Below are 42,602 nucleotides of genomic sequence, written 5' to 3'. Positions count from 1 at the left end.
CTCGTGCTCCGGTGCGTGGCGGGGTTCTTCCGGGGGGGTATCGGCATGCTCCTGTCCCAGACCCGGTAGGGGCTGCAAGGGCTGCAGCGGCAGCCGCACGGGGCTGGCGGCCGACGCGCCGGTGCGCTCAGAATTGGGCGTGCTCCAGTACACGACCAGCAGCACCAGCGCGCCGTAGATCGCCAGGGTGTAGAGCACGGTCAGCGTGGCCCAGCCCACGCGCTTGCCGGTGATGGGGGGCGCGTCTTCGCGGCCAAGCAGGCTGCGCCAGCGCACCAGCGCGGCGCCCGGCGCGCTGATCAGCCACCAGGCCAGGCGCCGGACCACGCCGGGCGGACGGGGCAGCTGCGCGCTGACCTGGGCGGCCAGCAATTCGCGCAGGGCGCGGTTTTCCTCGAGCAGGCGCAGGGCATCCGCCGGCGCCTGATCATTGTGATCCGGAGTGCTGTCATGCTGCGTAGCGAGGGGATCGGACGGCGTGGCGGTCATGTTGAGAAAACTATAGATACAAAATCATGCGACCGCAATTATGAGGGGCGCGGGTAGCGGTCAAAAAAACGAATAAGCGGGCAAAAGGCCGGCTGCGGCAGGCACTTGCCAGCAGGGTGTAGGCATGTGTCCGGAAGGCGGACGCGACACGATGGGGAGCCGTGCTGTCATGCAAGTTCAGGTGGGTGTTCTCGCGCCTGGCGGCGCGCAGCATGCGATCCGGCGACTGCGGCAGATCCGGGATCCGTCGTCAGAGTGGCCCGCGCGCGGGAAAGCACAAAGCCGGCTTGCGCCGGCTTTGTGCTTGGGTGGGACCCGAAGGTCCCCGTGCCAGGTCGGGCAAGCCGGACCTCGCGGTCCGGACCTGCCCGGCAGTTCCTGCTGAGGCGTGATTAACGCAGCAGCGACAGAACGGTTTGCGGCACTTGGTTGGCTTGCGCCAGAACCGAGGTACCAGCCTGTTGCAGGATCTGGTTCTTGGACATGTTCGACACTTCCGTGGCGTAGTCCGCGTCCTGGATCCGCGAGCGAGCGCCCGACAGGTTGTTGACGACGTTGTTCAGGTTGGCGATCGTCGATTCCAGACGGTTCTGCACAGCACCCAGCTCGCCGGTCAGCTTGTTCAGGACCTTGAACGCGGAGTCCAGGGTCTTGAGCGGGTCGCCGGTCTTGTCGCCCTTGCTGGTCTTTTCGAACGTCATCTTGCCGTTCGCGCCCATGTACAGCTGCTTGCCGTAGTTGGAGGCGTTTTGATCGACGCCCGTGTTGGCGCCCGCGACCTTGGTATCGCCGCCGGCGATCGAGGTGATCTTGCCGGAGATTTGGTCGAACTGGTAGACGCTGGTGTAGGACTGGATGTCGGTCAGTTCACCCTTGCCGTCGACCTGGATCGTGGCGGCCGGGGTACCAGCCTTGGTGACTGCGCCAGCAGCCGTGATGTCCAGCGAGGTCGACAGCAGGCCCTGGCCCATCTTCACCGTGGCGGCAACGCCGGAGAGCTTCGACAGGACCACGTCCTTGGAGGCGGTGGCGTTGTTGGTGACGGTGTCGGCAGCGCCGCCGTTCTTGTAGGTGATCGAACCGATCGACAGGCTGACCGTGCCGGCGGTGGCGCCGCTCAGCGTGTTGTCCGCCATGTAGCCGGTGAGGTCGTCCAGCTTGGCTTGGGCGTAGGTGCCGCCGGCCGGGTTGCTGTCGGTGGCGACCAGGCTACCCTTGGTGTCGGAGTACAGCTTGTTGCCGTTGGCGTCCGTGATCAGGCCGTTGCCGTCGATCTTGATCGACACGGACTGGGTCTTGTTCGTGTAGGTGGCGGAAATCGGGGTATTGCCGATTTGAGCCTTGATGTTGCTGTTCAGCGTACCCGTGGTTGCCTTGGTGGTAACTGCGGTGTAGTCGTAGTTGTCGTTGGCGGCGTTGTACGTGTAGGTCGTGCCGGCGGAGGTGACGCTGTCGCCGTTCTTGAACTTGCCCAGAACGTCAGCAGCCTTCGCGTCCACGTTGGTGGTCGTGACCGTGTAGGTGTTGTTGGCGCCGGCAACCACGTTCGGGCCGCTCATGTCGTTGACGTTGGCGGCGCGGTTGTCGATGACACCCTTGCCGTTGACGTTGAAGCCGTTCAGGCCCAGCGTCTTGACGCTGATTTCCGACAGGTTCAGGGTGATGGTTTCGCCGTCGTTGGCGCCGACTTGCAGCGTCAGGGGCTTGGCGGCGGCCGACAGAACCTTCACGCCGTTGAAGTCGGTTTGTTGCGAGATGCGGTCGATGTCCGACAGACGCTGGTTGATTTCGTCTTGCATCGAATCCAGCTGCTCTTGCGAGTAGTTGCCGTTACCGGCCTGAACGGCCAGTTCGCGCACGCGCTGCAGGTGGGTGTTGACTTCGCTCGACGCGCCTTCGGTCGTTTGAGCCAGCGAGATGCCGTCGTTGGCGTTGCGGGCGGCTTGGGTCAGGCCCTTGACGTTCGCGGTGAAGCGGTTGGCGATGGCCATGCCGGCGGCGTCGTCCTTGGCGCTGTTGATGCGCAGGCCCGACGACAGGCGTTCGATGGCGGTACCCAGGGCGGACTGGGACTTGTTCAGGTTGTTCTGGGCAACCAGGGACAAGTAGTTGGTATTGATGACTGCAGCCATGTTTAAGCTCCCAAGGAGAGAAAGGCTTCTTCAAACCGGGCAGCTAGGCCGCCCAACTGTAACGTGAGGAACTGAATTTGAGGTTTTCAAGTTCGTCCGTTGCCAGGATTACGGCAGTCCAAAACCAGACTTTAGGGAGAATTTGCGAAGGACGTTCTTTTTTGTGCATGCGCGGGCAATGCAAAGATCGGGCCTCGGCCGCGTCGAAATAAAAAGGGGCGGAATGAATTCGCCCCTTTCTGGTTCTACTCCTGGCCTGCGCGGCCGGCCTAGATTAGCAAGCCCTGGATCCGGAGGCGGCCAAGCACGTCCGACAAGATGGTCTGCGCCACCGGGTCAAGATTGCGTACCCGCTTCAATGATTTGCCGTTGGGGTGGGACAGCTCCCCGGAAGCAAGAGCGTCGCGCAGTCGAGTGCGAATGTCCGCAACGGAGGCGCCTTGATCGATATGGCCGATCACGAAGCGGCCGACGGCGTCCGTGGGGAGACGGGTTTGCTGGTGCCAAAGATTGTATGGGCCGACCTGGAGGGCGGTTTCGCGGGTCAAGGCGTGCAGGCGGGCAAGTCCCGGAATCCACTTGGGCTTGGCGTCGTCTCCGCCATAGCCTACCGGCTCCAATCGATACTGGAGCGCGTTGGCGTTCAGCATGAGTACCAGATGGTGGAGAATCTGCTCGCGGAGCTGGTCGTCGGTGGTAGCCTTTCTGGCTTTGGGCCGGGCGGCGTCCACGAGTTCCTGGAAGGTCGCCGGACGGGGCCAGGCCGTGCGCAGCGCATCAGCGATGGCGATGAAGCTGGAATCCTGCGATGCGATATTGATACCACTGAGCGTACGATAGTGCCGCTCCTTGGAGGGAGCGCCCGCGGGCGCGCGCTCCAGTGTCAGGTGAGCAGCCAGGTGCATCTTCTCGAGAGCATTGGCTTCTGGGATATCCAGAATCTGGTCGGCGCGCTCCGAGCGGATGAGCAGGCTCTTGCGGAATTGCCGACCTACAGCGAAGTCGAGGTACTGTTCGCGCATTTCCCGCCCCGTGTCTGCCGACAGGGCGCCATGCAGCACCGCGACGTTGTTGCCGAAGTTCGACGCAATAGTGGATTGCGGTTCGGCGTCCGTCAAATAGGTCAATCCGGCTTGTTGGGCGGCTGCGACGAATTCCAGGAAGTAGCAGGGTGCATTGACCGCCTCCAAATGCTCGTGCATCAGGTAGTAGTCGGATTGCTGTCGCAGCTGGCGGGCGGCCTGTTGGAGCGCCGCGCGCATTGGATTGTTGCCCCATAGCCCGTTTTCCAACATGCTGAGCATGTCTTTTGCCCGCGCAAGCTGTTCTTCCGGCGTCTGTGCGCCATGGCTGTTCAGGATCATCGCGTCCCGCACCACATCCGAAGCCTTCCAGCCCGGGTAGGTGTTGTAGCTGATATAGGCAATGCCTTCCGGCGCCAGGTTCTCCCGGCATACGCGGAGGATGGCTTCGCGCACCTCTGGTGGCACCCAACTGAATACGCCGTGCACGATGATGTAGTCGAACTGTCCGAACTCGGGCGTGATGTCCGTGATGCTCATCGCGCGCAAGTCCAGGTTCTTCAGCCCCATGGCTTTGACGATGGACTGGCCGGCTTCAATCTGCTGGGCGGAGAGGTCCACGCCCACGGCATGGCCGTCGGGATGCGCGACGGCGTAGGGCAGCAGATTGCCGCCGGCGGCGCACCCCAGCTCCAGGACGCGGGCGTTTGCCACGGGGGGCGCGCTGACGCCATACAGCGCTGCCACGGCGCGCAGGTGCCCGGGCGCGGAGAAGGAGAAGGCATTCGATTGGTAAGGCGTTTCGTCGTAGGCCGCGGCTAGCGCCTGGGTGACGGCGTCGGTATCGGTCATTGCGTATTCCTGGGGGGCGGTAGAGCGAGTGCGCTGGCGCCGGCCCATGCCGGCGCCATGATGCGCGCCAGTCTGAAGGTTAGCTGTCGCTCGCGCGAAGAAATGGGGGGAATAAAGGCGGAATTCGCCGGGATCTTGCACGCTTGGCACGAACAGCTCGCGTGCGAACCCTGTAAACAGAGCGCTAAATAATCTGCGCGATCTGCCCTTCCTTGGGCAGATCCTGCCAGGCCTGTTCCTTCAGCTTGGCGCGAATCCGCGCCGTGGCCTGTGAGCGCAGCTGGCAGACGCGGGCCTCGGTCACGTTCATGATCGCGCCGATTTCCTTCAGGTTCAGGCCTTGCTCGTAACACAGCGACAGCAGCAGCTTTTCGCGATCGGGCAGGGCGTCGATGGCGTGCACCAGCGCCTGGCGGAAATCGCCCGCCAGCAGGGAATCCAGCGGATTGCCGGTGGCCGAGCCGTGGTTCAGCGTGGCGCTCCAGTCCGATTGCGCGCCCGGGCCGGTATCGGCGTCGGTCGTGAAATCCTCGTAATGCACGATCTGCACGCCTTGCGCGTCGTGCAGCAGCGCCTGGTATTCATTCAGCGGCAATTCCAGCTGCTGGGCGATCTCGGCTTCGGTGGGCGCGCGCATCAGGCGCTGCTCGAGCTGTTGGATGGCCTGCTCGATCTTGCGCGCCTTGGCGCGCACGCTGCGAGGCAGCCAGTCCTGGCCGCGCAACTCGTCCAGCATGGCGCCGCGGATGCGGGTGGTGGCGTAGGTCTCGAACTGCGCGTCGGCGGTTTCCTGATAACGACGGACAGCATCGAGCAGGCCGATCATGCCGGCCTGTATGAGGTCGTCGAGCTCGACGCTGGCCGGCAGGCGGGCGAGCAATTGCAGGGCCAGCTTCCGCACTAGCGGGGCATATTCGACCAAGCTGTCATCTGCGTGGGGCATTGCGGAAAGGTCAGGCGGTGTCCATCTTCACGCGCCGTCGATCGTTGTCAATTTGCGACATTGTCGACAAACGCGCGGCTGCACTAAAGCGGGGCAAGGATAAGTGATCGGCAAGTTGTCATTGTCGGCAAATGCGCTCTTTTCATTCCTTAAAGCACGCAACTTTTTGAATGCCTATTTGGCAAATTGACGTAAATTTGGCCAAGAATTGCATGTCAAGGTGTATCTAAAATCGCAAGTTGCGCAATATCAACAAAGATTTGTCATATAAGTCATAGAAAATGACATGACCTGTGGTAAATTTTACTTAAATTGCGAACAAATGATACATTTCGCATTAAAACAGGATGCAGCGGGCAATCATGCAACAAAACATGCGTTGCCCTTGGTAATCAAGCCCCTTGCGTGGGATAGGGAATAGGGAGTCGGGCGTGCAACAAGTCGAGAATTCTTTGCTGGCAGATATTCGTGAAGTGAATCTGTCCTACCTGTTGTTGGCGCAGCGCATGCTGCGCGACGACTATGCCGCATCCATGTTCCGTCTGGGATTCAGCAACGAAGTCGCCGATATCCTGATGCGCCTGTCGCCGGCGCAGCTGGTGAAGCTGGCCAGCTCCAGCTCGCTGCTGTGCCGCTTCCGTTTCGATGACTACAGCCTGCTGTCCGCGCTGACGCACGATGTGCTCGGCGGCGCGCTGCAGCAAGCGCATGCGACGATCCTGCTGGCGAAACAGCCGGTCGAAGAGCTGGCCTGACGGCCTTTCCGGATCCCACACGGATAATCAGTCATGGCCATCAAGAGCGTTTCGCAGGAAGCCGACGACATTCTGCTTGCCAGCTCGATGATTTCACTGGGCGCGCGGTTGCAGGTGCTGGAGGCTGAGACCAGTCTCAGCCACGACCGCCTGGCGCGCCTGTATCGGGAAATACGCGGCTGCTCGCCTCCCAAGGGCATGCTGCCTTTCTCGGTGGACTGGTTCATGACCTGGCTGCCGAATATCCATTCCTCGCTGTTCTACAACGTCTATTCCTTCCTGAACGCGCGCACCACCAGCAAGGGCATCCGCGCGGTCATCGACGCCTACCGGCTGTACCTGGAAAACTCGGGCGTGGACAACGCCGAGTCCGGCGAGCCAGTGCTGAGCTTCACCCGTGCCTGGATGCTGGTCCGCTTCTTCGACAGCGGCATGCTGCAACTGTCGGCCTGCCGCCAGTGCGGCGGCCATTTCATCGCCCATGCGCACGACCCGCAATCCGACTTCGTGTGCGCCATTTGCCGGCCGCCGCCCCGCGCCGGAAAGACGCGCGCGGCCGCCAAGGCGCGCGCCGGCAGCCGCCCCGTGCCTGCCTCCGACGCCGCCCGTTCCTGAGCGGCGGCGTCCAAATACATCAAAAGCCCTGGAAAACTCCCCGTAACCCGCCTTTTTGGGTCGGGGGGAACAGGGGATCATTGACGCCGGTTTTAGACTTCGTTGGCAGGGGCCTGATGTGTTGATTGTTATCGGTTATCTCGTGGTGAGCGTCTCGGTCGTCGGCAGCTTCATCGCGCTCGGCGGCCACCTGGGCGCGCTGTACCAGCCTTTCGAGCTCACGCTGATCTTCGGAGCCGCCTTCGGCGCGTTCCTGGCCGGCAACAGCAAGAAGTCCCTGATGCTGGTCAAGAAAGCCTTGCCCGACGCGCTCAAGAGCTCGCAGTACAGCAAAGAGGTGTACATGGAGCTGATGGCGCTCTTGTATGTCCTGCTGAACAAGGCGCGCCGCGAAGGCCTGATGGCCATCGAATCGCATATCGAGGATCCGGCCTCCAGCCCGATCTTCAGCGAGTACCCGCGCATCATGAAGGACAACAAGCTCATGGAGTTCATCACGGACTACCTGCGCATCATGATCAGCGGCAACATGAGCTCGTTCGAAATCGAAACGCTCATGGACGAGGAAATCGAAACCTACCGCCACGAGCGCGAAATCCCCACCCATGCCCTGCAACAGATGGCCGACGGCCTGCCGGCCTTCGGCATCGTGGCGGCGGTGCTGGGCGTGATCAAGGCCCTGGCGGCGGTGGACCAGCCGCCCGCGATCCTGGGCGACCTGATCTCCAAGGCCATGGTGGGCACGTTCCTGGGCATTCTGCTGGCCTACGGCTTCGTCGGACCGCTGGCCTCGCGCGTCGACCGCCGCACGGCCGAGGCGGTCAAGGTGCTGGAATGCATCAAGACTACGTTGCTGGCCAGCATGAACGGCTATCCGCCCCAGCTGGCGGTGGAGTTCGGCCGGAAGGTGCTGTTCTCGGCCGTGCGCCCGACCTTTGGTGAGCTGGAAGAGCACGTCCGGCAGACCAAGTCCACCGGCAAGGTCTGACGGAGCAGCGGGCCATGAGCACCGTAAACAACCACCGTGTGGTGATCCGCCGCAAGAAGGTCAGGGGCGGCGGCCACCACGGAGGCAGCTGGAAGATCGCCTACGCCGACTTCATCACGGCCATGATGGCGTTCTTCCTGGTGATGTGGCTGATCAGCATCGTGCCGCGCGAAGAGCTCAAGGGCATCGCGGAGTACTTCCGCATGCCGCTGCGGGTGGCGCTGACCGGCGGACCCAGCAGCTCGGCCGAGACCAGCGCCGTGCCTGGCGGTGGCCGCGATCCGCTGCGCAGCGATGGCGACGAGCGCCGCGCCCAGGGCAACCGGGTCGAGGCCCAGCCGATGGTGGACGCCGAACGGCGCGATCACCATCGCCTGGAAAACCTCAAGAAGCGCCTGGAAAACGTGATCGAGAACAGCCCGGTGCTCAAGAGCTTCCGGCCGCAGCTGCTGATCGACATGACCACCGAAGGCCTGCGAATCCAGATCATCGACAATCAGAACCGCCCCATGTTCGCCACCGGTCGCGCCGAGGTGCAGCCGTACATGCGCGACATCCTGCGTGAGCTGGGGCCGGTCCTGAACGAGCTGCCCAACAAGGTCAGCATCTCGGGCCATACCGACGCGTCGCAATACGCGCGCGGGGAGCGCGCCTACAGCAACTGGGAACTGTCGGCCGACCGCGCCAACGCGTCCCGCCAGGAGCTGGTGGCCGGCGGCATGAGCGAGAGCAAGGTCATGCGGATCCAGGGGCTGTCGTCCAGCATGAGCCTGGTTAAAGATGATCCGTATGCAGCCGTTAATAGACGTATCAGCCTTGTGGTGCTCAATCAGGGCACCCAGCGGCGCATCGAGAATGAAAACGCCGCGGCCGCCGACGTGAGCGCGCGCGATGCACGCGAGGTCGGAACGGCGGTGGAGGCGGCCCAGGCTGCGGTTAGGGCCGCCGGGCAAACCAATCAGGGCGCAGCGGAAAGCACCCCGCGCGCCGAAGGGGTTCAATAACGATGGCGGCAACGATACTGGTGGCCGATGATTCGGCCACGATGCGCATGATTGTGCAGGCGACGCTGACCGGCGCGGGCTGGAAGGTCGTGACGGCAGGCAATGGCGAGGAAGCGCTGGAAATGGCCCGCAGCCATCCCATCGACCTGGTGGTCAGCGACTGGAACATGCCCGTGATGGGCGGCCTGGAGCTGATCCAGGGTCTGCGGGGAGAGGACCAGTACGTGGACGTGCCCGTTCTCGTGCTGACCACGGAAGACGACGTGGACAGCAAGATGGCCGCCCGGGATCTGGGAGTGTGCGGCTGGTTGTCCAAGCCGGTCGATCCCGACGTGCTGGTGGAATTGGCGTCCGAACTGCTCAATGAGCAGCCGGGCGCGTAGGCGAGTTCATTTATGAAGGCGTACCGGCCATGAGTTCTGGTTTGGATCTCAGTCAGTTTTACGAGACCTTTTTCGACGAGGCGGATGAGCTGCTCGCGCAGATGGAGCAGCTGCTGCTGGAGCTGGACGTGGGCTCGCCCAACATCGAGCAGCTCAACGCCATTTTCCGGGCCGCCCACTCGATCAAGGGCGGCGCGGCGACGTTCGGCTGCTTCACGCAGCTGGCCGGCACCACGCACCTGCTCGAAAACCTTCTGGACGCGATCCGTCGCGGCGAAATGGCGCTGCGCACGGACATGGTGGACATATTCTTGGAAACGAAAGACGTGCTCAAAAGCCAATTGGACGCCTACCGGGCCTCCGAAGAGCCCGACGAAGCCGTATTCGAGCGCATCTGCGCGGTACTGAGGCAGCTGGCCCTGGAGCATAAGGATCCGGCGGCTGCCGCGCAGGCGCCGGCCCCCGCTCCCGTCGCGGCCCCCGCGCCGCCGCCCGCGCCCGAACCCGAGCCTGCCCCGGAACCGGCGGCGGCCGCGCCGGCGGGCGACGGCGCCGGCCTGCCGCTGCGCGTGCGCATCACCAAGGTGTCGGACAAGGACGCCGAGGCCCTGCTCGAGGAAATGGGCAACCTGGGTCAGGTGCGCGCCAGCGAGCGCGCCAATGGCACGCTGACCGTCTGGGTCGACAGCACCTGCACGCCCGACGATATCGAGGCGGTCTGCTGCTTCATCGTCGACGCCGATCAGCTGAACATCGCCCGCGAGGCGGCTCCTGGCGCATCGGCGCCGGCGGCCCCGGTCGAGCAGTTCGCGCAGGCGGCCGAGCAGTTCGCCGCGCAGGCGCAAGCCCAGGCGCCGGCGCCGGCTGCTGTCGCGCCGGCTCCGGCCGCGCCCGCCGTGGCCGAGTCGGCCGCCGCTGCCGAAGCCATCACCCAGGCGGCGCGCGCCACCCGCGCGGCGCCCGCGCACGCGGACAAGGAATCGACTTCCATCCGCGTCGGCGTGGAGAAAGTCGACCAGATCATCAACCTGGTGGGCGAGCTGGTCATTACCCAGGCCATGCTGGCGCAGACCGCGTCCACGCTGGATCCTGTGCTGCATGACCGCCTGCTCAACGGCATGGAGCAGCTCGAGCGCAACGCGCGCGACCTGCAGGAAGCCGTGATGTCCATCCGCATGATGCCGATGGACTACGTGTTCAGCCGCTTCCCGCGCCTGGTGCGCGACATCGCCGGCAAGATGGGCAAGCAGATCGAACTGCAGACCTACGGCCGCGCCACCGAACTGGACAAGAGCCTGATCGAGCGCATCATCGATCCGCTGACGCACCTGGTGCGCAACAGCCTGGACCACGGCATCGAGACGCCCGAGAAGCGCGTGGCGTCCGGCAAGGATCCCGTGGGCCAGCTGGTGCTTTCCGCCCAGCACAACGGCGGCAACATCGTGATCGAGGTGAGCGACGACGGCGCCGGCCTGAACCGCGAGAAGATCCTGAAGAAGGCCATGTCGCAGGGCCTGCCGGTCAACGAAAACTCGCCCGACGACGAAATCTGGCAACTGATCTTCGCGCCCGGCTTCTCCACGGCCGAGAAGGTCACGGACATCTCCGGTCGTGGCGTGGGCATGGACGTGGTGCGCCGGAACATCCAGGACATGGGTGGCCACGTGCAGCTGTCGTGCGAGCCGGGCAACGGCACCACCACGCGCATCGTGCTGCCGCTGACGCTGGCGATCCTGGACGGCATGTCGGTGCGGGTGGGCGAAGAGACCTTCATCCTGCCGCTGAACCATGTGACCGAATCGCTCCAGCCGACCAACGACCAGATCTATTCGGTCGCCGGCAACGAGCGCGTGATGCAGGTGCGCGGCGAGTACCTGCCGCTGGTCGAGATGCACCGCGTGTTCTCCGTGGGCGGCGCGCAGACCGATCCCACCCAGGCCATCGCGGTCATCATGCAGGCCGAGGATCGCCGTTTCGCGCTGCTGGTGGATCACCTGATCGGCCAGCACCAGGTGGTGGTCAAGAATCTCGAGTCCAATTACCGCAAGGTGCCCGGCATTTCGGCGGCCACCATCCTGGGCGATGGCAGCGTGGCCCTGATCGTCGACGTATTCGCGCTGGCGCGCGCCAACCGTGAGCGTTGGTCGCAGCCCGAAGCCATTTTGAATTGATGGAGAATGAACCTCATGGCAGCCAAACCGCAAGCGCAGGCCGCGCGCAATGAAGATGTCGGCAGCGAGTTCCTGGTCTTCACGCTGGGCGACGAAGAGTACGGCATCGACATCCTGAAGGTCCAGGAAATCCGCGGTTATGACGCGGCCACCGTGACCCGCATCGCCAATGTCCCGCCCTTCATCAAGGGCGTGACCAACCTGCGCGGCATCATCGTGCCGATCGTCGACCTGCGCATCAAGTTCAACCTGGGCAGCGTCGAATACAACGAGCAGACCGTGGTCATCATCCTGAACCTCGAGCGCCGCGTGGTCGACGGCGTGTCCGACGTGCTGATGCTCAACTCCGGCCAGATCCGGCCCGCGCCAGAGTTCGGCGCCACGCTGTCCACGGAATACCTGACGGGCCTGGGCACGGTCGACGAGCGCATGCTCATCCTGGTCGATATCGAGAAGATGATGACCAGCGACGAGATGGCGCTGGTGGAGAAGGTCGCCTCCTGAACGGGGCGGCAGGCAGGATGAACGGACGAGGCGTCATATTGAACCCGATGTGACGCTTTCCTCAACGATTGCAGTCAGGGAGTGGTTCTTGTGATGCGCAAGTTTTTCGCGAACATGACGATACGCGCCAGCCTGTTGTGGGTGCTGGCGTTCTTCTCTTTCATGTTGGTGATCGGTGCCGCGCTGGGCGTGCTGTCCCTGCGCATCAGCAACGGTACGCTGGCCGAACTGAAGCAATCGCAGGAACTGGACGATGCGCTCGGCCGGGTGGTCCTGAGCTACAAGGACGCGCTCAACGGCCTGAGCCGCGCGGCCTCTTCCAATTACGCGGACATCGTGCGCAACGTCGGCCAGGCGACCCTGCCGACGGCGGGCCTGGCCGGCGAAGCCGCCGGCCTGCTGCAGCGGGCGAAGGCCTCCCTGAATAAGGGCCAGGCCGAGTACGAGTACTACAAGAGCCTTGCCAAGCCCGCCGACGCGGCCGAATCGCTCAAGGAAATCGAAGAGTCCTACAGCATCCTGATCCAGCAGGGCCTGAACCCGCTGGCCGCCACGCTGGAAAAGGGCGACATGCCCGGCTACCAGACGCAGGTGCAGATGGTGCAGGACACGCTGGAAGGCCGCTTCGCGCGCGCCATCGAGGGATTTGACTTCTGGCGCGCCAGCAAGACGCTGGACGCCTTCGAGGTCGCCCAGGTGCGCTACCAGTTCGTGCTGATCGCGGTCAGCGCCGGCGGCGTCATCGCCGCGCTGCTGGTGTTCGCCACCTATGTGTTCCTGCGCCGCCGCGTGCTGCAGCCGCTGCAGGAAGCCGGCCACCATTTCGATCGCATCGCCGGCGGTGACCTGACCGCCCGCATCGAGGCGCGCAACACCAACGAGATCGGCCTGCTGTTCGCGGCGCTCAAGCGCATGCAGGAGAGCCTGACGCGCACGGTGTCGGCGGTGCGTCGCGGCGTGGACGAGATCAACGTCGGTTCGCACGAGATCGCGGCCGGCAATACGGACCTGTCCAGCCGCACCGAGCAGCAGGCGGCCTCGCTGGAAGAGACCGCGGCCTCGATGGAGCAGCTGGCCTCGACCGTCAAGCAGAACGCGGACAACGCGCGCCAGGCCAATCAGCTGGCGGCCAGCGCGTCGGACGTGGCCGAGCGCGGCGGTTCGGCGGTGTCGGAAGTGGTGACGACGATGCACGGCATCTCGGCCAGCTCGCGCAAGATTTCCGAGATCGTGTCGGTGATCGATGGTATTGCGTTCCAGACCAACATCCTGGCGCTGAACGCGGCGGTGGAAGCGGCGCGGGCGGGCGAGCAGGGCAAGGGCTTCGCGGTGGTGGCGGGCGAAGTGCGCTCGCTGGCGCAGCGCAGCGCGCAGGCGGCCAAGGAGATCAAGGGCCTGATCGAGGATTCGGTCGGCAAGGTCGGCGCCGGTTCGCAGCAGGTGGAGCGCGCGGGCGCGACGATGCAGGAGATCGTGGCGTCGGTCAAGCGCGTGACGGACATCATGGGCGAGATCTCGGCGGCGTCGGAAGAGCAGTCCAGCGGCATCGACCAGGTGAACCGCGCGGTGTCACAGATGGACGAGGTGACGCAGCAGAACGCGGCGCTGGTGGAAGAGGCCGCGGCGGCCGCGGGCTCGCTGCAGGAACAGGCGCAGCGCCTGGCCGAGGCGGTGGCGGTGTTCAAGATCAACGCCGGCGAGGTCATCGAGGTGCCGGCCCACCGTCTTTCGGGTCAGCGTTCGTCCGCGGACGGCACACGGTTGCAGGCGCCCGACGCGCTTGCGCTTGAACACTGAGGCTAGCGGTGGCGACAGCGGCAAATGCGGCGCCGTCCATTTCGGTGGACCGCCAATTCGATTTCCGGGACGCGGACTTTTCCCGCGTCCGCAAGATGATTCACGAGCGCGCCGGCATTTCGCTGGGCGCGCACAAACGCGAGATGGTCTACAGCCGCCTGGCCAGGCGGCTGCGCGCCTTGGGGCGGCAGGATTTCGCCAGCTACCTGGACCAGCTGGAGCGCCAGCCCGACGCGCCGGAGTGGGAAGACTTCATCAATGCGCTGACCACCAACCTGACGGCCTTCTTCCGCGAATCGCATCACTTCCCGATCCTGGCCGATTTCGCGCGCAGCCGCGGCGGCCCGGTATCGATCTGGTGCTGCGCGGCCTCGACCGGAGAGGAACCGTATTCCATCGCCATCACATTGGCCGAAGCGCTGGGTCCGCGCGCCTCGTCGTCCACGGTGCTGGCCACGGACATCGACACCAATGTGCTCAACCGGGCCCGCGCCGCGGTCTATCCGGCCGAGCGTGTGGCGAAGATGGAGGAGTCGCGGCTCAAGCGCTTTTTCCTGAAAGGGCGCGGCGCCAATGCCGGCCAGGTGCGGGTGCGGCCCGAGATCGCGGACATGGTGCGCTACGACACCTTGAACCTGCTGGCGCCGTCCTGGCCCATCAACGAGAAGTTCGACGCCATCTTCTGTCGCAACGTGATGATCTATTTCGACAAACCGACCCAGGCCAGGATCCTGGAGCGGTTCGTTCCCTTGCTCAAGCCGGGCGGCCTGCTGTTCGCGGGCCATTCGGAAAACTTCACCTACATCAGCCAGGATTTCCGCCTGCGCGGTCAGACGGTCTATGAATGCGGGGGCCGGGCCTAGGCCCGCCCAGGCGGCAAAAAATGCAGAAAATCAGAGTCTTGTGTGTGGACGATTCCGCGCTGGTGCGCGGCCTGATGACGGAGATCATCAACAGCCAGCCGGACATGGAGGTCGTCGCGACCGCGCCCGATCCGCTGGTGGCGCGCGAGCTGATCAAGCGCCACAACCCGGATGTGCTGACGCTGGACGTCGAAATGCCGCGCATGGACGGGCTGGACTTCCTTGAAAAGCTGATGCGCCTGCGGCCCATGCCGGTGGTGATGGTGTCGTCCCTGACCGAGCGCGGCGGCGAAATCACGCTGCGCGCGCTGGAACTGGGCGCCATCGACTTCGTCACCAAGCCCAAGCTGGGCATCCGCGACGGCCTGCTCGAATACACCGAGATCATCGCCGACAAGATCCGCGCCGCCTCGCGCGCCAAGCTGCGCGCGCCGGCGCCGCACGCACCCGCGGCCGCGCCGGCCCCGGCGCTGCGCCGCCCGCTCTCCAGCTCGGAAAAACTGGTGATCGTGGGCGCGTCCACGGGCGGCACCGAAGCGATCCGCGAGGTGCTCCAGCCCCTGCCGCCGGACAGCCCGGCGATCCTGATCACGCAGCACATGCCGGCCGGCTTCACGCGGTCCTTCGCCCAGCGCCTGGACGCGCTGTGCGCGGTGACGGTGCGCGAAGCCGTGCATGGCGAACGGGTCCTGCCCGGCCACGTCTATCTGGCCCCGGGCGGCGACACGCACATGCGGCTGGGCCGCAGCGGCGCCAACTACGTCATCGAACTGGACGCCAGCGAACCCGTCAACCGCCACCGCCCGTCGGTGGACGTGTTGTTCAATTCGGCCGCGGTGGCGGCGGGCAAGAACGCCATCGGCGTCATCCTGACCGGCATGGGCAAGGACGGCGCCGCGGGCATGCTCGCCATGCGCCGCGCCGGCGCCCACACCATCGCGCAGGACGAAGCCAGCTGCGTGGTGTTCGGCATGCCCCGCGAAGCCATCGCCATCGGCGCGGCCGAAGAGGTGGTTTCGCTTTCCGCGATGAGTGAGCGCATTCTGACTCGCCTGGGAGACCGCGGCCACCGCGTTTGACGCGGGGTTTCGCGATCGTTCCCAAGCACATTTCTTTTGGAGTAGGAAGATGGTAGACAAGGGCATAAAGATTCTGGTGGTGGATGACTTCCCCACCATGCGGCGGATCATCCGCAACCTGCTCAAGGAGCTGGGTTTCGAGAATGTGGATGAAGCCGAGGACGGCGCCATCGGGCTGGAGAAGCTGCGCAACGGCGGCTTCCAGTTCGTGGTGTCGGACTGGAACATGCCCAACCTCGACGGCCTGGAAATGCTCAAGCAGATCCGCGCCGACGCCGCGCTGGCCACGCTGCCGGTGCTGATGGTGACGGCCGAGGCCAAGAAGGAAAACATCGTCGCGGCGGCTCAGGCCGGCGCCAACGGATACGTGGTCAAGCCCTTCACGGCGGCAACGCTGGAAGAGAAGCTCACGAAGATCTTCGAGAAAATCGCAGGCTGAGGTGCGGCATGAGCACGACGGAAAATGTTGATCCGGCGGAATCCCCAGATCTGATCCACCGCATCGCCTCGCTCACGCGCATGCTGCGCGACAGCATGCGCGAACTGGGCCTGGACCAGGCGATCAAGGACGCGGCCAACGCGATCCCCGACGCGCGCGATCGCCTGCGCTATGTGGCGCAGATGACCGAGCAGGCCGCCAACCGCGTGCTGAACGCGACCGAGGCGGCCGGCCCGATCCAGGACGGCATGTCGCGTTCGGCGCAGTCGCTGGACAGCCGCTGGCAGCAGTGGTTCGACCAGCCTCTGGAAATGCCCGAGGCCCGCGAGCTGGTCAAGGACACCCGCGCGTTCCTGCAGGATGTGCCCAAGCAGACGCAGGAGACCCAGTCCAAGCTGATGGAAATCATCATGGCGCAGGACTTCCAGGATCTTACCGGCCAGGTCATCATGCGCATGATGGACGTGGTGGGCGCGATCGAGCGCGAGCTGCTGCAGGTGCTGCTGGACAACGTGCCGCAGGAGCGGCGCGACGAGGCCAACAGCCTGCTCAATGGTCCGCAGGTCAGTCCGCAGGGCAAGGCCGACGTGGTCACCAGCCAGGATCAGGTCGACGACCTGCTGGCCAGCCTGGGTTTCTAGGCGGCCGCGGGGGGGCCACGCCGGCGGCGCCTGCCATCGCCCGCATGGATGATTTCCCTTAAATGCGGGCGCCAGGGCGGGTGATAGACTCTCGGCCATAAGAACCAGAATCAGGGCCATGCAGCGAGAGACAGGACGCGCGCCTGCGCGTCCAGGCAACGGATCTCCACAGAAGACGATCCGGGCCGGCACTAGGAGAGTATCTTGGCCAGATCCATATTCCGCCTGGGCGGCATCTGGGGCTTGTTGCGCCGCCTGAACCGGGGCGAGGCCGTGCTGTCGGAGCGCGCGCTGTCGCTCAGTCCGGCCGCATGGCCGCTGTATCGTTTCCTGGGTTCGATGCGCCAGCGCATCGCCACCGTCCGCCAATCCAGCATCGAGATCGCGCTCAACGCCGCGCGCACCCAGTTCCAGGCCGGACGCTGTTCGGCGCTGGCGCAGGAGCAGGCGCGCGCCGCCGGGGCGCTGGCCGCCAGCGGCGCGCAGATCGCCGGCCTGTCGGCGTCCACGTCCACGCACGCGCGCGAGATCGCCGAGGTGTCCGGACAGAACCTGCAGGCGGCCGAGCGGGCGCTGGCCGAGCTGTCCGAGGTCAAGGAACGGGTCGACCGCATGAATCGCGAAATGTCCGCCTTCACCGAGGTGGTGGGGCAGCTGACCGTGCGCGCGCGCTCGGTGGGCGACATCAGCAAGCTGATCAAGGACATCGCCTTGCAGACCCAGTTGCTGGCGCTGAACGCCGGGGTCGAGGCCGCCAGGGCGGGCGACGCGGGCAGGGGCTTCGCCGTGGTCGCCAGCGAGGTCGGCCGCCTGGCCGAGCGCGTCAACGCGGCCACCAGCGACATCGGCAGGCACACCGGCGAAATGCTGGAGCTGGTCGATTCCACCGGCCGCCAGACCGACACGCTGCGCGCCGACGTCGAGGCCTCGGGCGAGGTGCTGACGCGCACCAGCGCCGATTTCGACCGCTTCGTGCATGATTTCGAGGGCATGAACCGGCAGGTGGGCGAAGTGGTGCAGGCGATCGGCGAGGTCGACGCCACCAACCACGGCATGAGCGAGGAGGTCAGCCGCATCGCGGCGCTGGCCGCCGACGTGCTCGAACGCGTCGGCAGCATGTCAGGCGAGATCGACCGCATTCGGCGCCAGACCGAGAGCGTGCAGGAAGTGCTGGCCGCCACGCGCACCGGCGACACGGCCTTCGACCTGCTTTCCGAGGCGCTGGACGCCTTCCGCGAGCAGGCCGCGCGCCTGCTGGAAGGCGCGCGCAAGCGCGGGCTGGACGTGTTCGATCGCCACTACCAGCGCATCGCGCAGAGCGATCCTCCGCGCTACCACACGGTCTACGACCAAGGCATCGACGAGGCGCTGACGCGGCTGCTGGACAGCGTGCTGGAAGCCATTCCGGGCGGCAGCTACGCGCTGCTGGTCGACGCGCGCGGCTACGCGCCGGCGCACAACAGCCGTTATTCGCACGCGCCCACGGGCGATCCGAAGGTGGACATCGCGCGCGCGCGCCACAAGCGCATCTTCGATGACCCGGTGGGCCAGCGGCTGGCGGCCAACACCGCCGGACAACTGTTCCAGACCTATTCGCGCGATACCGGCGAGATCGTCAATGACATCTCCGTCCCTGTTTATTTGGGGCCGGAGCACTGGGGCGCGGTGCGGATCGGGCTGGACTATGCCCGCTTCCAGGCGGCGACGGAGCAGGGCGCCCGGGCCGGCGCCCATCCCCTGACCGCCGCCGGCTGAACGGCGCCGGCGGGGTCGGCCGGGACGCCGTCGGACCCGGCCCGGCGGCGCATTGCGGAATAGCGCCGCTTTCCCCCCGTTTCTTGGCTTATCGCGAAAAGGCCAGGCCTCCTAGAATCTCGGCGGGCAGCTCGTAACCGGAAAATCCACGGGCGCCGACACCACCGCAGAGCATGGCCGACGAAAGCGACCTCGAGAAAACCGAAGCCGCCTCTCCCAGGCGCCTGGAAAAGGCGCGCGAGGAGGGGCAGATCGCGCGTTCCCGGGAACTGGGCACGTTTATGATGCTGGCCGCCGGCGTCGCGGCGATCTGGCTGGGCGGCGGCTCGCTGTACCGGGGCCTGAGCGGGGTGCTGCGCAACGGCCTGGCCTTCGACCAGCGCGTGCCGCTGGATCCGGGCGTGATGGTGGAACAGGCCGTGCAGGGCTTCGGCCAGGCGCTGATGACCCTGCTGCCGATCTTCGGCCTGCTGGCCGTGATCGCGGTGCTGTCCAGCGTGGTGCTGGGCGGGATCGTGATCTCGGGCAAGCCGCTGCAACCCAATCTGTCCAAGCTCAGCCCGCTCGCCGGCCTCAAGCGCATGTTCTCCTCGCAGACGGTGGTCGAGCTGGTCAAGGCGCTGGCCAAGGCCCTGCTGGTGGGCGGCGTGGCGGTCTGGGTGATCTGGCGCTACCACGACGACATGCTGGGCCTCATGCACGTGGCGCCCTCGGCGGCGCTGACGCGCGCGCTGACCATCGTCGCCGTCTGCTGCGCGCTGATCGTGGCCTCGCTGGCGGTGATCGTCGCGTTGGACGTGCCCTGGCAGATCTGGAGCCACCTGAAGAAGCTGCGCATGTCCAAGGAAGACGTGCGCCAGGAACACAAGGAAAGCGAGGGCGACCCGCACGTCAAGGCGCGCATCCGCCAGCAGCAGCGCCAGGCCGCGCGCCGCCGCATGATGGCCGACGTGCCCAAGGCGGACGTGGTGGTGACCAACCCCACGCACTATGCCGTGGCGCTGCGGTACGACGAATCGAAGAGCGGCGCGCCGCGCGTGCTGGCCAAGGGCACCGGCCTGATCGCGGCCAAGATCCGCGAGCTGGCGGCCGAACACAAGATTCCCACATTGGAAGCGCCGCCGCTGGCGCGCGCATTGCATCAACACGTCGAGCTGGGACAGGAAATCCCGGCCGAGCTGTATACCGCGGTGGCCGAAGTGCTGGCGTGGGTGTTCCAGTTGCGCTCGTGGCGCGCTGGCTGGGGGACCGAGCCGACCGCGCCGTCCCGCCTGCCTGTGCCGGCCGCACTGGACCCGCAAGCCAAGACCGCAGCTCAAGGAGTCTAAGGAATGAGCGCTCTGCTCTCCATGCTGAAGAACAATGGCGCCGCGCACGCGCGGATCCTGGCCGGCCCCATCCTGATCGTGATGGTGCTGGGCATGATGGTGTTGCCGCTGCCCACTTTCCTGCTCGACCTGCTGTTCACCTTCAACATCGCGCTGTCGGTGATGATCCTGCTGGTGGCCATGTTCACGCGCAAGCCGCTGGACTTCGCCGCCTTCCCGGCGGTGCTGCTGTTCGCGACGCTGCTGCGGCTGTCGCTGAACGTGGCCTCGACCCGCGTGGTGCTGCTGCACGGCCATACCGGCCCCGACGCGGCGGGCAAGGTGATCGAGGCTTTCGGTCACTTCCTGGTGGGCGGCAACTTCGCGGTCGGGATCATCCTGTTCGTGATCCTGACCATCATCAACTTCATCGTCATCACCAAGGGCGCGGGCCGTATCGCCGAAGTCGGCGCGCGCTTCACCCTGGACGCCATGCCCGGCAAGCAGATGGCGATCGACGCCGATCTGAACGCCGGCCTGATCGGCGAGGACGAGGCCCGCAAGCGGCGCGCCGAGGTGTCGCAGGAATCGGACTTCTTCGGTTCCATGGACGGCGCCAGCAAGTTCGTGCGCGGCGACGCCATCGCCGGCCTGCTGATCATGGCCATCAACATCATCGGCGGCCTGATCGTGGGCGTGGCCCAGCACGACATGTCGATGAGCGATTCGGCCCGCGTCTACACGCTGCTGACGATCGGCGACGGCCTGGTGGCCCAGATCCCGGCGCTGGTGATCTCGACCGCTGCTGGCGTGGTGGTGTCGCGCGTGTCCACGGACCAGGACATCGGCCAGCAGATGATCAGCCAGCTGTTCTCCAACCCCAGCGTGATGTTCCTGACCGCGGGCATCATCGGCATCATGGGGCTGATCCCGAACATGCCGCACATCGCCTTCCTGACGCTGGCAGGTGGCCTGGCGTGGGGCGGCTGGGCGCTGAACAAGCGCCGCAAGGCCGCCGAGGAAGCCGCGCGCGAGGTGCCGCCGCAGGCGGTGTCGCAGGCGCAGGCCGCGGCCGCCGAGGCCAGTTGGGACGACGTGTCCATGGTGGACCAGCTGGGGCTGGAGGTGGGCTACCGGCTGATTCCGCTGGTCGACCACGCGCAGAACGGCGAGCTGCTGCACCGCATCCGCAGCCTGCGCAAGAAATTTGCCCAGGACGTGGGCTTCCTGCCGCCCGTGGTCCATATCCGCGACAACCTCGAACTCAAGCCCAACGACTACCGCATCTTGCTGTCTGGCGTGGAAGTGGGCCATGGCGTGGCCATGCCCGGCCAATGGCTGGCGATCGACCCGGGCGGCGTGACCATGCAGATCAAGGGCACGCCCACCACCGACCCGGCCTTCGGCCTGCCGGCGCTGTGGATCGACGGCGCCCTTCGCGACCAGGCGCAGGTGGCCGGCTACACGGTGGTGGATGCCGGCACGGTCGTGGCCACCCACCTGAACCACCTGATGCACCGCCACGGCTCCAGCCTGCTCGGCCGCCAGGAGGTGCAGCAGCTGCTCGAGCGCATCGGCCGCGACTCGCCCAAGCTGGTCGAGGACCTGGTGCCCAAGACGCTGTCGCTCACGGCGCTGCAGAAGGTGCTGCAGGGCCTGCTGGCGGAAGAAGTGCCGATCCGCGACATGCGCACCATCATCGATACGCTGTCCGAGCATGGCCCGCGCCTTGCCGCGCTGGCGGCCGCCACCGGTGGCCAGCCCGACATCCAGGAACTGATCGCGCTGACCCGCCGCTCGCTGGGTCGCGCCATCACGCAGCAATGGTTCCCCGGCGAGGGCGAGCTGCGCGTGATCGGCCTGGACGTCAAGCTGGAACGGGTGCTGGCGCAGGCGCTGACCACCAGCGGCGGCCTGGAGCCGGGCCTGGCCGACACCTTGCTGCGCGAGACGCATGCGGCGCTGGAGCGCCAGGAGTCGCAAGGCAACGCGCCGGTGCTGCTGGTGTCGCCGGTCCTGCGCGCGCCTTTGTCGCGCTTCCTGCGGCACCACCTGCCGCAGCTGGGCGTTTTGTCGAATACGGAAATACCGGATGAGCGCATGGTCCGCGTGACGGCGCTCATCGGCGGAGGTAACGGGGCATGAAGATAAGCCGTTTTTTCGGGCTGAACAGCCGTGACGTGATGCGCCAGGTGCGCCAGGTGCTGGGGCCGGACGCGCTGATCGTGTCGAACCGCAGCGTCGACGGCGGCATCGAGGTGCTGGCGACCGTGGACGGCGCCTTCGACGAGGCCGCCGGACAGGCGCAGCAGCCGCCGCAACAGCACGCGTCGCAACAGGCGCCTCAACCGGCCACGCATCACGCGCCCTATCAGGAGCAGACGCCCGCCGTCATGCCGCCGACGGCCTATCCGGCGCCGTCGCGCCCGATCGCCGCCTACCAGTCGGCCTATGCCGCGTCGGCACTGCCGGAAGACGAGGACGAGGCGGGCATGATGCCGGCGTCCGCGCCCGCCGCGCCGGTGCGCGTGGAAGTTCCGCCGCTGCCGTCCGCCGCGCCGGTGCGGATGGAGATGCCGCCCTTGGCGCCAGCCGCGCCGGTGCGCATGGAAATGCCGCCATTGCAGGCGGCGCCCCAGGCCCGCGCGCCCGCCATGCCCGCGGCGCCGCCAGTGGCGCCTCAAGGCTACGCGCGGCCTCCGGTGCCGCCGCAGCAGCAGCCCATGCCGCAGCAACACGCCGCGCCGCAGCCGCCGGCGACGCCGCCCGCGTATCGGGCCGCGCCGCAAGCCTACGCACAACCGGCCGCGCAACCCGCGGCCAGGCCGCCGGTCGCGCCCGCTGCGCCGGCCGCGCCCATGCACGCGGCTCAGCCCGCGCCGCAACCGCCCGCCGCACCGATGCCGCAGGCTCCCCGGCCGCCCGCCGCGCCCATGGCGCGCATGCCCGATGCGCCGATGCCGCAGGGACTGGCGTTGCCGCCGGGGACCTTGCCCGCCGACACGGCCGCCGGCCTGCAGAATGCGATCAGCGCCTTGCGCGGCGCGCTGGAAAGCCGCATGGACGGCCTGCTCTGGGGCGGCCGCCAGGGGCCCGGCCGCGAGCCGGCCGGCGCGGCGCTGTTCCGTAGTCTGTTGGACGCGGGTTTCAGCACCAAGCTGGTCCGCACGCTGGTCGAGCGCATGCCCGAGGGGCTGGACGCCGACGCCGCGCTGGCCTGGGCGCGCAACGAACTGGTCACGCACCTGCCGGTGCTGGGCTCGGAGGATACGTTCCTGAGCGGAGGCGTGTATGCGCTGGTCGGTCCCACCGGCGTGGGCAAGACCACCACCCTGGCGAAGCTGGCCGCGCGCTGCGTCGCGCGCGAGGGCCGCGACCAGGTCGCCATGCTGACGACGGACAATTTCCGGATCGGCGCGCTGGAGCAGTTGCAGATCTACGGCCGCCTCATGGGCGTGCCCACGCATTCGGTGCGCGACGCCGGCGAGCTGCGTCGCCTGCTGGCCGAGCTGGGCAGCCGCAAGATCGTGCTGATCGACACCACCGGCATCAGCCAGCGCGATCGACACGTGGCCGAGCAGGCCGCGATGCTGTGCGACGCCGGCAAGACGGTGCGCCGCCTGCTGGTGCTCAACGCCGCCAGCCAGGGCGACACGCTGGACGAGGTGGCGCACGCCTACCGCAATGGCGTGGGCGAGGACGTGGCCGGCTGCATCATCACCAAGCTGGACGAAGCCTCGCGCCTGGGCGCGGCGCTGGACACGGCCATCCGCCACCGTCTGCCGATCCATTACATGTCGGTCGGCCAGAAGGTGCCCGAGCACCTGGAGCTGGCGCGCCCCGACGCGTTGATCGATCGCGCCTTCGCCATGGTGGAGCGCGCTCGCGCGCTCTACACACCGAGCGAGGCGGACCTGGCGTCGCTGTGGTCCTCGGCCAAGGAAACGCCGGCCGTCGACCCGGCGCGGCGTCGGCAGTTGCTGGCCTCGGCCATCCTGCGGCCGCAGGGCGGGGCCGCGGCGGTGGAGGCGGCGCAGAATTTGGACGATACGCTGAACTGGCTGGACAGCGATCTGGCCTGCGCCCGGGCGCGCGCGTCCTGGCGCGAGTATGTCAGCGACGGCGCGGGTTCCAGCCTGTCGGCCCTGGCCGACGAGCCGCTGGCGATGGCGCGGCGCGAATTCTCCGCCGTCTGCGGGCGGCATCTGCTGGTGATGCACGGCAAGGTCGGCATGAAGGGCGACAACCTGCCGGGAGGCACGCTGCTGGGTTCCATGCTGATGAGCGATCGGGGCGCCGCGCTGGCTGCGCCGGCGCAGCAGCTGGCGCTGGCCCACGGCATGCTGTCCTCGTTCGCGCCGGGCGCGGCCGCGCAGCCGGATCCGGCCGCGGCGCTGGAGGCGCGCGTGCGCTGGCTGGGCGGGCAGCTGGGCCAGGTGCCGCTGGTGCACATGCTGGAGGCGGGCACCTCGGCGCTCTGGTCGGCGCTCACGGAACAGGGTGTGTCCTGGGTGGCTCGCAGTCCGGGCGGCCTGCGCGTGATCCAGGACGAGTGTCCGACCAATCTGAATGCCGTGGGCAAGAGTGTGGGCTATCTGCCGGTCGGGCAGCCCGGCGACATGCCGGGCCTGCGTCCGGTGGCCGGCGGCCGCGCGGCGCCGCTGGCGCTCTGGGCCTCGGGCACCGAGATCGGGTTGCCGGGCCGGGCCGGCGAATCTGCGATGCGACTGGTGTGCGCGCGCTTGATCGATACGGTCAGCGGCGAGGTGGCGGCGCAGTTCTTCGGCCTGACCAATCTGCCGGCTTCGCAGGCCGATGCCGGCACGGTCGCGCGGTGGCTGGTGCTGCAGGACGAGGCCAAGGCCGGTTTCCGCTACATGGCCAATGCCTGGCAGGCCTTGCCGGCCGTCGATGGCGCTCATGCGCTGGCGCGCCAGGCCTTGATGGCCGGCCAATTGGCCGCCGCCTGCTGGCAGTTGGCGCATTCGCCGGCGGCGGAGGTGGTCAGGGGGCCCTTGTCGGGCGTGGCGGGCGTGGATCGCGTCAAGCTGACCGGCCGCATGCTGCCGGTGGCGCTCCTGAAGATGTACGCGATGCTGGAGATGGCCGACGGCGGCTGAGGCGCGCCGTTGGCAATGAGGCAGGGAAAAAGGAAGGGGTGCGTCGCTCCCGGCGTTCAGCCGGCGACGATGGGTTTGCGGCCCGGGGCGCTGCGCGTGCCGCGGCCCTGGGCGTCGTAGGTCGAGGTGCTGGCCGGCCCGCCGCCCAGTCCGCGCAGCGCGTCCAGCGACTGCTGGGTATAGCGCAGGTGCACGTCGATCAGGGCGCCATTGCGCAGATTGATTTCATTGGCGGACTCCGACTTGCTCAGCAGGGCCTGCCATACGCCCGCCAGTTGCGGGTGCTGCGCGGCGGCCTGCTCGGTGCCGGCATGGCCTGCGGGCAGGCCGATCTCGGCCAGCAAGGCATCGCGCGTCTGGCTCAATTCCACCAGTTTGTGGGCGATGCCGCTCTTGCGCTCGGTGATGTCATGCAGCGCGTCGATGTCTCCAGGACCCACCAGCACCTCGGTTTCAGCCTCCAGGATGGCGGCGAACTCGGTGATCAATGCGTCTTCCTGCTTCATGCAGGCTTGCAGGGATTCGACGGTGCTCATGATGTCAGGATGGCGGACGTGAAGAGAGAGGCTATTTCAGCAGGTCGCGGGCGCTGGCGATCAGGCTGTCGGCGATGCGGCCTGTGTCGATCTTCAGCTGTCCCGACGCGATGGCGGCGCGAATGGAGGCCACGCGTTCGACGTTGATGTCATTCGATCCTTCCTGCAGCGCGAGCAGCTTGCGCGACGCCGAGCTGAGCGCGACTTGCGAGCTGCTGGCGCTGCCGCCGGCAACGGCGCCGTAGGCCTGCGCGGCCGCGGATTCGGGGCGGGCGCCGACGGCGTCGGCCGAAATGGGCCGGTTGGTGGTCGAGTTGATTTTCAAGATGATCTCCGCAGGGCGTCCCGGGTCGATTCGCGACGGTTCCGCCTACTCATGCCTCTGTAACGACAGGGCCGGAAGGAACTTTAGGGTAGCCGGCCCGCCGGCGCAACGCGATATGTAACATTCCCTGCAATCCTTGCCTACAAGTGCATTTCAACCAGCCCGGCATTGCGGACCACGCCGCTGACCACCTGCCCGCTGGGCATCCGCACCTGCACGGTGGCGCCCGGCGCGGCGTTGTCCAGCGCCTGGCCTTCGCTGCTGACCATGAAACCCTTGCCGACGGCGTTGATCCGGACGTTGCTGCCGCGCACCACGGACTGGGCGTTGCGCAGGGCGGCGCCCTTGATCGGCTGGCCGGCGGTGATCCGATAGGCCGCCGTCATGCCGGCCACCGTGTCCGGGTCGGTGATCGCGCCCGGGGGCAGGGCGACCAGGTCGCCGTCGCGCGGCGCCAGGTCGGCCGGGGTCAATGCCTGGCCGGCCGCGATGGTGCGCGAGGCGACGTAGTATTGGCCCGGCACGCTGACGCTGGCCTGGACATAGGCGGTCCAGGCTTTGGGCGCGGTGCAGCGGATGCCCACGGTCATCCGGGAGCGCGGCTTCATGCCGGACGGCAAAAACGGGGACATGACATCGCAAGGCGTCAGGCGCTCGTTGCGGGGCGGGTCGATGGTGATGGACGGCTGGCCGGGCAGGGCCGAGAGCTGCTCCCGCAGATACGACAGCGCGGTTGCCGCGATCGCCTCGGGCGCCTGGAAGGCCGCTTCCTGTGCCTGGACCACGGCCATGGACCCCGGCAGCAGCAGGCCGAGGGTGAGCGCATGGGCGGCGAGGCGGGAGCGAGTCGTCATGGGCACATTGTAGAGGCGGGCCTCGCCGGGCAATACGTGAATTGCGTGAGAAATGGCGGGTTATTTGGCTGATTGTGGCGGCCAGCCCGACCCTATGATGCCGTCATCCAATGGGATAGAGGCCCGTGCCTCGTCCCTGGCTGTTTTCAGATCCGTACCGCCACGCACTCCACAAGGCACTCCGATGCTAGACAGGCTCAACGAGGATTTCCGCTTCTTCCAGCAATCGCTGTCGCTGCGCGCGCAGCGACAGGAAGTGCTGTCCTCCAACATCGCCAACGCCGATACGCCGAACTACAAGGCGCGCGACTTCGACTTCCGCACGGCGATGCAGACCGCCATGGAAGGCAGCAAGCGCCTGGCCGACACCTCGCTGACGCTGACCTCGGCCCGTCACATTCCGGCCAAGGCTGTCTCGCAGGGTCCGACCGACCTGCTGTACCGGCTGCCTTATCAGCCCAGCATGGACGGCAACACCGTGGAAATGGACGTGGAGCGCGTGCAGTTCGCCGACAACACCTTGCATTACCAGAGCAGCATGCAGATTCTGTCCAGCCGCATCAAGGGCATGATGGCCGCCATTCAAGACTAGGGGTGAAGCCCATCCCCGAAGCGCTGCGCGCTTCCCCCTCCAGGGGGCGCCACGGCGGACCGGCAAAGCCGGCTCTACGGATGACGCCCACCCCCGAAGCGCTTCGCGCTTCCCCCTCCAGGGGGGCACCACGGCGGACCGGCAAAGCCGGCACCGCGTGGCCTGGATGGAGCGAGACCTGTGATGTATGTCGCGGGTATGTTGGTCTACTGATTTATTAAGGGAGCATTGGGCAATGTCCTTGCTGAGCATTTTCAACATCGCCGGTTCGGCGCTCAACGCGCAGTCGCAGCGCATGAACGTGGCCGCCAGCAATATGGCCAACGCCGACAGCGTCGTCGGTCCCGACGGCCAGCCGTACCGCGCCCGCCAGGTCGTGTTTCAGGTAGATCCGGCGCCGAACCAGGCGCTGGGGCAGGAAATCGGCGGCGTGCGCGTGGCCGGCGTGGTCCAGGACCCGTCGCCGCTCAAGATGGTCTACGACCCCAAGCATCCGATGGCCAATCCGCAGGGCTACGTCAGCATGCCCAACGTGGATCCGGTGGCCGAAACCGTGAATATGATCGCCGCGTCGCGTTCCTATCAGGCCAACGTGGAGGTGCTCAACACCGCCAAGAGCCTGATGCAGAAAACGCTGACCATCGGCCAATCCTGATCCCCATTCCGCGCGCCGCGCCGCCCGCGCGGGATAACCAGAGAACGAGTTCATGACCGTAATCGACCAATCCACCAGCAAGACCGGGCTGGGCCTGGCGCAGACCGGCGCCAGTGGCCTGAACACCGCCCAGGGCCTGCAGGATCAGTTCCTCAAGCTGCTGATCACGCAGATGAAGAACCAGGATCCGCTGAACCCGATGCAGAACGCCGAACTGACGTCCCAGCTGGCGCAGATCTCGACGGTCGAAGGCATCACCAACCTGAAGAACACGCTGCTGTCGATTGGCGGCCAGATCGACGTGTCGCAATCGATGAACGCCGTGGCCATGATCGGCAAGGGCGTGCTGGTGCCCGGCTCCAAGGTCAAGGTCGGGGTGGATGCACAGAACCCCGAGGGCCGCGTGGTCACGCCTTACGGCATCGACCTGCAGAAGGACGCCGCCAAGGTTCAGGTCCGCATCTCGGACGCCAACGGCGCCGTGATCCGCACGATGGAACTGGGCGAGAAGAAGGTCGGCGTCTACACGCTGGACTGGGACGGCAAGAACGACGCGGGCGTGCCGATGGAAGCGGGCGCCTACACGGTGTCGGTCACCGCCTCGGACGCCGAGGGCAAGAAGGTCGCCGCCGAAATGCTGAGCTACGGCAAGGTCAAGAGCGTGGCTTACTCGACCAACGGCCTGCGACTGGACCTGGGCCTGGACGGCCAGACCAGCATGCTGGATGTGCGCAAGGTGATCGGCGCCTGAGCGCCGCATTCGTACCCCTATATATATAGACACAGGCGCCGGCGCGGACGCGGCGGTTTCGGACTACTAGGAATCAGCGAGAGAAAACATGGGCTTCGGACAAGGATTGAGCGGCTTGAACGCCGCTGCGCAGAACCTGGACGTGATCGGCAACAACATCGCCAACTCGGGCACCGTCGGCTTCAAGTCCGGCTCGGCCACGTTCGCGGACGTCTACGCCAGCTCGCGCGTGGGCCTGGGCACGAAGGTGTCCGGCATCACGCAGCGTTTCACCGTGGGCACGATCAACGGCGGCGGGGGCGAATATGACATTGCCATCGACGGCCCCAAGGGCATGTTCCGCGTCACCGATTCCGGCGGCGGGGTGATGTACACCCGCAACGGCGAATTCCAGGTCGACAAGAATAACTTCATCGTCAACGCCCAGGGCTACCGCCTGACCGGCTACCCGGCCAACGCGATCGGCGCCAACCCGGTGGAGCTGCAACTGCCCACCGCGAACGTGGCGCCCAAGGCCACCAGCACCGCCACCAGCGTGGCCAACCTGGACGCCAACGCCAAGGTGATCTACGCGACCACCACCGTGGTCTCGCCGGCCGTGCCCGGCAGCGTGACGCTGGGCGCCAATTCCTACACGTTCACCAAGGGCGCCGGCGGCACGCTGACCTGGACGGCGGTCACCGGCGGGGCTCCGGTCCCGCCGACCGACGGCACTTACGGCACCGCGCCCAATACGGTGACGCTTACCGGCGGCCAGGTGACCGGCGGCAACCTGAACCTGATCCCCGGCTTCGTCGACTACACGGCCGCCGTGACTGAGATCGGCAAGCCCTTCGATCCCAAGCTCACCAACAGCTACACCAACGCCTCGCCCATGACGGTCTATGACTCGCTGGGCAACTCGCACCAGGTGATGCAGTACTTCGTCAAGCGCCCCGCCGACGCCGCGGGCAACAGCGTCTACGAGGTCTACTATTCGATCGACGGCCAGGCCATGGCGCCGACCACGCAAGCCGGCGGCGTCTGGGGCAACCCGACGCAGTTCACCTTCAACAAGGCCGGCGTGATGACCAGCGCCACCACGGTGAACCTGACCTTCGCCAATCCGGGCGGCGCCACCACGCCGGCCAACCCGCTGAACATCGCCATCAACTACACCGGCACCACGCAGTACGGCAGCCCGTATGCGTTCAAGGGCACCCCGGACGGCTATACCTCGGGCGAGTTCCGCGGCATCAGCATCAACCCGGACGGCAGCCTGATGGCCGACTACACCAACGGCCAGAACGCCAACGTCGGCACCATCGTGCTGGCTGACTTCGCCAACCTGCAGGGCCTGCAGCCGATCGGCAACAACGCCTGGAAGGAAACCGGCGCGTCCGGCCAGCCGATTCTGGGTCAGCCGGGCAACAACGGCCTGTCCAAGGTGGTGGGCCAGGCGACCGAGGCCTCCAACGTGGACATGAGCAAGGAACTGGTCAACATGATCATCGCGCAGCGCACCTACCAGGCGAACTCGCAGACGATTAAGACCCAGAACGAAATCATGCAGGTCTTGATGAATATCAAGTAGAGCCCACCCCCGCAGCGCCTGCGGCGCTTCCCCCTCAAGGGGGCGCCGACGGCGGACCGGCGGAGCCGGATCCGCGCGGCCTGGATTGTGGGGCGGCGGTTGCTGGCGGAGAGTACCTCTGCGTTTGAAATAGAAAGGCCGCGCGGTCTGCGGCCACGGAATAGACGAATGGATCGGATTATTTACACCGCCATGAACGGCGCGGCGCGGATCACGGAGCATCAGTCCGTGCTCGCCAACAACATGGCCAACGTGAACACGACGGGCTTTCGCGAGCAGATCGCGATGTACCGCTCGGTGCCGGTGACGGACGGCGTGAGCCTGCCGACGCGCGTCTCGACCGTGGCCTCCACGCCGCGCAACAACTTCGAGATGGGCAATATGCAGACCACGGGCCGCGAGATGGACGTGGCGCTGGCCAGCTCCAACGGCTGGTTCGCGGTGCAGACGCCCCAGGGCGAGGCCTACACGCGCGGCGGCAGCCTGCAGGTGGGCATCAACGGCCAGCTGCAGACCTCGTTGGGCCAGCCCATCGTGTCCGATCAGGGCGGCGTGATCGACGTGCCCGACCAGGCCGCGCTGACCATCTCCCCGGACGGCACCATCACCGCCATCGGCGCGGGCGACGCGCCGAACAATATCCTGAACCTGGGCCGGATCAAGATGACCAGCCTGCCCGAGGCGCAGCTGGTGCACGGCGACGACGGCGTGTTCCGTCTGGCGCCGGTGAACGGCCAGCCGGCGCCGCCGTCGCAGGTGGATCCGTCCCTGCGGCTGCTGTCCGGCGTGCTGGAAGGCAGCAACACCAATCCGATGACCGCCATGGTCGGCATGATCGAGAACGCCCGCCGCTTCGAGCAGCAGATGCAGGTGCTCCAGCACGCTGACCGCAACGCCGAGCGCGCGAACGGCATCCTGTCCGCCGGCGCCTGAACCGAATAACCCATTGCACGAGCGGCCCCGGGGCCGCCGACCCAGGAGTACCAAATCATGATGCGTTCGCTGTGGATCGCCAAGACCGGCCTGGAAGGGCAGCAGACCTCCATGGACGTCATTTCCAACAACCTGGCCAACGTCGCGACCAACGGTTTCAAGCGCGGCCGCGCCGTGTTCCAGGACCTGATGTACCAGACGCTGCGCCAGCCCGGCGCCCAGGTGGGCGACGCCGCCCAGCTGCCCTCGGGCCTGCAACTGGGCACCGGCGCGCGCGTGGCCGCGACCGAGCGCATCCACACCACCGGCGGTCTGAACAACACTGGCGGCGAACTGGACATCGCCATCAACGGCCGCGGCTTCCTGCAAGTCGAGCTGCCGGACGGCACCCAGGCCTACACCCGCGACGGCGCGCTGCAGCGCAACCAGAACGGCCAGCTGACCACGGTCAGCGGCTATGTGATCCAGCCGCCGATGAACGTGCCGGACAACGCACTGTCGATCTCCATCGGCAACGACGGCATCGTCACCGTGACCCAGCCCGGCGCGGCCGGCATCAACGTGCAGATCGGCCAGCTGCAGATCGCCACCTTCATCAACCCGACCGGCCTGCAGAGCGTCGGCGAGAACCTGTACCTGGAAACCGACGCCTCCGGCCCGGCCAACCTGCTGCAGCCGGGCGTGGACGGCGCCGGCTCGATCCTGCACAAGTACGTGGAAACCTCCAACGTCAACGTGGCCGAAGAGCTGGTGAACATGATCACCACCCAGCGCGCCTATGAAATGAACAGCAAGGCCGTCAAGACGTCCGATGAAATGCTGGCCCGCCTGACCCAACTGTGATGTCGATGTCTGTACTGCGCCTGGTTTCGAGTGCGGCCCTGGCTTTGCTGGTGGCCGGTTGCGCCATGATTCCGCCGGAGCCGGTGGTGACGGGGCCGACCACGGCCGCGCCGCCGCCGCCGCCCTCGACGCCGGCGCAGCCCACCGGCTCGATCTACCAGCCCACCGCCTACGGCAACTATCCGCTGTTCGAGGATCGCCGTCCGCGCAACGTGGGCGACATCGTGACGATCGTGCTCAACGAACGCACCAACGCGTCCAAGAACGTCGCCACCAACACCAACCGCAGCGGCTCGGCCAATCTGGGCATCGCGGCGGCGCCGTCCTTCATGGACAGCTGGGCCAACGCCAACCTGAACACCGACGCCAAGGGCGGCAACGTGTCGCAGGGCAAGGGCGACAGCACGGCCAACAACGCCTTCACCGGCACCATCACCACCACGGTGGTGGGCGTGATGTCCAATGGCAACCTGCAGGTCGCCGGCGAAAAGCAGATCGCGATCAACCGTGGCAGCGAGTATGTCCGCTTCTCGGGCGTGGTCGATCCGCGCTCGATCACCGGCACCAACACGGTATCGTCCACGCAGGTGGCCGATGCCCGCATCGAGTACCGCAGCAAGGGCGTCATGGACGAGGTCCAGACCATGGGCTGGCTGCAGCGCTTCTTCCTGATTGCCTCGCCTTTCTGATGAGACAAAGCCCACCCCCGAAGCGCTGCGCGCTTCCCCCTCAAGGGGGCGCCGCCGCGGACCCGCAAAGCCGGCTCCGCGCGGCCCCGCTCGTGACGGCCCCGGCTTGTCGTGGCCGCATTTCCGGTGGCATGCAGGGCTATGGATTATTGACATGAAATACTCGAATCCTTTTTTCCGCCTGCTTGCCCGTACCTGCCTCGCGGCCAGCCTGCTGGCCGGCGCCGGCGCGGCGCAGGCCGAACGGCTCAAGGATCTGGCCTCGATCCAGGGCGTGCGCGGCAACCAGCTGATCGGCTACGGCCTGGTGGTCGGCCTGGATGGCAGCGGCGACCAGGTGCGCCAGACGCCGTTCACCCAGCAGAGCCTGACCAACATGCTGTCGCAGCTGGGCATCACCGTGCCCGCCGGCAGCAACATGCAGTTGAAGAACGTGGCGGCGGTGATGGTCACGGCCACGCTGCCGGCCTTCGCACGGCCCGGTCAGACGATGGACGTGGTGGTGTCCTCCATGGGCAACGCCAAGAGCCTGCGCGGCGGCACGCTGCTGATGACCCCGCTCAAGGGCGCGGACAGCCAGGTCTACGCCATCGCCCAGGGCAACATCCTGGTCGGCGGCGCGGGCGCCTCGGCCGGTGGTTCCAGCGTGCAGATCAACCAGCTCAACGGCGGTCGCATCAGCGGCGGCGCCATCATCGAGCGCGGCGTGCCAACCACGTTCGCGCGCGACGGCTATATCTACCTGGAAATGAACAACACCGACTTCGGCACCGCGCAGAACGTCGTGACGGCGCTGAACCGCAAGTTCGGCCAGGGCACGGCGACCGCGCTGGACGGCCGGGTGGTGCAGGTGCGCACGCCCATGGAGCAGTCGGCCCAGGCCCGCTTCCTGTCCCAGATCGAGGACGTGCAGGTCGCGCGCGCGCCCACCGTGGCCAAGGTCATCATCAACGCCCGCACCGGCTCGGTGGTCATGAACCGCACCGTGATGATCGAGGAAGCGGCAGTGGCCCACGGCAACCTGTCGGTCATCATCAACCGCCAGAATCAGGTGTCGCAACCCGACACGCCCTTCACCCAAGGGGAGACCGTGGTGGTGCCGAACACGCAGATCGAGGTGCGCCAGGAAAACGGCTCGCTGCAGCGCGTGAACACCAGCGCCAACCTGGCCGACGTGGTCAAGGGCCTGAACGCGCTGGGCGCCACGCCGCAGGACCTGCTGGCCATCCTGCAGGCCATGAAGTCCGCCGGCGCGCTGCGCGCCGAACTCGAGATTATTTAATGGAAAAGCCCACCCCCGAAGCGCTGCGCGCTTCCCCCTCGAAGGGGGCGCCGCGGCGGACCGGCAAAGCCGGATCCGCGCGGCCCCGTGGGCACAATGGATAACTGACGTCATGACCTATACCAATGGCGCGGCAGGACGGGCGGGGCGACAGGAATCGGTCTTCGACCTGGGCCGCCTGTCGGACCTGAAGCGCGACGTCAAGCACGATCCCGACGGCACCGCGCAGCAGAAGCAGGTCGCCAAGCAGTTCGAGGCGCTGTTCCTGCAGATGATGCTCAAGCGCATGCGCGAGGCCACGCCCAAGGAAGGGCTGTTCGATTCGCAGCAGTCGCAGATGATGCAATCCATGGCCGACGAGCAGCTGGCGCTGCATCTGGCCACGCCGGGCATCGGCCTGTCGCAGGCCATCCTGGGGCAGATGAAACAAGGCAAGCCAGGCGAGTTGTCGGCCGACGCCGTCAAGCGCATCGGCCAGGGCTCGGATCTGGACTACGCCACGGGCGGCTCGCGCCAGGTGTCGGCGCTGCTGGGCGTGTTGCGCAACAACCGCGCCAGCGACCGCGCCATGGCGGCGGCCGAGGGCGCGCCGGAGCATGTGGTCAGCTTCGTGTCGCGCATGTCGCACGCGGCCAATCTGGCGGCGCAGCAATCGGGCGTGCCGGCCCGTGTGATCCTGGGCCAGGCGGCGCTGGAATCGGGCTGGGGCCAGCGCGAGATCAAGCATCCGGATGGTCGCACCAGCCACAACCTGTTTGGCATCAAGGCCGGCGCCGGCTGGAAGGGGCAGGTGGTGCACGTGCTCACGACCGAATACGAAGACGGCGTGGCGAAAAAGGTGACGCAACCTTTCCGCGCTTACTCGTCTTATGAGGAATCGTTCGCCGACTACGCGCGTCTGATCGGCAACAGTCCGCGCTATGAGACGGTGGCGCAGGCGCGCAGCGAAGTCGAGGCGGCGCGCCGCATCCAGAACTCGGGCTACGCGACCGATCCGCAGTACGCGCAGAAGCTGATTGGCATCATGAATCAGCTGCGAGGCGCGCCGCGCGGCGCATCTACGCAAAAACCCGAAGGGCTCTAAATTTTGACGAATTCTCGCCGTTAAGCAGGTATCCACACCTTCAGCAGCGGTTACAAACGGGGCGATGTCAGCATGAATCTGTATAAATTGGCGTTGGGCGGTCTGAACGCTGCGCAGGCGGGCATCGCCACGACCAGCCACAATATCAACAACTCCACCACGGTCGGCTACAACCGCCAGCGCGTCATGACCTCGACCGCCGGCGCCCAGGCCACCAGCAACGGCTTCATCGGGCGCGGCGTCCAGGTGGACACCGTCGTGCGCAGCTACGACAGCTTCCTGTACAAGCAACTGGTCGGCGCGCAGGGTAGCGGCGCCCAGTTGCAGACGCAGTTCGATCAGATTTCGCAGGTCAACAACCTGTTCGCGGATCGCACCGTCGGCATCGCGCCGGCGCTTTCGGGCTTCTTCACCGGCGTGAACACGGCCGCCAATGCACCCGCCGACCCGGCCGCGCGCTCGGACATGCTGGGCAAGTCCAACAGCCTGGCGACCCAGATCCGTTCGGCTTACCAGGAAATGCAGAACCAGCGCCTGGGCCTGAACACCCAGGTCGGCACCGTGGTCGAACAGGCCAACAGCTACCTGGCCCGCATCAATGACCTGAACGAGCAGATCTCCGCCGCCCGTTCCAAGGCCGGCGGCCAGCCGCCCAACGACCTGATGGACCAGCGCGACCAGGCCGTTTCCGAATTGAACCAATTGGTGGGCATCACCACCTACGAGCAGGGCGACAAGCTCAATATCTCGTTGGCTTCCGGCGGTCAGGCGCTGCTGTCGGGCCAGACCATTTACCCGCTCCAGGCGGTGTCCTCGTCCAAGGACATCAGCCGCACCGTGGTGGCTTACACGCTGCCGGCCGGTTCCGGCGGCAAGACCGTCACGGTCGAGCTGGGCGATACCGAAGTCACCGGCGGCAAGCTGGGCGGCCTGCTGCAGTTCCGCGCCAGCTCGCTGGACGTGATGCAGAGCCAGCTCGGCCAGATGGCCGTGGGCCTGGCGCTGTCGTTCAATGAGCAGCACAAGCTGGGCCTGGACCAGAACGGCAATCCCGGTGGCGACTATTTCAGCATCGGCCAGCCCCAAGGCGTGCCGAATGCGCAGAACAAGAGCAACGCCCAGATTTCGGGCACCTTCGGCACGGTGGGCAACATCAATGCCAAGGACTACGACATTACCTTCGACGGCACCAACTACATGGTGACGCGCCTGCCCGAGGGCTCGCAGGTCTATAACGGCCCGGCCACGGGCACGCCGCCGACCGCCACGCTGGACCTGGACGCCGAGATGGGCGTGCGCCTGACGATCTCCGCACCGCCGCAGGCCGGCGACAAGTGGTCGCTGTCGCCGACGCGCGACGCGGCGCGCGATCTCAAGGTGGCGATCACCGATCCCAACAAGATCGCCCTGGCCGACACCACGGGCGGCAACGCCAATGGCAAGAACGGCCTGAAGCTGGCGCAGCTGCAGACGGCCAAGGTCCTGGACCGCAGCTCCACCAGCATCAATGAAATGTTCTCGCGGGTGGTCAACACCGTCGGCGTGCAGACGCAGCAGATCAAGGCGGCGGCCACGGCGCAGGCCAACCTGATCACGCAGAAGCAGGCCGCGCAGCAGAACGTTTCGGGCGTGAACCTGAACGAGGAATACGTCAGCCTGTCGCAGTATCAGGAACAGTATCAGGCCAGCGCCCGCATCATCGACGTGGCCAGCACCATGTTCGATACGCTGCTGGGCCTGCGCGGCTGAGCAAGGCCGATGGCCGCTACACGATAAGCAATAGATAAAGATATTCGGAGCTTCACCATGCGCCTGAGCACCTCCATGATGTACGCGAACGGCCTGAAGGGCGTTCTTTCTCAGGAAACGGACATGAACCGCCTGGTCGAGCAGATCGGCAGCGGCCGCAAGTTCCTGACGCCGGCGGACGATCCGCTGGCCGCCGCGCTGTCGATCAACGTGGCGCAGACGCAGAGCATGAACGCCACTTACCAGCTCAACCGCAACACGGCCAAGACCAATCTGGGACAGGAAAGCAATGTCCTGGATTCGGTCACCACGGCGCTGGCGGATGTGCGTACCCGCGTGGTGCAGGCCGGCAACGGCACCTTTTCGGACAGTGACCGCCAGGCGCTGTCGACCGCGCTCAAGAGCGCCCGCGAAGCGCTGCTCGGACTGGCCAACAGCACCGACGGCAATGGCCAATACATGTTCTCGGGCTACCAGGGCAGCGCGGCGCCTTACGCGCAGAACGCGGCCGGCCAGATCGTGTACAGCGGCGCCACCGGCGAACGCACCATCCAGGTTGATCAATCGCGCCAGATGTCCACCAGCGACCTGGGCAAGGATATCTTCAGCCGGGCGAACCCCGGCGCGCAGGGTTACGTCAGCTCGGCCGCGCCCGGCAATACCGGCACGGCCCAGTTCAGCACGGCTTCCATCACGCCGGGTGGCGCCAACGTAGGCAAGAATTTCAGCGTGGCATTTGAGGCGGATCCGGCCACGGGCGCCATCGGCTATCGCGTCACGACCACCGATCCGACCGGCGCCACGCCGCCCGTCATCAATCCGGCGCCACCGGCGTCCCCCACCGCTTACACGGATGGCGCGGCGATCGATTTCGGCGGCGTGTCCGTCGTCATCAAGGGCAAGCCGCAGATCGGCGACATCATCAACGTCGAGAACATTCAGTCGGCCAACGTCGATGTGTTCAACACGTTGGACAATCTTATCAAGACGCTGGATGCGCCGATCGCCGGTGACGAGAAGGCGCTGGCCAAGCTGGCCAATGACCTGGCCACCGCCAACAAGAAGCTGTCCACCACCTACGACAACGTGCTGACGGTGTCGGCCTCGGTTGGCGCGCGCCTGAATGAGATCGAGGCGCTGGACGCCACGGGTACGGAGAAGGGCCTGGCCTATTCCAAGTCCCTGTTGGATCTGGAAGGTCTGGACTACTACTCGGGCGCCAGCCAGCTGGCCTTCCGCCAGGTGGCGCTGCAGGCCGCGTCGGCGGCATTCATGACGATCCAGGGATCGAGCCTGTTCAGCCGCAAGTAATGCGCAGTACCCGTCGGGTCCAGGTGCCCGGCGGCCCGAAGGGCCCAGACGGACGCTGCCGGCGCCACGCCGGGGCGTCCGTGTCTGCGTGCGGCGGGAGAAATCGCAGTTTCACGTTGCCTAACGTTCGGAAGTTCCATGCTTGTCAATTTAAAAGTCCGCACATGTATCGTCCTGGTGCTCGTGTTGTTCACCGGCGCCATGTTCATCTCCAACGGCGTGGCCTGGATGGGGTTGAATTCCAGCAACGAAAAGCTGGAGCAGATCAACAAGGCCTATGGCGATCAGGCCTCGCAGCTGAGCCGCGCGTACAGCGTCTTCCTGCGCGCGCGGCTGGTGCTGAGCACCTCGCTGATGGACATGCAGCAGGGCAAGACCGAGCAGGCCGGCGCCCAGGCCAAGCGTTCGGAAGGCCTGATGCAGGACGGGCACAAGATGCTGGACACCTTCCGCAAGGTGCCGCGCCTGCCGGGCTCGGAGGCGCAGGCCGCCGCGCTGGAAACCGCCTTCAAGGAATTCGACGGCGTGGTCAAGCGCCAGGCCGCCGCGCTGACCAGCATGGCGATCCAGGACTATCTGGACCTGAACGATACGGCCAGCGCCGCCAACAGCAAGTTCCGCGAAGCGATCGACGGCTATCTGGCCTACGTCGACGCGCATACCGACGCGCTGGCCGCGCGCGCCGAGAGCGACCACAACACCGCCCGCATGGTCACCATCGCCATGCTGGCGATCGCGGTGATCCTGGCGTTGGGTTGCTGGGTGTTCATCAACCGCACGGTGCTGCGTCCGCTGCATGAGGCGGGCGGCCATTTCGACAAGATCGCCGGCGGCGATTTCACCGGCCGCGTCGAGGTGCGCAGCACCAATGAGATTGGCTCGCTGTTCGCCGCGATCAAGCGCATGCAGGAGAGCCTGACGCGCACGGTGTCGGCGGTGCGTCGCGGCGTGGACGAGATCAACGTGGGTTCGCGCGAGATCTCGGCGGGCAACACGGACCTGTCCAGCCGCACCGAGCAGCAGGCGGCCTCTCTGGAAGAGACGGCGGCCTCGATGGAGCAGCTGGCCTCGACCGTCAAGCAGAACGCGGACAACGCACGTCAGGCCAATCAGCTGGCGGCCAGCGCGTCGGACGTGGCCGAGCGGGGCGGTTCGGCGGTGTCGGAAGTGGTGACGACGATGCAGGCGATCTCGGCCAGCTCGCGCAAGATTTCCGAGATCGTGTCGGTGATCGATGGTATTGCGTTCCAGACCAACATCCTGGCGCTGAACGCGGCGGTGGAAGCGGCGCGGGCGGGCGAGCAAGGCAAGGGCTTCGCGGTGGTGGCGGGCGAAGTGCGCTCGCTGGCGCAGCGCAGCGCGCAGGCGGCCAAGGAGATCAAGGGCCTGATCGAGGATTCGGTCGGCAAGGTCGGCGCCGGTTCGCAGCAGGTGGAGCGCGCGGGCGCGACGATGCAGGAGATCGTGGCGTCGGTCAAGCGCGTGACGGACATCATGGGCGAGATCTCGGCGGCGTCGGAAGAGCAGTCCAGCGGCATCGATCAGGTCAATCGCGCGGTGTCGCAGATGGACGAGGTGACGCAGCAGAACGCGGCGCTGGTGGAAGAGGCCGCGGCTGCCGCGGGCTCGCTGCAGGAACAGGCGCAGCGCCTGGCCGAGGCGGTGGCGGTGTTCAAGATCAACGCCGGCGAGGTCATCGACGTGCCGGCCCAGCAGCTGGCGCAACAGCGCCGCGCGCCGCGCGTCGCCGCGGCGGCAGCGGCGCCGGTGGCGCCGAAGGAAGCCAGGGAGCCGGCGATCGAACCGCCGCAGCCGCCGGCGGAACCGCCCAAGCCGGCGCCGCGCGTGACGCAGACCGCCCGGGTCAAGCCGGCCGCCGAGGCCGCTTCGACCGTGAGGCCCTTGCGCCGTCCGGCCGCCCGCAAGGCCGAGGCGACCGACGTGACGCCGGTGACGCCCGCCGCGCCGTCCGCCAGCCGCCGCGCGCCGCCGGCGGACGATGATTGGGAGTCTTTCTGACGAGCGTTCCGCGTCCTGGCATTGAATAAGCAGTAGAACAAATCCCTTTTACGTCTTGGTGGTCACAGCGGGCCGCCAGCGCGATTACTGGAATCAAAGAAATGCTTAGCAATCTGAAAGTGCGCACCGGCTTGATGCTGGCCCAGCTGGCCGTCGTCGCCGCAGCGCTGGTGGCGATCGTGCTGGGGTGGAGCAGCATGCAGTCCAGCGCCGAAGCCATCAATGACCTGGATCGTCTGAGCGTCCAGCAGAGCAGCATCATCAAGGACGTATATACGCAGATGCTGCGCGCGACCATCCGCGCCGACATCGCCGCCGCCCAGCGCGCCAGCGGCGACGCGGCGGGCGCCGCCGAGAACTCCCGCATCGTGCAGGAACTGATGGCCGACGCGAAGAAGAAGATCGACGCATTCAAGAATATTCCGAAGCTGACCGAGCTGGCCAAGAAGTCCGAGGGCGAATTGATTTCGACCTTCGGCAATTTCGCCGAATCGCTGGAAGCGATGATGGCGGCGCTGAACAAGGGCGACGCGGCCGAGTATCTGAAGCTGAAGAACAGCAAGACGGCCGCGGCCAGCGGCGCCTTTTCCAAGAGCCTGAACGAGTTCAGCAAGAACATCACCGAATACAGCAACGATCTGGTCGCCTCGGCGCAAAGCCGCACCGCGACCATGGGCGTGGTCTATGCCGCGCTGGCGCTGCTGCTCATCGCCGTGTCGCTGGGCGCGTTCCTGTTCATGAACCGCGTCATCCTGCGGCCGTTGCGCTCGGTCGGCGAAAGCTTCGACAAGATCGCCGCCGGCGACCTGACCACCCGCGTGGAGGTCAACTCCACGAACGAGATCGGCCAGCTGTTCGCGGCGGTCAAGCGCATGCAGGAGAGCCTGACGCGCACGGTGTCGGCGGTGCGTCGCGGCGTGGACGAGATCAACGTGGGTTCGCGCGAGATCTCGGCGGGCAACACGGACCTGTCCAGCCGCACCGAAGAGCAGGCGGCCTCGCTGGAAGAGACCGCGGCCTCGATGGAACAGCTGGCCTCGACCGTCAAGCAGAACGCGGACAACGCACGTCAGGCCAATCAGCTGGCGGCCAGCGCGTCGGACGTGGCCGAACGCGGCGGTTCGGCGGTGTCGGAAGTGGTGACGACGATGCAGGCGATCTCGGCCAGCTCGCGCAAGATTTCCGAGATCGTGTCGGTGATCGACGGCATCGCGTTCCAGACCAACATCCTGGCGCTGAACGCGGCGGTGGAAGCGGCGCGGGCGGGCGAGCAGGGCAAGGGCTTCGCGGTGGTGGCGGGCGAAGTGCGCTCGCTGGCGCAGCGCAGCGCGCAGGCGGCCAAGGAGATCAAGGGCCTGATCGAGGATTCGGTCGGCAAGGTCGGCGCCGGTTCGCAGCAGGTGGAGCGCGCGGGCGCGACGATGCAGGAGATCGTGGCGTCGGTCAAGCGCGTGACGGACATCATGGGTGAAATTTCGGCGGCGTCGGAAGAGCAGTCCAGCGGCATCGATCAGGTCAATCGCGCGGTGTCGCAGATGGACGAAGTGACGCAGCAGAACGCGGCGCTGGTGGAAGAGGCGGCGGCTGCCGCGGGCTCGCTGGAGGAACAGGCGCAGCGCCTGGCCGAGGCGGTGGCGGTGTTCAAGATCAACGCCGGCGAAGTCATCGAAGTGCCGGCGCGCCAGTTGGCGCAACAGCGCAGCGCGCCGCGCGTGGCCGCTCGTCCGGCGGCGGCTCCGGCGCAGCCGAAGGAAGAGCCCGCCATCGCGCCGCCCGTGCAGGAACCCGCCGCCGAGCAGGCGCCGGTCCGCGCACCGGCCCGACCCGCCGCGAGGCTCGCGCACGCGGCGCCGCGCGCCAAGCCGGCGGCCGAGGGCGCCACGGCGGCGCGTCCCGCGCGCCGCGCGGCGACGTCGCCCGCATCCACGGACGAGAAACTGCGCCCGGCGCCTGCATCGGCGCCTCGTCGACAGACGCAGCCGGACGATGATTGGGAATCTTTCTGACGCCGGTCGATCCGGCAAATGGGTAGGTATGCGAGGCTATATTCATCTTCTGGCAAGCGCCGCGCTGGCGGCGCTGCTGGCCGGTTGTTCGGCGACGGGACACAACTTCGACCCGGGCAAACTCTCGACCCTGACGCCGGGGAAGACCACGCTGGAAGAGGCCTCGCGCGCGCTCACCGCGCCGCCCGACAAGTACTACAAACAGACCGACGGCACCTTCCTGGCGCTCTGGTCCTTCAAGATCACCTTTGTCCCGGACGGCTTCTACAGCCGCAAGGAAGCGCTGTTGCAGTTCGGCCCTGATGGCCGCCTGCTGCGCCTCGTGGACAGCACCAATATTCTGCTGGAACCTTGGGAGCGTCAGAAGTTGCTGGGACCGGCGCCGCCTCCGGAAGACAATCCGGAGCCGGCTCCCCCCGCGCCGCCGCCCGAGGTGCAAACGATCTCGATACCGGTGCCCTCGGCGCCGCCCGAGCCCGTGCGCAAGAGCGGGGCCGCCAAGTCCTGACATTCCACGGATGACGCCCCGGCCAGGCCGGGG

Annotated in this window: 36 protein-coding genes and 1 pseudogene; 30 read left to right on the top strand and 7 right to left on the bottom strand. The window is 66.6% G+C overall.

Going from position 1 to position 42,602, the window contains the following annotated elements:
• From AC6LJ5_RS17830 to AC6LJ5_RS17815, 4 genes and pseudogenes are all read right to left on the bottom strand, one after another.
• A pseudogene (locus tag AC6LJ5_RS17830) lies at nt 1–489 on the bottom strand (hypothetical protein); the annotation flags it as partial.
• A 392-nt stretch (nt 490–881) separates the two neighbouring features.
• Nucleotides 882–2,621, bottom strand: a complete 1,740-nt coding sequence (locus tag AC6LJ5_RS17825; RefSeq protein WP_498141169.1) for a flagellin N-terminal helical domain-containing protein — start codon at nt 2,619–2,621, stop codon at nt 882–884.
• Nucleotides 2,622–2,890: 269 nt separating this feature from the next.
• The gene (locus AC6LJ5_RS17820; protein ID WP_498141168.1) at nt 2,891–4,495 is read right to left on the bottom strand and encodes a methyltransferase regulatory domain-containing protein; all 1,605 of its coding nucleotides are present in this window, start codon (nt 4,493–4,495) and stop codon (nt 2,891–2,893) included.
• 184 nt (nt 4,496–4,679) lie between these two features.
• Complete coding sequence (locus tag AC6LJ5_RS17815; RefSeq protein WP_392411206.1) at nt 4,680–5,438, bottom strand: RNA polymerase sigma factor FliA; 759 nt, start codon at nt 5,436–5,438, stop codon at nt 4,680–4,682.
• Between the two features lie 431 nt (nt 5,439–5,869).
• On the opposite strand from AC6LJ5_RS17815, the gene flhD reads away from it, so the two are divergent.
• The 16 genes from flhD (at nt 5,870) to flhF (ending at nt 24,859) form a co-directional block, all read left to right on the top strand.
• Nucleotides 5,870–6,193, top strand: coding sequence for a flagellar transcriptional regulator FlhD (flhD, locus tag AC6LJ5_RS17810; protein ID WP_006219025.1), 324 nt, complete (start codon nt 5,870–5,872; stop codon nt 6,191–6,193).
• A gap of 33 nt (nt 6,194–6,226) precedes the next feature.
• Nucleotides 6,227–6,808 carry a flagellar transcriptional regulator FlhC gene (gene flhC / locus AC6LJ5_RS17805; protein ID WP_392411207.1) on the top strand — a complete coding sequence of 194 codons (582 nt, stop codon included), beginning with the start codon at nt 6,227–6,229 and terminating at the stop codon, nt 6,806–6,808.
• Between the two features lie 118 nt (nt 6,809–6,926).
• The gene (gene motA, locus AC6LJ5_RS17800; protein WP_498141167.1) at nt 6,927–7,796 is read left to right on the top strand and encodes a flagellar motor stator protein MotA; all 870 of its coding nucleotides are present in this window, start codon (nt 6,927–6,929) and stop codon (nt 7,794–7,796) included.
• 14 nt (nt 7,797–7,810) lie between these two features.
• Nucleotides 7,811–8,800, top strand: a complete 990-nt coding sequence (gene motB, locus AC6LJ5_RS17795; RefSeq protein ID WP_103274008.1) for a flagellar motor protein MotB — start codon at nt 7,811–7,813, stop codon at nt 8,798–8,800.
• Nucleotides 8,801–8,802: 2 nt separating this feature from the next.
• Nucleotides 8,803–9,183: a response regulator gene (locus AC6LJ5_RS17790; RefSeq protein WP_498141166.1), complete on the top strand. Its 381-nt coding sequence runs from the start codon at nt 8,803–8,805 to the stop codon at nt 9,181–9,183.
• 29 nt (nt 9,184–9,212) lie between these two features.
• On the top strand, nt 9,213–11,354 hold the full coding sequence (gene cheA, locus AC6LJ5_RS17785) for a chemotaxis protein CheA (protein WP_498141165.1): 2,142 nt from the start codon (nt 9,213–9,215) through the stop codon (nt 11,352–11,354).
• A gap of 15 nt (nt 11,355–11,369) precedes the next feature.
• A complete protein-coding gene (locus tag AC6LJ5_RS17780) occupies nt 11,370–11,858 on the top strand; it encodes a chemotaxis protein CheW (protein ID WP_498141164.1) in 489 nt (162 codons plus the stop codon).
• A gap of 93 nt (nt 11,859–11,951) precedes the next feature.
• Nucleotides 11,952–13,655: a methyl-accepting chemotaxis protein gene (locus tag AC6LJ5_RS17775; RefSeq protein ID WP_498141163.1), complete on the top strand. Its 1,704-nt coding sequence runs from the start codon at nt 11,952–11,954 to the stop codon at nt 13,653–13,655.
• A gap of 8 nt (nt 13,656–13,663) precedes the next feature.
• Nucleotides 13,664–14,518 carry a CheR family methyltransferase gene (locus tag AC6LJ5_RS17770; protein ID WP_199770846.1) on the top strand — a complete coding sequence of 285 codons (855 nt, stop codon included), beginning with the start codon at nt 13,664–13,666 and terminating at the stop codon, nt 14,516–14,518.
• Nucleotides 14,519–14,538: 20 nt separating this feature from the next.
• Complete coding sequence (locus AC6LJ5_RS17765) at nt 14,539–15,597, top strand: protein-glutamate methylesterase/protein-glutamine glutaminase (RefSeq protein WP_103274012.1); 1,059 nt, start codon at nt 14,539–14,541, stop codon at nt 15,595–15,597.
• Nucleotides 15,598–15,646: 49 nt separating this feature from the next.
• Nucleotides 15,647–16,036 carry a chemotaxis response regulator CheY gene (gene cheY / locus AC6LJ5_RS17760; RefSeq protein ID WP_103274013.1) on the top strand — a complete coding sequence of 130 codons (390 nt, stop codon included), beginning with the start codon at nt 15,647–15,649 and terminating at the stop codon, nt 16,034–16,036.
• An 8-nt stretch (nt 16,037–16,044) separates the two neighbouring features.
• Nucleotides 16,045–16,677 (top strand): protein phosphatase CheZ, encoded by a 633-nt coding sequence (gene cheZ, locus AC6LJ5_RS17755; protein WP_103274014.1) that lies wholly within the window; start codon nt 16,045–16,047, stop codon nt 16,675–16,677.
• Between the two features lie 204 nt (nt 16,678–16,881).
• The gene (locus tag AC6LJ5_RS17750; protein WP_498141162.1) at nt 16,882–18,432 is read left to right on the top strand and encodes a methyl-accepting chemotaxis protein; all 1,551 of its coding nucleotides are present in this window, start codon (nt 16,882–16,884) and stop codon (nt 18,430–18,432) included.
• Nucleotides 18,433–18,605: 173 nt separating this feature from the next.
• Nucleotides 18,606–19,760, top strand: a complete 1,155-nt coding sequence (flhB, locus tag AC6LJ5_RS17745; RefSeq protein ID WP_498141161.1) for a flagellar biosynthesis protein FlhB — start codon at nt 18,606–18,608, stop codon at nt 19,758–19,760.
• A gap of 3 nt (nt 19,761–19,763) precedes the next feature.
• Nucleotides 19,764–21,884, top strand: coding sequence for a flagellar biosynthesis protein FlhA (gene flhA, locus AC6LJ5_RS17740; RefSeq protein ID WP_103274016.1), 2,121 nt, complete (start codon nt 19,764–19,766; stop codon nt 21,882–21,884).
• Nucleotides 21,881–24,859: a flagellar biosynthesis GTPase FlhF gene (flhF, locus tag AC6LJ5_RS17735; protein WP_498141160.1), complete on the top strand. Its 2,979-nt coding sequence runs from the start codon at nt 21,881–21,883 to the stop codon at nt 24,857–24,859. Before flhA ends, flhF begins: the two co-directional genes overlap by 4 nt.
• 56 nt (nt 24,860–24,915) lie before the next feature.
• Here flhF and AC6LJ5_RS17730 read toward each other — a convergent pair whose 3' ends face one another.
• From AC6LJ5_RS17730 to flgA, 3 genes are all read right to left on the bottom strand, one after another.
• A complete protein-coding gene (locus AC6LJ5_RS17730) occupies nt 24,916–25,395 on the bottom strand; it encodes a flagella synthesis protein FlgN (RefSeq protein ID WP_103274018.1) in 480 nt (159 codons plus the stop codon).
• Between the two features lie 31 nt (nt 25,396–25,426).
• On the bottom strand, nt 25,427–25,720 hold the full coding sequence (gene flgM, locus AC6LJ5_RS17725; RefSeq protein WP_103274019.1) for a flagellar biosynthesis anti-sigma factor FlgM: 294 nt from the start codon (nt 25,718–25,720) through the stop codon (nt 25,427–25,429).
• 140 nt (nt 25,721–25,860) lie between these two features.
• A complete protein-coding gene (gene flgA, locus AC6LJ5_RS17720; protein ID WP_498141159.1) occupies nt 25,861–26,574 on the bottom strand; it encodes a flagellar basal body P-ring formation chaperone FlgA in 714 nt (237 codons plus the stop codon).
• Nucleotides 26,575–26,758: 184 nt separating this feature from the next.
• Between flgA and flgB the strand changes: the two genes are divergently transcribed.
• The 14 genes from flgB to AC6LJ5_RS17650 all read left to right on the top strand — a co-directional run bounded on the left by flgB (nt 26,759) and on the right by AC6LJ5_RS17650 (nt 42,569).
• On the top strand, nt 26,759–27,166 hold the full coding sequence (flgB, locus tag AC6LJ5_RS17715; RefSeq protein ID WP_103274020.1) for a flagellar basal body rod protein FlgB: 408 nt from the start codon (nt 26,759–26,761) through the stop codon (nt 27,164–27,166).
• Between the two features lie 235 nt (nt 27,167–27,401).
• Nucleotides 27,402–27,821: a flagellar basal body rod protein FlgC gene (gene flgC / locus AC6LJ5_RS17710; RefSeq protein ID WP_103274021.1), complete on the top strand. Its 420-nt coding sequence runs from the start codon at nt 27,402–27,404 to the stop codon at nt 27,819–27,821.
• Between the two features lie 52 nt (nt 27,822–27,873).
• Nucleotides 27,874–28,572, top strand: a complete 699-nt coding sequence (locus AC6LJ5_RS17705) for a flagellar hook capping FlgD N-terminal domain-containing protein (protein ID WP_498141158.1) — start codon at nt 27,874–27,876, stop codon at nt 28,570–28,572.
• Between the two features lie 88 nt (nt 28,573–28,660).
• On the top strand, nt 28,661–30,145 hold the full coding sequence (locus AC6LJ5_RS17700; protein ID WP_498141157.1) for a flagellar hook-basal body complex protein: 1,485 nt from the start codon (nt 28,661–28,663) through the stop codon (nt 30,143–30,145).
• A gap of 168 nt (nt 30,146–30,313) precedes the next feature.
• Entirely contained in the window at nt 30,314–31,078 is a 765-nt protein-coding gene (locus AC6LJ5_RS17695; RefSeq protein WP_212317853.1) for a flagellar basal body rod protein FlgF, read from the top strand.
• A gap of 57 nt (nt 31,079–31,135) precedes the next feature.
• Nucleotides 31,136–31,921, top strand: a complete 786-nt coding sequence (flgG, locus tag AC6LJ5_RS17690) for a flagellar basal-body rod protein FlgG (protein ID WP_103274025.1) — start codon at nt 31,136–31,138, stop codon at nt 31,919–31,921.
• The gene (locus AC6LJ5_RS17685) at nt 31,921–32,610 is read left to right on the top strand and encodes a flagellar basal body L-ring protein FlgH (protein ID WP_103274026.1); all 690 of its coding nucleotides are present in this window, start codon (nt 31,921–31,923) and stop codon (nt 32,608–32,610) included. The genes flgG and AC6LJ5_RS17685 overlap by 1 nt, the downstream gene beginning before the upstream one ends.
• A 154-nt stretch (nt 32,611–32,764) precedes the next feature.
• Nucleotides 32,765–33,892 carry a flagellar basal body P-ring protein FlgI gene (locus AC6LJ5_RS17680; protein WP_498141156.1) on the top strand — a complete coding sequence of 376 codons (1,128 nt, stop codon included), beginning with the start codon at nt 32,765–32,767 and terminating at the stop codon, nt 33,890–33,892.
• Nucleotides 33,893–34,004: 112 nt separating this feature from the next.
• Complete coding sequence (flgJ, locus tag AC6LJ5_RS17675) at nt 34,005–34,976, top strand: flagellar assembly peptidoglycan hydrolase FlgJ (protein WP_498141155.1); 972 nt, start codon at nt 34,005–34,007, stop codon at nt 34,974–34,976.
• 72 nt (nt 34,977–35,048) lie between these two features.
• Nucleotides 35,049–36,725, top strand: a complete 1,677-nt coding sequence (flgK, locus tag AC6LJ5_RS17670) for a flagellar hook-associated protein FlgK (RefSeq protein ID WP_498141154.1) — start codon at nt 35,049–35,051, stop codon at nt 36,723–36,725.
• Between the two features lie 57 nt (nt 36,726–36,782).
• Nucleotides 36,783–38,036 (top strand): flagellar hook-associated protein FlgL, encoded by a 1,254-nt coding sequence (flgL, locus tag AC6LJ5_RS17665; protein WP_498141153.1) that lies wholly within the window; start codon nt 36,783–36,785, stop codon nt 38,034–38,036.
• Between the two features lie 138 nt (nt 38,037–38,174).
• A complete protein-coding gene (locus AC6LJ5_RS17660) occupies nt 38,175–40,055 on the top strand; it encodes a methyl-accepting chemotaxis protein (RefSeq protein WP_498141152.1) in 1,881 nt (626 codons plus the stop codon).
• Between the two features lie 101 nt (nt 40,056–40,156).
• The gene (locus AC6LJ5_RS17655) at nt 40,157–42,061 is read left to right on the top strand and encodes a methyl-accepting chemotaxis protein (RefSeq protein WP_498141151.1); all 1,905 of its coding nucleotides are present in this window, start codon (nt 40,157–40,159) and stop codon (nt 42,059–42,061) included.
• A 28-nt stretch (nt 42,062–42,089) separates the two neighbouring features.
• Nucleotides 42,090–42,569, top strand: a complete 480-nt coding sequence (locus tag AC6LJ5_RS17650) for a hypothetical protein (RefSeq protein ID WP_498141150.1) — start codon at nt 42,090–42,092, stop codon at nt 42,567–42,569.
• Nucleotides 42,570–42,602: the final 33 nt, after the last annotated feature.

Source organism: Achromobacter sp. 1011791174 (assembly GCF_059760925.1).
The sequence above is the reverse complement of the archived record's forward strand: the minus strand, read 5'-3'. Positions and strand labels throughout refer to the sequence as shown.

Bases quoted from the DNA above. Each gene is read 5' to 3' on its own strand.
- AC6LJ5_RS17825 (WP_498141169.1), bottom strand. From the start codon at position 2,621: ATGGCTGCAGTCATCAATACCAACTACTTGTCCCTGGTTGCCCAGAAC.
- AC6LJ5_RS17820 (WP_498141168.1), bottom strand. From the start codon at position 4,495: ATGACCGATACCGACGCCGTCACCCAGGCGCTAGCCGCGGCCTACGAC.
- AC6LJ5_RS17815 (WP_392411206.1), bottom strand. From the start codon at position 5,438: ATGCCCCACGCAGATGACAGCTTGGTCGAATATGCCCCGCTAGTGCGG.
- flhC (WP_392411207.1), top strand. From the start codon at position 6,227: ATGGCCATCAAGAGCGTTTCGCAGGAAGCCGACGACATTCTGCTTGCC.
- motB (WP_103274008.1), top strand. From the start codon at position 7,811: ATGAGCACCGTAAACAACCACCGTGTGGTGATCCGCCGCAAGAAGGTC.
- AC6LJ5_RS17790 (WP_498141166.1), top strand. From the start codon at position 8,803: ATGGCGGCAACGATACTGGTGGCCGATGATTCGGCCACGATGCGCATG.
- cheA (WP_498141165.1), top strand. From the start codon at position 9,213: ATGAGTTCTGGTTTGGATCTCAGTCAGTTTTACGAGACCTTTTTCGAC.
- AC6LJ5_RS17780 (WP_498141164.1), top strand. From the start codon at position 11,370: ATGGCAGCCAAACCGCAAGCGCAGGCCGCGCGCAATGAAGATGTCGGC.
- AC6LJ5_RS17775 (WP_498141163.1), top strand. From the start codon at position 11,952: ATGCGCAAGTTTTTCGCGAACATGACGATACGCGCCAGCCTGTTGTGG.
- AC6LJ5_RS17765 (WP_103274012.1), top strand. From the start codon at position 14,539: ATGCAGAAAATCAGAGTCTTGTGTGTGGACGATTCCGCGCTGGTGCGC.
- cheY (WP_103274013.1), top strand. From the start codon at position 15,647: ATGGTAGACAAGGGCATAAAGATTCTGGTGGTGGATGACTTCCCCACC.
- cheZ (WP_103274014.1), top strand. From the start codon at position 16,045: ATGAGCACGACGGAAAATGTTGATCCGGCGGAATCCCCAGATCTGATC.
- flhB (WP_498141161.1), top strand. From the start codon at position 18,606: ATGGCCGACGAAAGCGACCTCGAGAAAACCGAAGCCGCCTCTCCCAGG.
- flhA (WP_103274016.1), top strand. From the start codon at position 19,764: ATGAGCGCTCTGCTCTCCATGCTGAAGAACAATGGCGCCGCGCACGCG.
- flhF (WP_498141160.1), top strand. From the start codon at position 21,881: ATGAAGATAAGCCGTTTTTTCGGGCTGAACAGCCGTGACGTGATGCGC.
- AC6LJ5_RS17730 (WP_103274018.1), bottom strand. From the start codon at position 25,395: ATGAGCACCGTCGAATCCCTGCAAGCCTGCATGAAGCAGGAAGACGCA.
- flgA (WP_498141159.1), bottom strand. From the start codon at position 26,574: ATGACGACTCGCTCCCGCCTCGCCGCCCATGCGCTCACCCTCGGCCTG.
- flgB (WP_103274020.1), top strand. From the start codon at position 26,759: ATGCTAGACAGGCTCAACGAGGATTTCCGCTTCTTCCAGCAATCGCTG.
- flgC (WP_103274021.1), top strand. From the start codon at position 27,402: ATGTCCTTGCTGAGCATTTTCAACATCGCCGGTTCGGCGCTCAACGCG.
- AC6LJ5_RS17705 (WP_498141158.1), top strand. From the start codon at position 27,874: ATGACCGTAATCGACCAATCCACCAGCAAGACCGGGCTGGGCCTGGCG.
- AC6LJ5_RS17700 (WP_498141157.1), top strand. From the start codon at position 28,661: ATGGGCTTCGGACAAGGATTGAGCGGCTTGAACGCCGCTGCGCAGAAC.
- AC6LJ5_RS17695 (WP_212317853.1), top strand. From the start codon at position 30,314: ATGGATCGGATTATTTACACCGCCATGAACGGCGCGGCGCGGATCACG.
- flgG (WP_103274025.1), top strand. From the start codon at position 31,136: ATGATGCGTTCGCTGTGGATCGCCAAGACCGGCCTGGAAGGGCAGCAG.
- AC6LJ5_RS17685 (WP_103274026.1), top strand. From the start codon at position 31,921: ATGTCGATGTCTGTACTGCGCCTGGTTTCGAGTGCGGCCCTGGCTTTG.
- AC6LJ5_RS17680 (WP_498141156.1), top strand. From the start codon at position 32,765: ATGAAATACTCGAATCCTTTTTTCCGCCTGCTTGCCCGTACCTGCCTC.
- flgJ (WP_498141155.1), top strand. From the start codon at position 34,005: ATGACCTATACCAATGGCGCGGCAGGACGGGCGGGGCGACAGGAATCG.
- flgK (WP_498141154.1), top strand. From the start codon at position 35,049: ATGAATCTGTATAAATTGGCGTTGGGCGGTCTGAACGCTGCGCAGGCG.
- flgL (WP_498141153.1), top strand. From the start codon at position 36,783: ATGCGCCTGAGCACCTCCATGATGTACGCGAACGGCCTGAAGGGCGTT.
- AC6LJ5_RS17660 (WP_498141152.1), top strand. From the start codon at position 38,175: ATGCTTGTCAATTTAAAAGTCCGCACATGTATCGTCCTGGTGCTCGTG.
- AC6LJ5_RS17655 (WP_498141151.1), top strand. From the start codon at position 40,157: ATGCTTAGCAATCTGAAAGTGCGCACCGGCTTGATGCTGGCCCAGCTG.
- AC6LJ5_RS17650 (WP_498141150.1), top strand. From the start codon at position 42,090: ATGCGAGGCTATATTCATCTTCTGGCAAGCGCCGCGCTGGCGGCGCTG.